Source organism: Aeromicrobium sp. Leaf272 (genome assembly GCF_001422865.1).
In the GTDB taxonomy this organism is placed as follows: Bacteria; Actinomycetota; Actinomycetes; order Propionibacteriales; family Nocardioidaceae; genus Aeromicrobium.
The window spans coordinates 331,055-388,354 of sequence record NZ_LMMY01000013.1; the positions used below are offsets into that span (position 1 = coordinate 331,055).

Consider the following 57,300-nt stretch of genomic DNA (forward strand, 5'->3'; position numbering starts at 1 on the left):
ATGACCGGGATCGTCGCGACCACGGCACCCGCGGCCAGCAGGGACGCCGGCCGGTTGAACGGGTCGGCACCGACGAAGAACGACAGTGCCGCGGGGATGGGTCGTGCGTTCTCGGTGGACGTCAGCGAGATGCCGAACACGAAGTCGTTCCACGCGAAGAAGAACGTCAGGATCGCGGCGGTGAACACACCGGGTGCCGCGAGCGGGACGATGACCTTGCGGAAGGCCTGCCACGAGGTCGCCCCGTCGACCTGCGCGGCCTGCTCCATCTCCCACGGGATCTCGCGGAAGAACGCTGAGAGCGTCCAGATCGCGAGGGGGAGGGTGAAGCTCATGTAGGGGATGATGAGGCCGGGCCACGTGTCGTAGATCCCGAGCGTGCGCCACATGTCGAACAGCGGCCCGACGAGCGAGACCACGGGGAACATGGCGATGACGAGGGCGGTGGTGAGCACGAACCGCTTGCCCTTGAACTCCAGCCGCGCGACCGCGTAGGCGGTGAGCGTGGCCAGGGCGACGGAGAGCAGGGTCGCGATGAGCGAGATGCCGATCGAGTTGAAGATCGCCCGACGGAACTGCTCGTCGGCGATGACGTCGGCGTAGTTCTGCCAGCCTGCGCCACCTCCGCTGGAGGGGAAGAAGCCGGGGCTGCCGTTGGTGACCGCCTCCTGGCTCTTGAAGGACAGCGAGATGATCCAGGCCACCGGGAGGAGGCACCAGATCATGATGGCGACGAAGCCGACGAGCGTGCCGATGCGGGTCGCAGCGTTCTTGTTCATGTCAGCCCTCCTGCCGTGCGTCCGCGAGGTTGACCCGGAACACCTTGACGATCACGAACGCCACCACGAGCACCGACAGGAACAGCAGCACCGAGAGGGCCGAGCCGATGCCGAGCTGGAACTGCTCGATCACCTGCCGGTAGGTGAGGAACGAGATCGACTCGGTGTTGTTGGCACCGGCGGTCATGACGAAGATGTTGTCGAAGATGCGGTAGGCGTCGAGCGCGCGGAACAGCACGGCCACCATGATCGCCGCCCGCATGTTCGGCAGGATCACCTTCCAGAGCCGCTGCCACCACGTGGCCCCGTCGACCTTGGCCGCCTCCAGCATGTCCTCGGGGACCTGCGCGAGGCCGGCGAGCAGGAGCAGCGCCATGAACGGCGTCGTCTTCCAGATCTCCGAGACCATGATCGCCACCATCGACGTCTGGTACTCCGCGAACCACGTGAAGTCGTCGCCGAGGAAGGGGATCCAGCCGTTCACGAAGCCGTTCGTGTTGGAGAACGCGAACTGCCACGCGAAGCCCGAGACGACGGTGATGATGCCGTAGGGGATGAGGATCGACGTGCGGACGAGGCCGCGGGCGAAGATCAGCCGGTGCATCACCATGGCGAAGACGAAGCCGATGACGAGCTCGAACGCCACGGTGATGATCATGATGCCGACCGTGTTGGCCGTGTCGATCCAGAACAGCCGGTCGGTCAGGGCGGTCCCGTAGTTGGCCAGGCCCACGAACTCACGGTCATCGGGAGCGGTGAGCGAGTAGCTGAACAGCGACAGGTAGAGCGCGCGCAGCATCGGGAACGCGGTGACCAGCAGCATCAGTGCGACGGCCGGGGCCACGAGGTACAACGCGAGGCGGCTCTCCGCCTTGGCGCGGTCCGACGCGACGGGCTTGCTCGCGGACTTCTTCGGGGCCTTCTTGGGGGCGGTGGCGGTGCTCACAGGAGTGCCTCCCCTCGGAGGATCGCGGTCAGGAAGTCGGCCGACTGCTTCGGCGTCGAGTCCGGGCTCACCGAGCGGGGCGAGTGCCAGCGGGACTGGATGGCGCTCGAGACCTGGCTGTAGAAGGCGCTCTTGGGGCGCGGGCCGCCGGTGTCGACGCTCTCGCTGTAGAGCTGCAGCAGGTCGGCCGGGTAGGCCTCCTTGAGCTCGGCGGAGTCGTAGACCGACTGGCGCGACGGCATGAGGCCCTCGTTGACGGCCAGGGCCGACTGCGCCTCGGCGTTCGTGACGCAGACGGCAGCCTCCTGCGCGAAGTCGGGGTGCTTGGAGAACGCGCCGACGCCGATGTCGATGCCGCCGATCGGGGGCCGGGACTCCTCGCCCTCGACGGTCTGCGGGTACCGGGCCCAGCCGAGGTCCTCGAACGCCTGCTCGTCCGCCGGGCCACCGGGCTTGCCGATGAGTCCCTCGTAGTTCTTGTAGACGAAGGTCCAGTTGGTCATGAACTCACCGGGACCGTTCTCGGGGAACATCTGGCCGAGGCTCGTGCCCTCGTTCGAGGTGGTGAGGTCGGGCTGGGCTGCGGGGGAGTCGGCGAGCTTCTCGATGACCGCAGCGGCGTCCTTGCCGGCCGCCGAGTCGATCGTGACCTTCGCGTCGCGGCCGTCCTCGACGGTGTCGGGGTCGAGGATGTTGCCTCCGGCGCCCTGGATGAGCGAGTTGATCCACACGACGTACGCCTCGTAGCGGTTGGCCTGCACGCCGACGGTGCCGCCCTCCTCGGAGGCCGCGTCGATGACCTGGTCCCAGGTGACGGGCTGGCTCATGTCGAGCCCGGCGGCCTCGGCGAGGGACTTGCGGAACCACACGACCTGCGTGTTGGCCCACTGCGGCGCGGCGACGACCTGGTCGTTCCAGGTGACGGTCTCGGCCGCGCCCTTGAGGACGTCGTCGTCGAGCACCTGGTCCGCGAGGTCGCCCTCGAACGGCTTCAGCCACTTGGCGTTGGCGAACTCGGGGACGAACACCGGGTCGAGACTCATGAGGTCGGTGGAGCTGTCACCCGCGGCGAGCCGGCGCGCGAGCTGGGTGCGCTGGTCGGTGGCGCTGGCCGGGAGCAGCTGGATGGCGATGTCGTACTCGTCGGTGCTGCAGTCCTCGGCCAGCTTGTTCAGGGTGTCCTGGCCGTCCGGGTTGATGTACCAGTTGAGCGTGGGCTTGCCCTCGGATCCGCCACAGGCGGCGAGGAGCGAGGAGCCGAGGGCGAGACTCGCGACCATCACCGCCGTCCGACGTCGCGTGGTCGCCATGGGTCGGGTCCCCTTTCCCTCCGTCCCCGACGTGACCGGTGCCACACGGGAGTCATCAACGTAGGACGGTGCCGTCGGGGGCGCAACCCCGGGGTCGCCCCGGTCGCGATCAGGCCGGGTGGGGGCGGAGCCAGACCGTGGTGTCGGCGGGCAGGTGGTCGTCGGCGACCTCGCCGCTGGAGACGAGCAGCTCACCCGGAGGCCGTGGGACCGGCACCGACGACACGTTGGTGTGGACGGTCGCCACCACGTCGCCGCCGCTGGCGACGAGCGCGAACGACAGCAGTCCGTCGACGTGCTCCACGCCGTGGACGTCACCGTCCTCGATCCACGCGAGCGACCGCGTGCCCAGCTCGAGCTCGCGTCGCAGTCGCAGCAGCGTGCGGTACAGCTCGAGCGTCGAGCCCTCGACGCCGCGCTGGCGGGCGGGCACCAGGTCCGCGTAGGCCGACGGCTGCGGCAGCCACGGCTCGCCCTCGGGGCCGAAGCCGAGCGACGTGCCGGTGGACTCCCACGGGACGGGCACGCGGCAGCCGTCGCGCCCGCGGCGCTCGTGGCCCGAGAGCTCCCAGGTGGGGTCCTGCAGCACGTCGGTGGGGAGCTCGGTGGCGTCGGGCAGGCCCAGCTCCTCGCCCTGGTACAGGTAGGCCGACCCCGGGAGGGCGAGCATGAGGGTGGTCGCCGCACGGGCCCGGCGCAGGCCCAGCTCCGCGTCGGGCTGCTCGTCGTCGGGGCCGATGCCCTCCGTGTCGACGACACGGGTGGCGTCGGAGCGACCCAGCCGCGTGGCGTGCCGCACGACGTCGTGGTTCGAGAGCACCCAGGTCTGCGGAGCGCCGACGTCGGCGGCGCTCTCGAGGGACCGGCCGATCGCGTCGCGCAGGGCGGGGGCGTCCCACGGCGTCAGCAGGAACGAGAAGTTGAACGTCTGGTGCAGCTCGTCGGGACGCACGTACTGCGCGAGCGCGTGCGCGGGTTCCACCCACGCCTCGCCGCAGAGCATCCGGTCGTCGTCCTGGCCCCACAGGTCGGCGAGCGACCCGGCGTAGCCCTCGACGAGGGTGCGCCAGCTGCGGTAGACGTCGTGCACTCCCGGCTGGTCCCACATCGGCAGCAGGCGCGTGTGGCTGCCGACCGTGTCGAGCAGGAGGTCGGCGTCGGGAAGGCCGTCGGCCTTGATCAGCCCGTGCGCGACGTCGATGCGGAAGCCGTCGACACCGCGGTCGAGCCAGAAGCGCAGCACCGAGAGCAGCTCCTCGCGGACCCCGGGGTTGGTCCAGTCGAAGTCGGGCTGCGTGACGTCGAACAGGTGCAGGTACCACTCGCCGGGGGTGCCGTCGGCCTCGGTGACGCGTGTCCAGGCCGGACCTCCGAAGTTCGAGGTCCAGTTGTTGGGCGGCTCGGCGCCGTCGGTGCCCTTCCCGGGCCGGAAGACGTACCGCGCCCGCTCGGGGCTGCCGGGACCGGCGGCGAGCGCCGCCTGGAACCAGGGGTGCTCGCTCGAGGAGTGGTTCGGCACGACGTCGACGATCACCCGAAGACCGAGTCCGTGGGCCCGCTCGACGAGGGCGTCGAAGTCGTCGAGGGTGCCGAACAGCGGGTCGACGTCGCGGAAGTCGGCGACGTCGTAGCCGGCGTCGTTCTGCGGGGACACGTAGAACGGCGACAGCCACAGGGCGTCGACGCCGAGGTCGGCGAGGTGCTCGAGCCGGGAGGTGATGCCGGGCAGGTCGCCGATGCCGTCGCCGTCGGCGTCGGCCCACGACCGGGGGTACACCTGGTAGATGACGGCGTGGCGCCACCAGGGCTGGTTGCTCATGGATTCCTCGGGGTCGGGCTCGCTGGGGGTCGGCACGGACCACGCTACCGACGGGCGCACCACCGGACGGACGAGCGGGGGCCTTCGCTAGGTTGAGGCCATGTCCCAGCGCACGCTCGTCCTGCTCAAGCCCGACGCCGTCCGTCGTGGTCTCGTCGGAGAGGTCCTCGGCCGCTACGAGGCGAAGGGCCTCACGATCGTGGCCATGGAGCACCGCGCCATCGACGCCGCCCAGGCCGACGCGCACTACGCCGAGCACGTCGAGCAGCCCTGGTACCCGCCGCTGCGCGACTTCGCGACGTCGGGCCCGCTCGTGGCACTCGTGCTCGAGGGCGACGAGGCGATCGCGGTCGTCCGCGCCCTGAACGGCGCCACCGACGGCCGGGCCGCCGCCCCCGGCACCGTCCGCGGTGACCTCTCCCTGTCCAACCGCGAGAACCTCGTCCACGCCTCCGACTCCGAGGAGTCCGCGGCCCGCGAGATCGCCCTCTGGTTCCCCTCCCTCGCCTGACGCCTCCGGCGGACGCAAGATTCTGCGTTCATGAGTGGAAGGCCGAAGGGTTCTGCCTTCGTGTCCGAATCCCGTCACGAACGCAGAACGCTTGAGCTCCTCGCACCCGAACGCAGAATCTTGCGCTGTTCTGGGTCCCAGGATGGTGACCGGGGAAGGAGCTCGGGGGCCAGGGCGCCTTCCCACCCGTGGGCCCGTGCCATCCGGTCGAGCTGGTCCATCACGGTGTGGGGGTGGTGGCGAACCGAGTACGACGAGAAGGTCAGCCCGTGTCGGCCGGTGATCACGATCTCGTTGGCTCGGACCAGGTCCTCGTCCCACTGCTCGATGGCGAGGTGCGGGATCCCGTGCACCTCGACGCCGAACCCGAGGCGCTCGCTCCATACGTCGAGGTAGAAGCGACCAGCCGGACCACGCACCGCCTCTTGCCGTGTGGCGACGGGGAGCCCGGTGGCTCGCCAGATGGCCGCGAAGTCTCGCTCGGGGACCGACTGGATCCCGCCGGCCGCGTCGAGGATCGACGAGACGATCACGCTGCGATGCCGACACCGACCGCGGCGGGTCAGGGCCTCACGCAGGTGCCGGGTGGTGACGAGACCGGCCTGCAGGGCGCTGATCACGATCCAGCGTGCGTAGCGTTCGTTGCTGCTCCACGAGGCGGTGTCGAGGATCGACCGCGCTGGCCTGGTCCGTCTCGGCCGGTGCGTGGGATGCACGTCGACATCGGTCAGCTCGTGCGACCAGTGCGCGGTGGCGCGGTCCCACGACGGCGCCCGTGCTCCCGCCGGCAGGACGACGAGATGGCGGGGGTCGCGCGTGTCGAAGCCGTCCTGTCGGAGCGCCGAGGAGCCGGCGAGGGCCGCACGCGGGGGAGAGGAGGCGAGCGCGACCAGGTCTCGTTCGTGCAGGGTCAGGACACCGTTGTGCGTGACGACGACACCTCGGCACGGGCGCTGCCAGACACCGGCGCGGAGGCGCTGACGCACAGGCCAGGCCCCGAACACCTCGACGGCCTGGCGGACGGACATGACGGTCTGCATGCCTCCACCGTGTCGGCCGTCCGGCCCCGGACGAAGGGCGCGGCCGAAGGCTGTGGACGGAGGCACGCGGGCGCGAGAGCCCTGTGGACGGGGCGACGCAAGATTCTGCGTTCAGTACCGGCGTCCCGATCGATGCTGCGTTCGCGTCCGGATCCCGTCGTCAACGCAGCATCGTTCGGACTCTCGCTCACGAAGGCAGAATCTTGCGTCCTCTAGAGGGGTCAGGCGGGGTCGAGGGGAGGGGGCTCGGTGGGGCCGGTCCAGGGGACGACGACGTGGGCGAGGACGCCGTGGAAGCGGCCGCGGACCTCCTCGGGGAGCCAGACGACCTCGTGGGACTGCGAGGCGAGGTCGACGGTGCCGTCGAGGGTCACGGCGTCGACGGCCTGGCGGGGGGCGTCGCCCACCCGATCCTCGTACTCCACGAGCGTCACGCCGACGCTGATCGGCACCTCGTTGCGATTGACCAGGCCGATGCCCCAGAAGTCCTGCGGGTCGAGGGTGGCGTGCTCCTCGAGGTCGACCATGAGCGCCTCGACCGGGGCCACGATGCCGTCGAGGTCCACCTGCTCCATGCCCTCGACGTGCACCTCGACGCCGCGCACGTTGCGAGCGCCCTGGCCGTGGAAGTGCAGCACGTCGGTGGCGGCGGAACCGGGGGGCGCCACCACGGCGCCACGGTCGATGCCCAGCACCGTGCCGACCTCGACGTTCGGCAGCTCGCGACCGTACTGGTCGCGGGGCACGAACCGCAGGATCGGGCGCAGGCCCACCTCGGAGCCGTTGCTCAGCGTGACCGTCTGGTCGGGCGCGTCCGGATCGGACGCCTTCGGCACGTAGGAGACCGAGATCGGCGGCTTGCGTCGATTGAACAGACCCATGGCAGGCAAGCGTACGGAGTCGCGCTCAGTACCAGCCGGCGCCCTTCTTGAAGTCCCACGCCGCGCACGGTGATCCGTAGCGACCCTCGATGTAGCCGAGGCCCCACTCGATCTGGGTCGCCGGGTTGGTGCGCCAGTCGCTGCCGGCGCTGGCCATCTTGGTGCCCGGCAGGGACTGCGGGATGCCGTAGGCGCCCGAGGACGGGTTCTCGGCGTCCACGCGCCAGCCGCTCTCCTGGCTCCAGATGTTGTCGAGGCAGGAGAACTGGCCCTCGTCCCAGCCGTAGTCGGCGAGCATGGCGCGTGCGACGACCTTGGGGTCGGCGGCCTCCAGCGCCGCCTGCCGCTCCTTCTCGCGCTTCGCCTTCGCGGCGGCCTCCTTGCGCTCGGCGGCCTCCTTCTTCGCCTGCGCGGTGGCACGCTGCTGTCCGTCGGCCTTGGCCTGGACCTCCTCGACCCGGCGCTGGGCGCCCTGGTCGACGATCACGGCGTCGGACACGCGCTGGGCCTGGACGAGCGGCGTCGCGATGGCCGACACGGGGCGCAGCCCGGTCGCGGCGGCGGCGCTGTCACCGGCTCCCACGGCCTGGGCGCCGGCGGTCAGACCGGCGGCCACGACGACCCCGCCGACGGCGAAGGTCGTGAGCGTGCGGCCGCTCGGCAGGGCGTCGGCGACGTCGGCCAGCAGGTCGAGGGTGCGGTCGCGCCGGCGTTCGAAGGCCGATGGTGCGCGGTGGCGTGCCATCCGGTGCCGACCGCCCGACCGGTCGACGAGGTCGTCGTGACGCACACGCACTCCTGTCCAGCTCGACGGAAAGAGGGCGGGGAAGGGCCCAGGACGAAGCCACCATCCTAGGCAACGTTGCTGAGACGGCGCAGGCGTTCTCTCAGGTCCCGGACGCCGCGTAGCCTGGGGCCATGTCCGTCGAGTCCGTCTTCCCCCGTCTCGAGCCGCTCCTGCCGACGGTGGGCAAGCCCATCCAGTACGTCGGCGGCGAGCTCAACGCCACCGTCAAGGAGTGGGACGACGTCAGCGTGCGCTGGGCGCTCATGTACCCCGACGCCTACGAGGTCGGGCTGCCGAACCAGGGCGTCCAGATCCTCTACGAGGTGCTGAACGATCGTGACTGGCTGCTGGCCGAGCGCACGTACGCGGTGCAGGCCGACATGGAGGCCGTCATGCGGGAGCACGGCATCCCGCAGTTCACGGTCGACGCGCACCGTCCCGTGCGCGCGTTCGACGTGTTGGGCATCTCCTTCGCCACCGAGCTCGGCTACACCAACATGCTCACGGCGCTCGACCTGGCCGGCATCCCGCTGCACGCCGTCGACCGCACCGACGACGACCCGATCGTGCTCGCGGGCGGCCACAGCGCCTTCAACCCCGAGCCGGTCGCCGACTTCCTCGACGCCGCCGTGCTCGGCGACGGCGAGGAGATCGCGCTCGCCATCAGCGAGGTCGTGCGCGAGTGGAAGGACGAGGGGCGTCCCGGCGGCCGCGACGAGCTGCTGCTGCGGCTCGCGGCCTCAGGGGGCGTGTACGTGCCGAAGTTCTACGACGTCGACTACCGCGACGACGGCCGCATCGCGTCGGTCCGGCCCAACCGCGACGGCGTGCCGTGGCGCGTGGCCAAGCACACCGTCATGGACCTCGACCAGTGGCCGTACCCGCGCAAGCCGCTGGTGCCGCTGGCCGAGACGGTGCACGAGCGGTACTCCGTCGAGATCTTCCGTGGCTGCACGCGTGGCTGCCGGTTCTGCCAGGCGGGCATGATCACGCGCCCCGTGCGCGAGCGCTCGCTGCAGACCATCGGCGACATGATCGACACCGGTCTGAAGGAGTCGGGCTACCAGGAGGTCGGCCTCCTCAGCCTCTCCAGCGCCGACCACACCGAGATCGGCGACCTCGCCAAGCAGCTCGGCGACCGCTACGAGGGCACCAACACGTCGTTGTCGCTGCCGTCGACCCGCGTCGACGCCTTCAACATCACGCTGGCCAACGAGTTCAGCCGCAACGGCCGACGCTCGGGGCTCACGTTCGCGCCCGAGGGCGGCAGCGAGCGTCTGCGCAAGGTCATCAACAAGGCGGTCACCGAGGACGACCTCATCCGCACCGTCACCGCCGCCTACTCGCACGGCTGGCGCCAGGTGAAGCTCTACTTCATGTGCGGCCTGCCGACCGAGACCGACGAGGACGTCCTGCAGATCGGAGAGCTCGCCAAGCGGGTCATCGAGGCCGGACGCGAGGCGTCGGGTCGTCGCGACATCCGCTGCACCGTGAGCATCGGCGGCTTCGTGCCCAAGCCGCAGACCCCGTTCCAGTGGGCCGCGCAGCTCGACCACGAGACCACCGACGAGCGCCTGCGCAAGCTGCGTGAGTCCGTGCAGTCGGACAAGCGCTTCGGTCGTGCCATCGGCTTCCGGTACCACGACGGACGGCCCGGGATCGTCGAGGGACTGCTGTCGCGCGGTGACCGACGGGTCGGGCGGATCGTCGAGGCGGTGTGGCGTGACGGCGGTCGGTTCGACGGCTGGAGCGAGCACTTCTCGTTCGAGCGCTGGGAGTCCGCGACCGCCGAGGTCCTGGCCGACGAGCCGGTCGACCTCGACTGGTACACGACCCGTGAGCGCGACCACGACGAGGTGCTCCCGTGGGACCACCTCGACGCCGGTCTCGACAAGGAGTGGCTCTGGGAGGACTGGCAGGACGCGCTCGACCCCGACGCCCTCGAGATCGAGGACTGCCGCTGGACGCCCTGCTACGACTGCGGCGTGTGCCCGCAGATGGGCACCGACATCCAGATCGGCCCGACGGGCCAGAAGCTGCTGCCGCTCTCGGTGGTCTGAGCGGACTCAGGCGGCGGGGCGCTCGAGCTCGTCCTCGATCGTCCCGCCGCGGTCCACGAGGGTGCCGAACACCCCGATGAGCACGGCGCCCAGCATGAGCACCGTGACCGGTGCGGTCCACGAGCCGGTCACGTCGTGCAGCAGGCCGGTGCCGAACGGGCCGAGCCCGGCCACGAGATAGCCGACGGACTGTGCGAACGCCGACAGCGAGGCCGTGCCCTCCGTCGTCGAGGCGCGACGGCCGAACATGATCAGCACCCAGGTGAACGCGCACCCCCCGAGCCCGAGCAGGATCGCCCAGAGCCACGGAGCCGCGGTCGGGGCCCACAGGACCCCGGCCCAGCCGCTCGCGGTGAGGGCGGCGAAGACCCACGGGAGGATGCCGCGGCCTCCGAGGCGTGCCACCAACGGCGGCAGGAGGAGGGTCATCGGGATGCCGACGGCCCCGAGGAGTCCCTGCATCGCACCCGCGGTGCCCTGCGCGAGCCCGGCGTCGGCCAGGATCGTCGGGAACCAGCCGAACTGGGCGTAGGCCTGGGCCGACTGCGCGCCGAAGCAGAGGGCGCAGGCCCAGGCGAGTCGGCTGCGGGCGAGCCGGGCCAGCGACGGTCCGACCGGTCGGACGTCGCGCCCCGCGCGCCCGGCACGGGCCGCGATCGGCAGCCACGGCAGCAGGGCGGCCACGCTCAGCACGGCCCACACCGCGATGCCGGGCCGCCAGCCACCGAGCGCGTCCGCGGCCGGCACCGTGACGACCGAGCTCACGGCGCCGCCGGCCATGAGCGCGGCGCCGTAGAGCGAGCCGACGAGGGGGAGCCGGTCGGGGAAGTGCTCCTTCGCGAGGGCGGGCAGCACCACGTTGCCCACCGCGCACGCGGCGAGCGCCACGACCGACAGCACGAGGAAGAGCGCGGTGGAGTCGACGACCGACCGGGCGAGGAGCCCGAGGGCCAGCACGGCCAGCAGTGCGGCGGCGGTGCGGTCGAGACCGAGCAGACGGACCACGCGCGCTGCCGTCGTCCCGAAGACGGCGAAGCACAGCACGGGCAGCGTGGTCAGGACGCCCGCGACCGTGGCGCTCATGCCGAGGTCGTCGCGCAGGGGGTCGATGACCACCCCGACGCTGCCGATCGCCACGCGCAGGTTGAGCGCGAGCAGCACGATCGCGGCTCCCACGAGCCAGGCGGGACCCCCGCGACGGACCGACGACGAGGAGCTCACCGAGACATCCAACGCCACCGTCGGGAGGCGTCCGCACGCGGCCCTCGGCGAGAGCCTGCGGACGCCGACCTCGGTAGGGTCGGACCCATGTCCGACGGCAGCACGACCCTGCGTGGCACCCCCAACCCGGAGGCGCCCAACCCGCAGCTGCCCATCGTCCAGCGGCTGCGCATCCGCTACGCCAAGCGTGGCCGGCTGCGGTTCACCAGCCACCGCGACTTCGGTCGTGCCTTCGAGCGCGCGGTCCGCCGCGCCCAGGTGCCGATCGCGTTCTCGTCGGGCTACACGCCCCACCCGAAGATCTCCTACGCCGGAGCAGCTCCCACCGGCGCGGCGAGCGAGGCCGAGTTCCTCGAGATCGGGCTCACGCAGCAGCGTGATCCCGAGTCCGTCCGCGTGGCGCTGGACGACGCCCTGCCGCCCGGCATCGACGTGCTGGAGGTGGTTCCTGCACGCGAGGGCGGGGGCTCGCTGGCGGACCGGCTCGAGGCGAGCGAGTGGGTGATCGAGCTGCGCGGAACCGCGCCGGAGCAGGTCCGGGAGGCGGCCGACGCGTTCCTCGCGGCCGAGCAGGTCGACGTCGAGCGGATGACCAAACGAGGTCTGCGGACGTTCGACGCCCGTGCCGCCGTCCAGTCACTCTCCGTTGGTTCGTCCGACACCTCGGGTGTGGCGTATGCGATACTGACGGTGGTCGTCCGACACCAGAACCCGTCGGTCCGACCGGACGACGTACTCACCGGACTCCGCAACCGCGGGGGCCTCGAGCTCGAGCAGACGCCCCTGGCGACACGCTCGGCCCAGGGTCCTCTGGACGTGGAGAACGGGACGGTCGGCGATCCACTCGCCCTCGACCGCGACGCATCCTGACAGGTGCTGACCGCGGCGGGACGGACGGGGAGCCGTGTGACAGGCCGGACGTCGACCACCCGGGACGCCCCAGCGCCCCGGCGCCGCCAGAAGACTTTCGGTGACCAAGCCCTCGGGCGAGGAGCCGCAGACGCAGAACCCCGGCCTCACGTAGGCGCTCACGGGGCCTGAGGAGAGCACATGCTCGACGACGACAAGAACACACCCACCACCGAGACCAGCACCACCTCGCGCACGAGACGACGGGCCGCCGCCCGACCGGCGGGACCCCCCGCGGCCGTGAGCACCGACATCTTCGCCCCGCCCGAGGCCCCGGCCAAGAAGGCTCCGGCGCGTGCCGCGTCCGGCAAGGACCCCGCCACGAAGGACTCCGACGCGTCCGACGCCGGCTCGACGCAGGAGGCCCCGGCCAGACGGACCGCCAAGAAGGCGGCCCCCTCGGGCGGGTCCGACGGCGACACCGGGTCCCCCGACGCCCCGGCGAAGAAGGCAGCGGCCAAGAAGTCGGCCAAGAAGAGCACCTCCGCGGGCTCGGCCACCAAGAAGACCGCGGCGAAGAAGACCGCGGTCAAGGACGACGCTGCTCCTGAGGAGGCCGACGCGACCGCGTCCGGCCAGGAGGCGTCGACGGCGAGCGACGACCGCGCGAGCAGCGGTGACCGGCCCGCCAGGAAGCGCAGCGGTCGCAAGCCCGCGGCATCCGGTGACGATGCCGGGACCGCAGCCGTGGCCTTCCAGGCTCCCGAGCCCGTGACGGCGCCCGCCCGCGACGACCGGTCCTCCGAGGGGCGTTCCTCCGACGGCACGGACTCCGACGAGCAGGGCGACGACTCCGGTGACGGATCCGGTGGCGGTCCCAAGCGTCGCCGCCGCAGCCGCGGCGGACGTCGCCGCAACAAGAGTGACGACACCCGCGACGGCTCGGACTCCTCCGACGGTGCCGAGTCCGGCGAGGCCAAGGGCCAGGACGACGGAGCCGGCGGCTCGTCGAACCAGGACGACTCCGGTGACGGGGGAGACGGCGAGGGCCAGAGCACCAACACCCGCCGCCGCCGGCGTCGCGCCCGCTCGGGCGAGCGTGCGTCCGCCTCGCCCGACGATCCGGAGAACACCGTCGTGCGGGTCCGCGAGGGTCGAAACCCCGAGGACGAGATCACCGGCGTGGCCGGCTCCACGCGCCTGGAGGCCAAGAAGCAGCGCCGCCGCGAGGGCCGTGAGGCCGGACGGCGCCGCGCGCCGATCGTGTCCGAGGCCGAGTTCCTGGCCCGGCGCGAGGCCGTCGACCGTCAGATGGTCGTCCGCCAGCACGTGTCGAAGGGCTCCGGCGCCGAGAGCGACGCCTACACCCAGATCGCCGTGCTCGAGGACTCCGTGCTCGTCGAGCACTACGTGGCCCGCGAGTCCCAGACGTCGCTCATCGGCAACGTCTACCTCGGCAAGGTCCAGAACGTCCTGCCCAGCATGGAGGCCGCCTTCGTCGACATCGGTGCCGGTCGCAACGCCGTCATCTACGCCGGCGAGGTCGACTGGAGCGGTGTGCAGAACGGCAAGGCCCGCAAGATCGAGGAGGCGTTGACCCCCGGCCAGCAGATCCTCGTGCAGGTCTCGAAGGACCCGATCGGCCAGAAGGGCGCGCGGCTCACGAGCCAGATCAGCCTGCCGGGCCGCTTCCTGGTCTACGTCCCGGGAGGCCAGTCCAACGGCATCTCCCGCAAGCTGCCCGACACCGAGCGCGCCCGGCTCAAGGCCCTCCTCAAGGAGGTGCTCCCCGAGGACGCCGGCGTCATCGTGCGCACGGCCGCCGAGGGCGCCAGCGAGGACCAGCTGACCCGCGACGTCACCGCGCTCACGGCGCGCTGGGACGACATCAAGGCCAAGGCCGGCATCGGCGAGGACGGGACGCCCTCCGCGAAGGGCCCCCAGCTCCTGTACGCCGAGCCCGACCTCGTGATCAAGGTCGTGCGCGACCTGTTCAACGAGGACTTCGCCTCGCTCGTCGTCGAGGGCTCCGACGCCTGGGACAACATCTCCGGCTACCTGCGTCACGTCGCACCCGACCTCGCCGAGCGACTGCAGGAGTGGTCGCCCGCCGAGCACGACGGCCGCGACTCCTTCGACGTGCTGCGCATCGACGAGCAGATCCACAAGGCGCTGGACCGCAAGGTCTGGCTGCCCTCGGGCGGCTCGCTCGTGATCGACCGGACCGAGGCCATGACCGTGGTCGACGTCAACACCGGCAAGTTCACCGGCTCCGGGGGCAACCTCGAGGAGACGGTCACCAAGAACAACCTCGAGGCCGCCGAGGAGATCGTCCGCCAGCTCCGGCTGCGCGACATCGGCGGCATCATCGTCATCGACTTCATCGACATGGTGCTCGAGAGCAACCGTGACCTGGTGCTGCGTCGCCTGGTCGAGTGCCTGGGCCGCGACCGCACCCGCCACCAGGTGGCCGAGGTGACGTCGCTCGGGCTCGTGCAGATGACCCGCAAGCGGATCGGCACCGGCCTGCTCGAGTCGTTCAGCACCGACTGCGACCACTGCAACGGGCGCGGTGTGGTCATCACGGCCGAGCCGGTCGAGCCGAAGAAGGACGAGCCGCGAGGCGGCGGACGCCAGCGTCGTGGTCGTGGCGGCAACGGTGGCAACGACAACGGTGGATCGAACGGCGGCGGCAACGGCGGCGGCGGCAACAACGGCGGCGGCGGCAACAACGGCGGCGGCGGCAACAACGGCGGCGGCAACGGGTCGAGCAACGGGTCGAGCAACGGCAACGGTGGCTCGCGTCGTGGGCAGCAGAAGCCGGCGACGGAGGAGGCCGACTCCTCGGAGTCGACGACGTCGAGGACGACCTCGTCGTCCTCGGGCCGGTCCTCCCGCCGTTCGGGGCCCCCGAAGGACGTGCCGACGCCCGAGGACGGCGCTTCGGCGCCTGCCGAGCAGCCTGCCGAGCCGGCGGAGCCGTCGGAGCAGGAGACTCCTGCACCCGCCGTCGACGCCGCGCTCGAGCCCGAGAGCTCGGCACCCGAGACGGGCGACCAGCCTGTCGAGGACGCCGTCGCGCCGGAGGCCGAGACCGCTGCCGAGCCCGTGCAGGACCCTCTGCCCGAGGCCGAGCAGGAGTCCGCTCCCGAGGTGTCGGAGACGGACGGCGACCGGGCCTCCACCAGCGAGGACGCCCCCGTTTTGACCGAGCCGGGTGACGGTCCGTAGAATGATGTGTCGGCGTGCCCTGCGCGCCGATCCGCATGCCCGGGCGAGAGCCCGGCACCGGTCGCCGAACCAGCCCGCTGCGTTCGCCCGGCCCCGCACAGCCCCAAGCCTTGGCAAGCACAGCTTCCAGCAAGAACCGAGTGAGGAATCCCGTGGTCTACGCAATCGTGCGCAGTGGCGGCACGCAGCAGAAGGTCGCCGTCGGCGACGTCATCGAGATCGACCAGCTCGGCCTGGCCCAGGGCGAGGCGGTCTCGCTGCCGGCCGTCCTGTACGTCGACGGTGACACCGTCACGGCCGACGCCGACTCGCTCTCCCAGGTCTCCGTGACCGCCGAGGCCATCGGTGGCACCAAGGGCCCCAAGATCACCATCCAGAAGTACAAGAACAAGACCGGCTACAAGAAGCGCCAGGGGCACCGTCAGAAGTACACCCAGGTCAAGATCACCGGCATCGCGAAGTAGAGGACTGAACTCATGGCACACAAGAAGGGCGCAGCCTCCACCAAGAACGGCCGCGACTCCAACAGCCAGCGCCTCGGCGTCAAGCGCTTCGGCGGCCAGCTGGTCAACGCGGGCGAGATCATCGTCCGCCAGCGCGGCACCCACTTCCACCCCGGCACCAACGTCGGCCGTGGCGGCGACGACACGCTCTTCGCGCTGTCGGCCGGCTCGGTCGAGTTCGGGACGCGTCGCGGCCGCAAGGTCGTGAACATCGTTCCGGGCGAGTAGCCGGCAGAACATCCGTCGAAGGGGTGGTCCGCGCATGCGGGCCACCCCTTCGACGTCCCTGCACCTTCCTCCCACCCCCGTTCCCAGGAGCACCCGATGGCCGTCCCCACCTTCGTCGACCGCGTGACGCTGCACGTCGTCGGCGGCAACGGCGGGCACGGCATCGCGTCGGTGCACCGCGAGAAGTTCAAGCCGCTCGGCGGGCCCGACGGCGGCAACGGCGGCCACGGTGGCGACGTCATCCTGCGGGTCTCGGCCGACGTGACCACGCTCGTGGACTACCACCACGAGCCGAAGCGCAAGGCCGGCAACGGTGCGCCGGGCGAGGGCGGCAACCGCAGTGGTGGTCATGGTGGCGACCTCGTGCTGAAGGTCCCCGACGGAACGGTGGTGCGCTCCGGCGGTGAGCACGGCACCGGCGAGGTGCTCGCCGACCTCGTGGGCCCCGGCACCGAGCTCGTCATCGCCGCGGGCGGCCGAGGTGGTCTGGGCAACGCGGCCCTGGCGTCGGCCAAGCGCAAGGCGCCCGGCTTCGCCCTCAAGGGAGAGCCGGGCCAGGAGCGCACGATCGTGCTGGAGCTCAAGGTCGTGGCCGACATCGGTCTCGTCGGGTTCCCCAGCGCCGGCAAGTCCAGCCTCATCGCCGCCCTGTCACGCGCCCGGCCCAAGATCGCCGACTACCCGTTCACCACCCTGGTCCCGAACCTGGGCGTCGTCACCGCGGGGTCGACCACGTTCACCGTGGCCGACGTGCCCGGCCTCATCGAGGGTGCCAGCGAGGGACGCGGCCTCGGTCACGACTTCCTGCGCCACGTCGAGCGGTGCGCGGCCCTCGTGCACGTCGTCGACTGCGCGACGGTGGAGCCCGGCCGCGACCCGTTGAGCGACCTCGACGTCATCGAGGCCGAGCTGCGTGCCTACGCCGACGGCCTGGCCGAGGGTGCCACCGGCAAGGACCTGCTCGAGCGCCCGCGGCTGGTGGCGCTCAACAAGACCGACGTCCCCGACGCCGCCCAGATCGCCGAGTTCGTGCGCGCCGACCTCGAGGAGCGCGGCTACGACGTGTTCGACGTCTCCGCCGCCAGCCACGCCGGGCTGCGCGAGCTGTCGTTCGCCATGGCCGAGATCGTCGCGCGCCGTCGCGCCGACGCGCCCTCGCAGGAGATCACCCGCATCGTCCTGCGCCCCCAGGCCGAGGCCGGCGTGGGCCAGGAGTTCACCGTCGACCAGCGCCGCGGCCCCGAGGGCCAGCAGCAGTGGATCGTGCGTGGCGCCAAGCTCACCCGCTGGGTGGGCCAGACCGACTTCAGCAACGACGAGGCGGTGGGCTACCTCGCCGACCGCCTCGCTCGCCTCGGAGTGGAGGCCAGCCTCGCGAAGCTCGGTGCCGAGCCCGGCGACGACGTCGTCATCGGCGGCACGGCCGACCTGGGCTGGGAGGACGCGGTCGTCTTCGACTTCGACCCCACGATCGAGGCCGGTGCCGAGATGCTGGGTCGTCGTGGTGAGGACCAGCGCCTGGACCGCGACGACCGGCGGACGAACGTCGAGCGTCGCGAGGCGCTGGCCGCCAAGCGGGCGCAGGAGGCCGAGTTCCGCGAGCTGCGCGAGCGCGGCGAGGAGCCCGACTGGACCTCCGAGGACGAGGACGCGGACACCGAGGGCACGGGGGCATGACCCGGAGGGTCGTCGTCAAGGTCGGCTCGTCGTCGCTGACGTCGTCGACCGGCCACCTCGACCCGGCCAAGATCGACGTCGTGGTGGAGGCCCTCGCCGCAGCCCGGCGAGCGGGCGACGAGGTGGTGCTGGTCAGCTCCGGTGCCATCGCGGCCGGCCTGGGGCCTCTGGGGCTCACGACCCGTCCCAGGGACCTGCCGACGCAGCAGGCCGCGGCCAGCGTCGGCCAGGGTGCCCTCGTGGCGCACTACTCCGAGCGGTTCGCCGCCCACGGCATCACGGTGGGCCAGGTCCTGCTGACCGTCGACGACGTGACCCGCCGCAGCCACTACCGAAACGCGCACCAGACGTTCGCCAAGCTGCACGAGCTGGGTGTGCTGCCGGTCGTCAACGAGAACGACACGGTGGCCACGAGCGAGATCCGCTTCGGTGACAACGACCGGCTGGCGGCCCTGGTGGCGCACCTCGTGCACGCCGACCTGCTGGTGCTGCTCTCCGACGTCGACGGTCTCTTCACCGGCCACCCGTCGCTGCCCACGTCACGGCCGATCCCCGACGTGCACGGACCCGAGGACCTCCTCGAGGTCGACGTCGCGCGCGTCGGGTCGAAGGTCGGTACCGGCGGCATGGTCACCAAGATCGAGGCCGCGCGGATCGCCACGGGTGCGGGCATCCCGGTGGTGCTGGCCCGGGCCGACCGGGCCGGTGCGGCCGTCGCGGGCGAGGCGGTGGGCACGCGCTTCCACCCCACGGGCCGACGTCGGCCCACTCGGCTGCTGTGGCTCGCGCACGCGAGCGAGACCAAGGGCCAGCTGCACGTCGACGCCGGAGCGGTCGCCGCCCTGACCTCGCGCAAGGCCTCCCTGCTGCCGGCCGGCATCGTCGGGGTCAGTGGCGAGTTCGGCGCCGGGGAGCCGGTCGACGTCGTGGGGCCCGACGGCCAGGCGGTGGCCCGCGGGCTCGTGAACTACGACAGCGGGGAGCTGCCCAGCCTCATCGGCCGGTCGACGCACGCGCTGGCCGCCGAGCTGGGCGCCGACTACGAGCGCGAGGTCGTGCACCGTGACGACCTCGTCGTCCTCTGACCCGACCTGCTGGGCACGCAGGATCCTGCGTCCCCGGGAGTCAGGGCCGGTCGACGTCGACCCAGACGAGCCGGTGGTCCGAGGCCGGGAACGGGAACGTGCCGGTGAGCCGTGACAGGGGGTCGGCCTGCGTGGGCCAGAAGACGCGGGCGTCGCGGATGCGCAGGTCCCGGCTCGGCAGCACGTAGTCGGCTCGGATGTTGCCCGGCGGCTCCGCGAAGTCGGCGGTGTCGAACCTCGGGTCGCCCCGGTGTGCGTCGTTCGCCCCGCCCTGCAGTCGGGCCGCCTCCACGGCACCCTCGCTGGACGGCGTCACCGACGTGTTCACGCGGGGCAGGTCGAGCAGCTGGTTCGCGGCACCGGGGAGGGAGTCGCCGTCGACGGGGTCGGAGTTCAGGTCGCCGGCGACGACGAACGGGGCGGCGGGGGAGAGGCCCCCGCGCCGGCCGCTGTCGTCCCTGATCCAGCGCGCCTGGCGAGGGGAGCCGACGTAGTCCGCCCAGAACCGGATCTCGTCGGCGTTGCGACGGCCGTTGCGGTCCTCGGGGCCGTCGAAGACCGGCGGCGTCGGGTGGCTGACGAGCAGGTGGACCGACCGACGGCCGACCTTCACGGGCACGTCCCAGTGGGACTTGCTCGACAGGCGCAGGACGTCGACGGCCTCGGGGGAGTAGTAGCCGGACGGCATGCGGTTGCCCGGCATGTCCTTCCACAGCTGCTTCTGGAACGTGCGGATCCGCTTCGCGTCGATCGGGTAGCGGCTCAGCACCGCCATGCCGTACTGGCCGGGGAACGCGCCGAAGCCGTACGCGTCGTCGGGACCGTCCGTGGTCCCGTCGCCGTTCAGGTCGAGACCGGTCGGGACGCCCGTGTTGACCGGCGCCGTGAACGTGTACCGGTAGCGGATCGGCTCCGCCCCGTTCCAGCCCCGCGCCAGGTAGTTCCGCGCGAGCAGACGCAGCGCCTCCGGGTCGTGGTCGACCTCCTGCAGCACGAGCACGTCGGGCCGGGCGCGCTGGATCGTCTCGGCGACCGCCCGCGCCTGGGCGTTCGCGTCGGTGGTCAGGTCGCGCCGCAGGTCGCCCTCGGCCGGCCGGTTGAGCGAGGCGTTGAACGTCGCGAACCGCACCGACGGCTCGTGGCCGGGACCGTGGTGGCCACCGCCGTGGGCCTCGGCGGGCGACGACGTGGAGGGCACGGCCAGGACGGTACCGCCCAGGACGAGGGCGAGTGCGAGGGCGAGGCGTCGTGCCGGTGCGCGCCCGCCGCGCGTGGTGAAGGGTCCCCGAGTCATGCGCGGCACTGTTCCAGGCGCGGGTGAACGACGGGTGACGTCCCCCGCCCTCGCTACGATCGGGGCGTGAAGGAACAGGTGCACGAGCTCGCCCGACGGTCGCGGACCGCCGCCCGGACCCTCGCTCTCGCGTCGCGGGCGCAGAAGGACGCTGCCCTGCTCGCGATGGCCGATGCGCTCGTCGCCGCCAACGAGCGGATCGTGGCCGAGAACGCGGCCGACGTCGAGACCGCCCGCGCCGACGGCACCCCCGAGAACGTGATCGACCGCCTGCTCCTGGACGCCGACCGGGTGGCGGCCTTCGCACAGGGCGTGCGCGACGTCGCCGCCCTTCCCGACCCCGTCGGCGAGGTCGTCCGCGGGTCCACGCTGCCCAACGGCCTGCGGCTCGAGCAGCTGCGTGTGCCCATGGGCGTCATCGCGATGATCTACGAGGGCCGACCCAACGTCACCGCCGACGCCGCTGCCATCTGTCTCAAGGCCGGCAGCGCGTCGTTGCTGCGGGGGTCCCGGTCCGCGGCCCGGTCCAACGCCGCGATCGTCGACGTCATGCGCGACGCGATCGCCGCCGCCGGTCTGCCCGCCGACGTGGTCCAGGCCGTTCCCGCCCACGACCGCTCCAGCGCCACGGAGCTGATGCAGGCACGTGGGCTCGTCGACCTGGTGATCCCGCGCGGGGGAGCCGGGCTGATCCGTACCGTCGTCGAGCAGTCGACCGTACCGGTCATCGAGACCGGGACCGGGAACGTGCACGTCTACGTGGACGCCGACGCCGACCTCGACATGGCGCTCGACATCGTGCTCAACGCCAAGACCCACCGCACCAGCGTGTGCAACGCCGCGGAGTCGCTGCTCGTGCACCGCGACGTGGCCGAGGAGTTCCTGCCGCGCGTCACCGAGGCGCTGCAGACCGCGGGCGTGACCGTCCACGGCGACGCAGCCTTCGCCGCCGTCCCGGGCGTGCTGGCGGCGTCCGACCACGACTGGGCCACCGAGTACCTGTCGCTCGACATCGCCGCCGCGGTGGTCGACTCGCTCGACGACGCGGTGGAGCACATCCGCACCTGGTCGTCGGGGCACACCGAGGCGATCGTCACGCGGTCGATCGACGCGGCGCGACGGTTCACCCTGGGGGTCGACTCGGCCGCCGTGATGGTCAACGCGTCGACCCGGTTCACCGACGGAGGCGAGTTCGGCTTCGGGGCCGAGATCGGGATCTCCACCCAGAAGCTGCACGCACGCGGTCCGATGGGCCTGCAGGAGATGACGACCACGACGTACGTGGTGACCGGCGACGGCCACGTGCGCTGAGCATCACGGGGTCGAGCACCACCACGTCGGCCCGCCCTGCCCGCGCTGGTAGATTGCGACCATGCTCGAGTTCCTGGTCGCAGCCGAAGAGTCCGCCGAGGGCGGCCACATCAACCCGTACATCATCGGCGGTGTCGCCCTCGCGATCCTGCTGATCCTGCTGTTCGCGCTGCTGGCCTTCGGCAAGGGTCGCGAGCACTCCTGAGCACGTCAGGGTCCGTGGTCGCCGAGCCCCTGCCCACGCGACGACGTCGCGTCGGCGTCATGGGTGGCACGTTCGACCCGATCCACCACGGCCACCTCGTGGCGGCGAGCGAGGTGCAGTCGTGGTTCGACCTCGACGAGGTCGTCTTCGTGCCGACCGGTCGCCCCTGGCAGAAGGCCGACCGGGAGGTCTCGACCGCCGAGCACCGCTACCTCATGACGGTGATCGCCACGGCGGCGAACCCCCGCTTCGAGGTCAGCCGGGTCGACATCGACCGCGACGGGCCCACCTACACCATCGACACCCTCCGCGACCTGGCCGCGGACATGCCCGACGCCGACCTGTACTTCATCACCGGCGCCGACGCGATGGCGGCGATCCTCACCTGGCGCGACCACGAGGAGCTCTTCGAGCTGGCCCACTTCGTCGGCTGCACGCGCCCCGGGCACGAGATGGACGAGCAGACGCTGGAGGGACTCCCCGTCGAGCGCATCACGCTCGTCGAGATCCCGGCCCTGGCCATCTCGTCGACCGACTGCCGTGTGCGCGTCACGTCGGGCGAGCCGGTCTGGTACCTCGTCCCCGACGGCGTGGTCCAGTACATCGGCAAGCACCGTCTCTACTCCCCGCCCCCCGAGGCGCCCCCAGGGGCCGTCCCGGGAACCGACCCCGACTCCGAGGACTCCCCATGACCGCGTCCGACCGGGCGATCGAGCTCGCCCGCGCCGCCGCCGCCGCCGCCGACGAGAAGCTCGCCACCGAGATCCTCGCCTTCGACGTCTCCGAGCAGCTCTACATCACCGACGTCTTCCTGCTGTGCAGCGCGAGCAACCAGCCGCAGGTGCGAGCCGTGAAGGACGCCATCGAGGAGAAGCTGCTGGAGCTCGGCGCCAAGCCCGTGCGGCGCGAGGGCGAGCGCGACGGCCGGTGGGTGCTCATCGACTTCGCCGAGCTCGTGGTGCACGTGCAGCACAGCGAGGAGCGGGCCTTCTACGCCCTCGAGCGTCTGTGGAGCGACTGCCCGACCATCAGCCTCACGTCGGCATGACGCGTCGGGTCGTGCTCTGGCGCCACGGGCGCACGGAGTGGAACGTCGCGGGCCGGGTGCAGGGACAGACCGACACGTCGCTCGACGACGTCGGACGCGAGCAGGCGCGCGCGGCCGCCGCACGCCTCGCGTCGCTCCGGCCGGTGCGGATCCTCAGCTCCGACCTCGAACGGGCGCGCGACACCGCCGAGGAGCTGTCGCGGGTGACCGGCGTGCCCGTCGAGCTCGACGAGCGCCTGCGCGAGATGAACTTCGGTGAGCGCGAGGGCCTCACGTGGCGCGAGTCGTGGGACCGCTTCCCCGAGCTCATGAAGGCGATGCTGGAGGACCGCGAGGAGCGGTTCCCGCAGGCGGAGCTGCACGCCGAGGCCGGCGCGCGCCTGTCGGAGGCGCTCACCGAGGCGCTCGAGTCGCTGAAGGACGAGCAGACGCTCGTGGTCGTGGCGCACGGCGCGGTGCTGCGGGTCGGGGCCTGCACGTTCCTGGGCTTCCCTGAGGCCACGTGGCGGACGTTCGCCGGGCTCTCGAACTGCTCCTGGATCGCGCTCGAGCAGATCTCGCCGGCGCACGGGACGCGCTGGCGGCTCACGGAGTGGAACGCCGGCACGCTGCCCGAGCCGGTCATGTCCGACGACGAGTGACCCCGGTTTGAGTCGCTCCGCGGCAGGGTCTAGAGTGTTCACTCGGTGCTCGACCCGGTCGGGTACCACCCGCGAGGGGCATTGGCGCAGTTGGTAGCGCGCTTCCATGGCATGGAAGAGGTCAGGAGTTCGAATCTCCTATGCTCCACTCGAACGAGCGAAGGCCCCCAGTCCTCGAGACTGGGGGTCTTCTTCGTTCCGGCAGGGGCCTTCTCTCGTTCGAATCGGAACCGGTGATTCGGGGAGGAGCGAGCTCTGCGAGCGACGGAGTCTCCTATGCTCCACTCGAACGAGCGAAGGCCCCCAGTCCTCGAGACTGGGGGTCTCCTTCGTTGCCGCGGCGGCTGACTCGGACATGACCTGCGGCTGCGCTTCCTCGGCTCCTCGTGGACCTGCTCCCCGAGAGGGCCTCGACCGGGCAGCCGGTAGGGGGACCGGTCGGGCTCTCGGGTCGCGGCTTGGGCGGTCAGAGGTAGGTGTCGCACGTTTCGTGGGTGTCGGAGGTAGGTGTCGCACCTTTCGACGGTCGCGACAGGTGCGTCACCTACCTCTGACTGCGTCGTTCGGTGCGCCACCTACCGCTGGCGGCCCGGGATCAGGATCGAGCCGAGGACGCACCTGTGTCCCCGGTCGGGGCCGTGGGGGGGGTAGGTAGGCCGCGCTACCCGCGGGGGCGGCGGTAGATGTGCCGCGGATACGCACGGTGTATCCGCGGCGGGCCTACCTGGACGGGCCGGGATACGCGGGCCACCTACCTCTGACGGCCCATCGCCGCGCCGGGCAGGCGGGACGGGCGGGGGCCGGACCGGTCCTGTGGCGCGGGACGCGTGCCCTGGCCGATGATGGCCCCATGACGCTGACCGACACGGACCTCATCCACCTGCGCCGCTGCGTCGTGCTCGCCCGCGAGGCGCTCGAGCGCGGCGACATGCCCTTCGGATCGTTGCTGGTCGGCGCCGATGGCACCGTGCTGCTGGAGGAGCGCAACCAGGAGGGTGGCGGGGACGCGACACGCCATCCGGAGCTCGCGCTCGCCACATGGGCCGGGGCGCACCTGGCGCCGGCTGAGCGAGCCGGCGCGACCGCGTACACGACGGGGGAGCACTGTGCCATGTGCTCCGCGGCTCACGGCTGGGTCGGGCTGGGACGCATCGTCGTCGCGGTGCGAGCCACGCAGCTCACCGAGTGGCTCGACGGATGGGGGGAGCCCGCCCCGCCTGTGGCCACCTTGCCCATCGAGCAGGTGGTGCCGGGAGTCGTGGTCGACGGTCCCGCCCCCGAGCTCGCCGACGAGATGCAGGCGCTGCACCGGGCCCGCGTCGAACGTGACCGCGCGCGGCGGTGAGCACCGCACCGCGCACCTGATGTTCGCGTGTCGTTTCTTGACTCGTTCAAGAAAGTGGCTACAGTCGGGGGCATGACGTCGATCGAGGCACCCGAGCTCCTGAGGGAGGCGGGACTGCGCGTCACGCGCCCCCGGGTGGCCGTCCTCGACGCGCTCGAACGGACGCCGCACGCCGACACCGCCACCGTCATCGACGCCGCCCGGACCCTCGTCCCCGACGTCTCGCACCAGGCGGTCTACGACACGCTGGCCGCCCTCACCCAGGTGGGGATCGTCCGGCGCATCCAGCCGCACGGCCACACCGCACGCTACGAGCGACGCGTGGGGGACAACCACCACCACGTGGTGTGCCGCGGCTGCGGCGACATCGCCGACGTCGACTGCGCCACGGGCGAGGCCCCCTGCCTCGTCCCCTCGTCCGACCACGGCTTCGTCATCGACGAGGCCGAGGTCATCTTCTGGGGCACCTGCCCCTCCTGCGCCGCCTGACTCCCGCGTCATCGACGCGGACCGCCCGACCTGTCCAACCCCGTGAGAGGAACCCACGTGAGCGAGCACGACAAGCCCGACGCCGAAGTCGGCGAGATGAACGAGCCGGACCACGCCAAGGGCGCTGCCGGAGGCGGCTGCCCCGTCGCGCACGAGTCACTGCCCCACCCCACCCGCCAGGACGCGAACAAGGTCTGGTGGCCCGAGGGCGTCAACCTCAAGGTCCTGGCGAAGAACCCCGCCGTCGCGAACCCGCACGGCGAGGACTTCGACTACGCCGCCGCCTTCGAGTCCCTCGACCTCGCCGAGGTCAAGCGCGACATCGAGCAGGTGCTCACCACCTCGCAGGACTGGTGGCCGGCCGACTTCGGCCACTACGGCGGCCTCATGATCCGCATGGCCTGGCACAGTGCCGGCACGTACCGCGTGCACGACGGCCGCGGCGGCGCCGGTGCCGGTCAGCAGCGCTTCGCCCCGCTCAACAGCTGGCCCGACAACGGCAACCTCGACAAGGCCCGCCGCCTGCTCTGGCCGGTCAAGAAGAAGTACGGCAAGAACCTCTCCTGGGCGGACCTCATGGTCCTCACCGGCAACGTGGCGCTGGAGTCCATGGGCTTCGAGACCTTCGGCTTCGCCGGTGGTCGCGAGGACGTGTGGGAGCCCGACGCCGACGTGTACTGGGGCCCGGAGACCACGTGGCTCGGTGACGAGCGCTACTCCGGCGACCGCGACCTCGAGAAGCCGCTGGCCGCCGTCCAGATGGGCCTCATCTACGTCAACCCCGAGGGCCCCAACGGCAACCCCGACCCGATGGCGTCGGCCCGCGACATCCGCGAGACGTTCGGTCGCATGGCGATGAACGACGAGGAGACCGTCGCCCTGATCGCGGGAGGTCACACCTTCGGCAAGACCCACGGTGCTGCCGACCCCGACGCCCACGTCGGTGCGGAGCCCGAGGGCGCTCCCATCGAGCAGCAGGGCCTGGGCTGGAAGAACTCCTTCGGCACCGGCCACGGCAACGACACCATCACGTCGGGCCTGGAGGTCACCTGGACCACCAAGCCGACGCAGTGGACGAACGACTACCTGGAGATCCTGTTCGGCTACGAGTGGGAGCTCTCCGAGAGCCCGGCCGGCGCGGCGCAGTGGGTCGCCAAGGACGCCGAGGCGATCATCCCCGACGCCCACGGTGGTCCGAACCGCAAGCCCACGATGCTGACCACCGACCTGGCGCTGCGTGTCGACCCGGCGTACGAGAAGATCTCGCGCCGCTTCAAGGACGACCCGGCCGCGTTCGCCGACGCCTTCGCGCGGGCCTGGTTCAAGCTGACGCACCGTGACATGGGTCCGATCCAGCGCTACCTCGGCCCGGAGGTCCCCTCCGAGACGCTCATCTGGCAGGACCCGCTGCCCGAGGCCACCGGTGCGCCGCTCGACGAGGCCGCGGTCGCGGACCTCAAGCAGCGCATCGCCGACTCCGGCCTGAGCGTGACCGACCTCGTGAGCACGGCGTGGGCCTCGGCCTCGACGTTCCGCAGCAGCGACAAGCGCGGCGGCGCCAACGGCGCTCGCGTGCGCCTCGAGCCGCAGATCGGCTGGGAGGTCAACAACCCCGGCGAGCTGCGTCGGGTGCTCGGCGTCCTCGAGGGCATCCAGGCGGACTCCGGCACCTCGGTGTCGCTGGCCGACCTGATCGTCCTCGCCGGTGGCGTCGGCATCGAGCAGGCCGCCAAGGCGGCCGGCCGTGAGATCGCGGTCCCGTTCACCCCGGGCCGCGTCGACGCCACGCTCGAGCACACCGACGTCGAGTCCTTCGAGTGGCTGGAGCCGCGTGCCGACGGGTTCCGCAACTACCTCGGCAAGGGCAACCGGCTGCCGGCGGAGCACCTGCTCGTCGACCGCGCGAACCTGCTCGGCGTCAGCGCCCCGCAGATGACGGCCCTCGTCGGCGGTCTGCGCGCCCTCGGCGCCACCTACGACCGGTCCACGCTGGGCGTCCTGACGGACCGCCCGGGCACGCTCACGAACGACTTCTTCGTGAACCTGCTCGACATGGACGTCACCTGGACGTCGGTCGATCCCGAGGCCGGCATCTACGAGGGTCGCGACGCCTCCGGCGAGGTGCGCTGGACCGGGAGCCGCGCCGACCTCGTGTTCGGCTCGAACTCCGAGCTGCGCGCCGTGGCCGAGGTCTACGCGAGCGACGACGGTGCCGACGCGTTCGTCGACGAGTTCGTCGGGGCCTGGGTCAAGGTCATGGAGGCCGACCGCTTCGACGTGCAGCGCTGAGCGAGGAGCACGACCCGCGAGGGGCTCGGACCACCACGGTCCGGGCCCCTCGTCGTGTCGATCCGGCCTGTCGGAGCTCGCGCCTACGCTCACCGCATGGGACGCATCGTCTACGACACGGCCACGAGCCTCGACGGCTGGATCGCCGACGAGCAGCACTCCCTCGACTGGCTGTTCGCCGTCGACGGCGGCGAGCAGCCCGAGGAGGGGCTCCTGCCGGCCGACGCGGCGGTGCTGGTGGAGGGGTCCAGCACCTACGAGTGGCTCCTGCGCACCGAGGACGTGCTGGAGCACCCGGAGAAGTGGCAGGGCTTCCACGGCGACCGCCCCACCTTCGTGTTCACCACCCGCGACCTCCCCGTGCCCGCCGGCGCCGACGTGCGTCTGGTGCGTGGTCCCGTCGCCGACGTGCTGCCGCGGATCCGCGAGGCCGCGGCTGGCCGCGACGTGTGGGTCGTCGGGGGAGGGGACCTCGCCGCCCAGTTCCTCGAGGCCGACGCGCTCGACGAGATCGCGGTCTCCGTCGCCCCGGTCACGCTCGGCAGCGGCGCCCCGCTGCTCCCGCGCCGTGTGGAGTCGTCCCGCCTGCGGCTGCGCAGCGCCACGGCCGTGGGGCAGTTCGCGCGGCTGGTGTACTCCGTCGAGGCGTCAGGCCAGGCCCACGGCCAGGGCGACGACGCCGAGCAGAGGTAGCGCTCCCTGGGTGACCGCGGCGCGGGCCTTGTCCGGGCTCGAGAGCAGCAGCACCGCAGCGGCGGCCAGCATCGAGCCCGCGCCGACGAACGCCATCGTGGCCCCGACGACGGTCTCGTCGACGGCCACGAGGATCACGCCTGCGCCCGCCACGAGAGCCAGGAACAGGTTGTAGAAGCCCTGGTTGTAGGCCAGCTCCCGCGTCGCCTGAGCCTCCTCGACGGTCGTGCCGAAGGTCGCCCGCCCGCGGGCCGAGGTCCACGCGAACGACTCGAGCCAGAAGATGTAGACGTGCAGCAGGGCGGCGAGCCCCACGAGGACCAGACCGACGATGAGCATGGCGACATCATCGCCGATCGAGGTGTCGGTCGGGGGTCTGGCACCGCGCACCCCTGCGGGCGTACGGTCCACCGAGAGCAGGAGGTGCCGTGAAGGTCGTCGTCGCAGGCGGTACGGGGGTCATCGGACGGGTGGTCGTCGAGCGTGCTCGCCGGCGGGGCCACGACGTGACGGTGCTGTCCCGAGGCAGCGGTCACGACCTCCGGCGGAGCAGGGCCGGTCTCGACGACGCCCTCGCAGGAGCCCACGCCGTGCTGGACCTCACCAACGTCGTCACCCTCTCGGCGGGTGCGGCGGTGCGCTTCACGACCACCGTGACGCGCCGGCTGCTCACCGCGGGGGCCCGGGCCGGCGTGGGGCACCACGTGGCGCTCTCGGTGGTCGGCATCGACGACATCGACGCGGGTTACTACGCAGGCAAGCTCGCGCAGGAGCGGATGGTGGCCACCGGCCCTGTTCCGTGGACGATCCAGAGGGCGACGCAGGTGCACGAGTTCGCCGAGCAGGCCCTGGGCTTCGCCTCCGTCGGCAGCGTCTCCCTCGTGCCGCGGATCCTCGCCCGGCCCGTGGCGGGGGACACCGTGGCCGAGCGCCTGGTCGACCTCGTAGAAGCCGGGCCGCAGGGTCGGGTGCCGGACCTGGTCGGACCGCGCGACGAGGTGGTCGCCGATCTCGCCCGGCAGTGGTTGGCGGCGACCGGGCGCCGCGGCCGGGTCGTGCAGGTCTCGCTGCCCGGCGCCTACGGCACGGGGATCGCCTCCGGTGCGCTGCGCGGCCGCCCGGGCGCGACGGGGGAGGGGCCGGAGTTCGGGGAGCGGCTGGCCCGGCGGTGAGCCACCTCACGTCGACCATTGGTTGCGCTGATCAACCATCTCGCTATAGTTGACGGAGTCAACCAATCCGTCCTCCCGTGAAGCGAGCCCCCGTGTCCGAACCCAGTGCCACCACCCAGGCGCCCGCAGCCGAGGCCGCGGGCCAGATGACCCACCGCCAGGTGCTCGAGGCCCTCAGTGGCCTGCTGCTCGCGATGTTCGTCGCGATGCTGTCGAGCACCGTGGTCACCAACGCGCTGCCGCGCATCGTCACCGACCTCGAGGGCAGCCAGACCGGCTACACGTGGGTCGTCGTCGCCACGTTGCTGGCCATGACCGCCACCACCCCGATCTGGGGCAAGCTGGCCGACCTGTTCAGCAAGAAGATGCTCGTGCAGATCGCCCTGGTGATCTTCTCGGCCGGCTCGCTCGTGGCGGCGTTCGCGCCCAGCATGGGCGTCCTCATCGGTGCGCGCGCCCTGCAGGGGCTCGGCGTCGGCGGCCTGACCGCACTCGTGCAGGTCGTCATCGCCTCGATGGTCACCCCGCGTGAGCGGGGCCGCTACTCCGGCTACATCGGCGCCGTCTTCGCGCTGGCCACGGTCAGTGGCCCGCTCATCGGCGGACTGATCGTCGACAGCCCGCTCGGCTGGCGCGGCTGCTTCTTCGTCGGCCTGCCCTTCGCCCTCGCCGCCTTCGTGCTGCTGCAGCGCACCCTGCACCTGCCCGTGGTCCGCCGCGAGGTCTCGATCGACTACGCGGGAGCGACCCTCATCATGGGCGGCGTGAGCCTGCTGCTGGTGTGGGTCTCGCTCGCCGGCTCCAGCTTCGCGTGGGCGTCGGCCACGTCGGCCGGTCTGGTGGTCGGTGGCGCGGTGCTCATCGCCGCCGCGCTCGTCGTCGAGGCGCGGTTCGCCACCGAGCCGATCATCCCACTGCGTCTCTTCCGCGACCGGACCACGTCGTTGGCCACCCTCGCCTCCGTGATGATCGGCATCGCGATGTTCGGCGCCACCGTGTACCTGAGCCAGTACTTCCAGTTCTCGCGCGGCATGTCGCCGACCGAGGCCGGGCTGATGTCGATCGCCATGGTCGGCGGCCTGCTCGTCTCGAGCATCACCTCCGGGCGCATCATCAGCCGCACCGGTGTGTGGAAGCGCTGGCTCGTCGGCGGCATGGTCCTCGTGACGGCCGGCTTCGCCCTGCTCGGCACGATCGACGGCTCGACGCCGTTGTGGACCGTCGGCCTGTACATGGCCCTCGTGGGCCTCGGCCTCGGCGCCACCATGCAGAACCTGGTCCTGGCCGTGCAGAACAACACGCGTCTCGAGGACATGGGGGCCGCCAGCTCGGTCGTCGCCTTCTTCCGCTCGATGGGCGGATCGGTGGGCGTCGCGGTGCTCGGGACGATCCTCAGCCACGACGTCAAGCGCAACGTCAGCGACGGTGTCCAGCAGCTGACGGCATCCGGTCAGCTCGACCGTGCAGATCTCGAGGCCGCTCAGCAGTCGACCGGCCACATCCCGGACATCTCGGCGCTGCCGGGCCCGTTCCGCACCCTCTACGAAGCCTCGTTCGGGGAAGCCTTCGGCCACATCTTCATGGTGGCGACGCCCTTCGCGGTCGCGGCCCTGGTCTGCATCCTGTTCATCAAGGAGGTGCCGCTGCGCACCACCATCGAGAAGGACGTGGACGAGCTCGAGTCCGAGGGGCAGCCCGCCGACACCGTGGCGAGCCTCTGATGACCGCCGCGCCCACCTCGACGCACGACGACAGCGGCACCCAGCCGGGCGCGCTGGGCGCGCTGCGGCTGGTCGAGCTCGAGGTGGGTGTGCTGCTGAGGCGGGCGCGCCGTGCGGTCGTGGAGCGGGCCCACTCGGTGCACCCGGACCTGCAGCCCGTCGGCTACCTGGTCCTGGCGCAGGTCGAGGCGGACGGACCGGTGCGGGGGAGCTCGCTCTGCGGGGTCCTGGAGCTCGACAAGGCCGCCGTCAGTCGGTCCGTCCAGCACCTGCTGGAGCTCGGTCTGGTCGATCGCACCCCCGACCCGGAGGACGGGCGGGCCACGCTGCTGTCGGCCAGCGACGAGGGTCGACGGCGGATCCGTGACGTCGACGTCGACCGGCGGACGGCGCTCGGTGAGCGCTTCGCGGGGTGGCAGGAGGGCGACCTGCTGGCCGTGGCGGACTCGCTGCACCGCTACAACGCGACGTTCGACGTGGAGCCCGACGCGTCCTGACTCAGTCGAGCGAGAGCGTCATGAAGACGCTGTGCGGGTCGAGGACGTACGACGCGAAGGGACCGCACTCGACGAACCCGCGCCGGGCGTAGAGCCGGCGGGCCGGCTCGAACGCGGGCTGGGTCCCGGTCTCGAGACTCACGCGGGTCAACCCCCGTGCACGCGCGACCCGGACCAGATGGTCCAGGACGGCGGCGCCCACACCGGCGCCGCGTGCATCCTCGGTGGTGCGCATGGCCTTCAGCTCCCCGAGGCCGCCAGCGTGCCGCTTGAGGGCCCCGATGCCCAGCAACCGGTCCCCGTCGTGCCCCGGCCCGGCACGCCTGGCCGCGACGAGCACGACGTCGTCCCTCGCCAGAGCGTCGTGCGGAAGCGCGTGGACGCTGCCGGGAGGCGAGGTGGCGCGCATCTGCGCGAGGTGCTCGTCGAGGAGGACGGCGACGTCGGGGTCGTGGGGCGAGGCCGTCTCGATGCGCACGAGTCCATCATCCACACCGGGGTCCGAGTACCGTGTGCAGGTGCAGCGAGAGGAGCCGACCGCGCGACCGCGCCCGCCGTGGTGGCGTCTGGTGGTCGTCGGCCTGGTCGCCGTCGCAGCAGCCGGCCACCTCGTCGTGGTGACGCTCGCCGCGCTGCCGCCCAACACGTACTCCGAGGCCGCGCGTCCGGCCACCTCCTACCTGGGCGCCTACTTCGCCCAGAACTGGCGGCTCTTCGCGCCCAACCCGGTCTCGGCCGACCGCACCGTCCGGTTCCAGGGCGCCTACGAGCAGGACGGCGAGCTCGTGGTCACCGACTGGCTCGACTGGACCGACGTCGAGCTCGACCTGGTGCGCCACCGGCTCGTCGGCGGGCGGGCGGGCTACGTCACGAACAAGCTCTACGGTCCGCTCGGCTCGAGGTACGGCACCCTCGACACCGACCAGCGCGAGGTCGCGGACGTGGCGGACCCGGAGGACGTCGTGTCCTGGCAGCGCCTCGCCCAGGACCTGCGTGCCGGCTCCGACGACGCGCTCGACGACAGCCAGGTGGATCTCTACCTCGTGTACGACCGTGCTACCACCCGGCTCGCCACCGAGGCACTCGAGGCACAGCGACCGGACAGCCGGCTGGTCGCCGTCCGCTACGCGACGCGCAGCCAGGGGGTCACGCCCTGGGAGGCTCGCGGCGAGGATGCGGACGGCCGCGAGCGGGCGCGGCCCGCCGTGCGTCAGCGGATCAACGGGTGGCGCGAGCCCCTCCGTGGCGACGAGGCCGAGCGGGCCTCGATCCGCGACTTCTGGGCGTCGCACCGATGAGGGCGGCCGGGGTGGGGGGCGGGCTCGACCGGGCCTGGGACTGGCTCACGGCCCGTCCGCACGCGACTCGGGGACTCGCGGTGACGCGCATCGTGCTGGGCCTCATCGTCTGGACGCAGATGCTCGTCAACTGGCCCGATCGGCACTACACGTGGGGCGACGGCGCGGCGTGGACGTCGTCGGTGCGCGACGCGAAGCCGTGGCCGGGAGTCCTCGGCATCTTCCAGCAGGCCGACGGACTGACGTTCGACCTCCTCTACCTGCTCACCGTGGTGGCAGGCCTCCTCCTCATGGTCGGTCTGTGGACCCGCGGTGCGGCCGTCCTCACCCTGTTCCTGTGGATGTCGCTGTACGTGAGCAACCCCTTCGTCGGCTCCGGGGGTGACGCCATCCTGCGCATGGTCCTCCTGTACGCGTGCTTCACCGACTCGGGCCGGCACTTCTCCGTCGACGCCTGGCTGCGTGGGCGCAGGGGGGCGGTCCGACCGATCGTGCCGCCGTGGCTCTCGACGACGCTGCACAACCTGGCGGTCGTCCTGATCATCCACCAGGTGGTGATGGTCTACGTCGGCTCGGCGCTGTGGAAGGTGCAGAGCGACGTGTGGATGAGCGGGCGAGCGGTCTACTTCCCGTTGCAGACCGAGGCCTACTCGCCGTGGCGCGACCTCATCCATCCGTTCTCCAGCGCGGAGCCGATCGTCCTGCTGGCCACCTGGACCGCGATCGTCGTGCAGCTGCTCTTCCCGGTGCTGCTGCTCTACCGCAGCACGCGAGCCCTGGCCCTCGTGGTGGTCACCGGCATGCACCTCGGGATCGGGGTGTTCATGGGGATCATGTACTTCTCGCTCGTCATGATCGCGGTCGACATGATGCTCGTGAGCGACGCTTCCTGGCGGCGTGCTGGACGCTGGTGGCGAGCCCGAACGGCCCGGAACCGCAGGGGCCGAGAGGTTCGCGGGCAGGACGAGTCCATCGGTGTGTGATGCGTCTCAGCGTCCGCCCGATGGGACCGAAGACCCACGATTGCCTGAGATCTGCGTAAGATGTTGCCCGCGGCCGCCTGTGGTGGTCGTCACTGGCACGCGGCACACGTCGAGGGAATAATCTTCTCGCGCCGCAACAACAGCGACACGGGAGTCTTTCCACATGAACAAGCTCGGCAGAAACACCCTCGCGCTCGGGTTGGGCACCCTGCTCATCACGACCGCGGTCTCTTTCTCCGCCAGCGGCGCCGACGAGACCGTGGCGCAGTCCAACGCCAGCGCCGTCACCGCCTCCGGCATCACCGGCATCGTCGACTCGCAGGAGTGCGCTGCGGTCTCGACCGGTGAGGGTGCTCCCAGCAACGGCACGGGCCTGTGCGGCACCGGCCTCTCGACGCAGGGCGTCAGCGCCTTCGACCAGACGGCTTCCACCGGTCTGGACGGCGACCGGGGCACCTCCGAGGCTGCGGCCGCCGTCGCGCCCATCGCCATCCCGACGCTCGCGTCGATCGACCTCTCGACCATCGGCGCCGACATCGCGCCCGGTGCCGTGAACACCGGCACGATCCTCGACGGGATCCTCGACGGGCTCGACCCGGTCACCGGCCCGCTCTTCGAGGCCGCCCTGACGCCGCTGCTGACCGCGATCCAGGAGGCCGCGCTCGACCCCGTCCTCGACGCCGTCACCGGCGTCATCGACGTCCGCGCCGAGATCGGTGCCGTCACCAGCCAGTGCACCGCCGAGGCCGGCGCCGACGCCACCGGCACCTCGCAGGTCGCCAGCATCAACCTGATCGTCGACCTGCCCGAGGGCAACGACGTGATCATCCCGGTCGAGCTCGGCGCGGGCGAGCCCAACACCGCGCTCGTCGGTCCCGGTGTCCAGGACCTGGTCAACGGTGTGGTCGACGGCATCATCGCCACGCTCGAGCAGTCGCTCAACGACAGCCTCGGCGCCGTTCTCGGCCCGCTGGCCGCTCTCGTCGCCACGGTCCAGCAGCAGCTGGTCACGCCGATCCTCGACGCCGTCGAGACCAGCCTGCTGAACCAGCTGGGCGAGGCCCTGAAGCCCGTCGTGAACGGCACGATCAACAAGCAGGTCGTCGACGCCGACGGCGAGGCGATCGAGGTCACCGCGCTGAGCCTGACCGCGCTCGGCATCGGCGACAACCCGGCCGTGGCCCTGGACCTGGCTCGCACGAGCTGTGGCCCGAACGCCCTGGCCACGCAGGCCGACGACGCCGACACGCAGGCCGACGTCGACGCCGACGCCGATGCCGACGCTGACGCCGACGCCGACGCTGACGCTGACGCCGACGCGGTGGCCGACGCCGACTCCGACGCCCAGGCCGACGCTGCTGCGGACGCTGACGCGCAGGCCGACGCCGACGTCACGACCACGCTGCCGGCCACCGGTGCCCCGAACCTGCTGCCGTTCTGGCTGCTGGGTCTCGGCCTGGTGCTCTTCGGAGCCGCGGTGCTCATCAACGAGCGTCGTCGTCTGAAGATCTGACGACGTAGCACGACGCCTGCCCGGTGACCGGTCTCGGTCACCGGGCAGGCGTCTGTCACGACCTACGATGGAAGGCATGTCGGTGGAGGGAGGTGGCAGTGGCGGATCGCGGCGGGCCGACGTCCCTCGGCACGACTGGCGCACGACCCTCGTCCTGGTGCTCGCCTCGCTCGCTCTCGTCCACTCGGTGCTGCTCGCCCTGTGGCTCGCCCCGTCGGGCCCGGTCCGCGAGGTGGCTGGAGGATCCTTGCTCGCCAGGTACGTCGACCCGTACTTCCGGCAGTCGTGGGACCTGCTCGAGCCCAGCTCCCAGCGGGTCGACGAGTCGCTCTGGGTCCGGGCCCGTGTGCGTGTGGGGAAGGACGAGGTGAGACAGACCCCCTGGCTCGACGTCACCCGTGCCGACCTGACCCGGACGCGCAACGACGTCGCCCCCGCGCGCGTGCACCTCGCCGGCCGCCGGCTCGCCACCAACCTGAACAACGCGATGTTCGGTCTGGGATCGTCCGGTCGTCGCGTCGTCCTCGGTTCCTACGCCGGCCGCCCCGTCGCGGAGCTGCGCGGGGCCCTGCAGGGTGCGGGAGTGCCGGCCGACGCCGTGCGCGGCTACCTGGACCTCGACACGATGGTGACCCGCTTCGCCTCGCTCTACACCCAGGCCTACTCCGACCAGAGGGTCGTCCAGGTCCAGTACCGGGTGGGCCGCCGGATCGTGCCGCCGCACGAGCAGCGCGACGCCGAACGGATCACCGCCGTGGACTTCGAGTGGTTCGACGCCGGGTGGCGACGTGCGGTGCGCGGTTCCGCCGAGGCACAGTCCGCCTTCGACTCCTACCTGGCGGACGCATGAGCACGATCTGGCGCGTCAGGGACGCGATCGGCAGCACGCGCAGGTCGGCGGAGCGGTGGCTCACGTCGGAACGCCACGCCCTGCACGCCGTGGCGGCAGCACGGATCCTCATCGGCCTGTGCGTGCTGGGGCTGCTGCTGACGAACTTCTCCACCCGACAGGTGTGGGTCGGCGACGCCTCCGCGTGGGCCGAGCCCGCCCGCGCCGTGAGTCGGTTCCCCGAGATCGCGCTGCTCGACGGGGTGAGCGGTGACCTGCTCACCGCCATCTACGTGGCGGTGATCCTGGGGGCCGTGGGACTCGTGCTGGGATGGCACGCCAAGGCGATGACCATCGTGGTGCTCGTCGGGTTCATCGCCGTCACCGCGCAGAACCCGGTGCTGGGGTCGATCGGCGACAACCTCGTCCGGCTCGCGCTGCTGTGGATGCTGCTCATGCGAACCTCCGAGGTCTGGTCGCTCGACGCGAACCGGGTCGAGCCGCGCGACAGCGACGACGTCGCGCCTGAGTGGCTGCGCACCGGGATGCACAACGTCGGCCTGGTGGGCCTGGGCACCCAGACGATCCTCGCGTACTTCGCCGGCGGCCTCGACAAGGTCTCCCAGCCCGCCTGGCAGGACGGCACCGCCCTCTACACGACGCTGCAGCTGCCGGAGTTCCGACCGTTCCCGTGGCTCTCGGACCTCATCTCCAACGGTGACGTCCTCCTGGCGGTCCTCACGTGGACCGTGCTCGGCGTGCAGCTGTTCTTCGCACCGATGCTGCTGCGGCGGGGGAGCCGCGACCTGGTGGCGATTGTCGCGATCGTCGTCAACCTGCTCTTCGCCGTGGTGCTCGGCACGCCGTGGTCGTCGCTGGCGGTCATCGCGGTGACGGGGCTGTTCGTGAGCGACGACCGGTGGGCCGAGCTGGGGGAGCGCGTGGCGGACCTGTTCTGGCCCGTCCTGGACCGGACGGCGGACGCCCGCTACGCGGTGGCCGACCGCGTGGCCGACTGGTGGTACGACCGCGTCCTGAGCGTCGTCGACCGGATCCGCTTCAGCGTGTTCCGACGCTGACCTGCTGGGCGGCCCGCCGTCCGGCGACCACCAGCAGCACGACGGGCACCACGAGCGTGCCGGCGACCGCGTTGAGCGTGCCGAAGCCCTGCCACGCCACGAGCACGCCCGCCAGGAGGCCTCCCGCGGCCCCGGCCAAGTTCATCGTCAGGTCGCCGAGCCCCTGCACCAGCGGGCGCACCGCGGGATCGGTGGACCGGGTGAGCAGCGCCGCCCCGGCGATGGTGGCGGCCGACCAGCCCAGGCCCAGGAGCACCAGGCCGACCGTGATCCGCACCTCCGAGGTACCGGACGTCCCGGCGACCACGACGGCGGCGACCAGCACGAGCTGACCGGCGAGGATGGTGCGAGCCGGACCCCAGCGGTCCGCCAGCCACCCCATGACCGGTGACAGTGCGTACATGCCGGCGATGTGCAGGCTGATGGTCAATCCGATCACCTCCACCCCGGCACCGTGGTCCTGCATGTGGACCGGGGTGAGGGCCATGACGGACACCATCACGGCGTGGGCGAGCGCGATGGTGACCACGGCCGTGCGCGTCTCGCCCCGCACGTGCGGCAGGGCGGCGCGGACCCGGGGCACCGGGACGTCGATCCCGTCGCGCCGGGCCGGCGGCAGCGGGTCGGGCCGCAGGAGCACGAGGACCACGGTGCCGGCCACCGCGAAGGCCACGCACGAGAAGACGAGGGGACCGGCGAGGTCGGGCACGCCGAGGGCCCGAGCCGTGGTGGTGCCCGGCCCGATCAGGTTGGGCCCGAGCACGGCGCCGACGGTCGTGGCCCACGTGACGAGCGCGAGGGACCGTCCGACGTGCCGCGGCTCGGCGCGGTCGACCGCCGCGAAGCGCGACTGCAGGTTGGAGGCCGTGCTGACACCGCAGAGGAACAGTCCGACCAGGACGAGCGGCAGGCTGTCGGCGTCGGCACCGAGCACCACCACGGCGGCCCCGACCGCGCCGAGGAACCAGCCGGTGGCCAGGGCCGGCCTGCGCCCGGCACGGACCGCCAGCGTCGCGAGCGGGACGGTCGCGAGCGCCGCACCCAGGGTGAGCATGACCGTCGACATCCCGGCCCAGCCCGACGAGCCCGAGACCTCCCGCAGGAGCAGCACGCCCACGGCCAGACCGGCTCCGTTGCCGACGCCGCCGACCACCTGCACGGCCACGAGGGTCCGCAGGATCCGGCGCTGCAGGCGCGCCTGCTCGGTCACGACGCCCAGATGGTCACACGGTCCTCGGGCGCGAGCCACAGCTCGTCGTCGGGCGTGACGCCGAACGCCTCGTGGAAGGCGTCGATGTTGCGCACGACCTGGTTGCAGCGGAACTCCGGCGGCGAGTGCGGGTCGACGGTGAGGCGGCGGACCGTCTCGGCCGGTCGCACCTTGGCCTGCCAGGCCTGGGCCCACGAGATGAAGAACCGCTGGTCACCTGTCAGCCCGTCGATCGTGGGTGCCTCACCGCCGGTGGCGATCCGGTACGCCTGGTAGGCGATGCCGAGCCCACCCAGGTCGCCGATGTTCTCGCCGATCGTGAGCTCGCCGTTGACGGTGTGCCCGTCGGCACCCTCGGGCGACAGCGCCGCGTACTGCTCGACGAGGGCGGCCGTGAGCTTCTCGAAGGCCACCCGGTCGTCGTCGGTCCACCAGTTGCGCAGGGCCCCCGTGCCGTCGAAGTGGCTGCCCTGGTCGTCGAACCCGTGCCCGATCTCGTGCCCGATCACCGCGCCGATGGCGCCGTAGTTGACGGCGTCGTCGGCGTCGGCGTGGAAGAACGGCGGCTGCAGGATGGCCGCAGGGAAGACGATCTCGTTCATGGTGGGGTTGTAGTACGCGTTCACGGTCTGCGGCGTCATGTACCACTCGTCGCGGTCGATCGGTCGCCCGATCTTGGCCAGCTCGCGGTCCATCGCCACCGACAGCCCACGTCGGGCGTTGCCCAGCAGGTCGGTCGGGTCGGTCTCGAGCGCCGAGTAGTCCTTGAAGGCGTCGGGGTGGCCGACCTTCGGGGTGAAGGCCGCGAGCTTCTCGAGAGCCTCGGCCTTCGTGGTGTCACTCATCCAGGGCAGGGCGGTGATGCTGCGCCGGTACGCCTCGACGAGGTGCTCGATGAGGTCGTCCATGCGGTCCTTGGACGTCGGCGGGTACTCGGTGCGGACGTAGATCTTGCCGATCGCCTCACCCATGGCCGACTCGACGAAGCCGACGCCACGCTTCCAGCGCGGGCGCAGCTCGTCGGTCCCGCTCAGCGTGCGTCCGTAGAAGGAGAAGTTCTCCTCGACGAAGGCCGCGGGCAGGTACGGCGCGGCGGCGTGCAGGACCTGCCAGCGCAGCCAGTCGCGCCAGGCGGGCAGCCGGTCGGCCGTGACGAGCCCGGCGACGCCCTCGAGGAACGACGGCTGCGACACGACGACCTCCGCGAGCACGTCGCGTCCGATGCCGGCGGCCTGGGACCACGTGGCGAGGTCCAGGGGACCGACCAGCGTCTGCAGCGCGTCGAGGTCCATGAGGTTGTAGGTCTTCTGCGCGTCGCGGCAGGCCACCCGGTCCCAGTGGTGGGACGCGATGGCGGTCTCGAGGTCGAGCACCCGCGCCGCGCGCTCCGCCGGCGACTCGAACCCGCCGAGCGTGAACATCGTCTCGAGGTGGGAGAGGTAGGCCTCGCGCACCCCGGCGAAGTCGTCGTCGGAGTAGTAGGACTCGTCGGGCAGGCCGATGCCGCTCTGCACCAGGTGCGTGACGTAGCGGTCGGGGTTGCCGCGGTCGGGAGCGATGTACATGCCCAGCACGCTCCCGACGCCGGACCGTTCGAGCCGCCCGAGCACGTGGACGAAGGTCGGGACGTCGGCGATCCCGTCGACCAGGGCGAAGTCCTCCTGCAGCGGCTCGGTGCCGAGGGCGTCGATCCGGTCGGTGTCCATGAAGCTGGCGTAGAGCTCGCCGATCTTGCGGGAGTCCCCATCGTGGTCGACGCCGTCCTGGCCGGCGCCGTCGAGAGCGTCGCGACAGCCCTCGACGATGCCCCGGACGGTCTTCTCGGCCTCGTCGACGAGGGTCACGAACGCTCCGGCGGTGGCGCGGTCCGGCTCGATCGCCGCGTCCCGGAGCCACGGACCGTTCACGTGCCGGAAGAGGTCGTCCTGAGGGCGGACGCCTGGGTCGAAGGCGGCGGTGTCGATGGCAGGCCCTGTGCCATGGGGAGTGGGGCCATCGGAGGAGGGGGTGGCTGCGGTCGTCGGGGTCTCGTGGCTCACCTGGTTAGGCTACCCATCGTGTCGACGTCGCGCCCCGCTCACCTGACCGTGCTCGACGTCCGGGAGGTCACGCCCCACCTGAAGCGGCTGGTGCTCGGTGACGGTGAGGTCGCCCGGGGCTTCGACGAGCTCGCCGGACGCTGGTCCGGCTGGGCCGACTCCTACGTCAAGCTGGTGTTCCTGGCCGACGGCGTCGACTATCCCGATCCGCTCGACCTCGACGACGTCAGGGCGACGTTGCCGAACGAGGTGTGGCCGGTGCTGCGCACCTACACGGTGCGACGCCTGGACCTCGAGGCCCGCGAGCTCTGGATCGACGTCGTCGTGCACGGCGACGAGGGCGTGGCCGGGCCGTGGGCGGCGCAGGTGCGACCGGGGGCCACGATCCACGTGCGCGGACCCGGCGGTGCCTACTCGCCGCGCGAGGAGGTCGACCACCACCTGCTCGTGGGTGACGAGTCGGCCCTGCCTGCCCTGGCCGTGACGCTGGAGCACCTGCCCGAGGGTGCGCGGGCCACGCTGTTCTGCGAGGTCGACGACGCCCGCGACGAGATCGACCTGCCCACGGCGGGGGAGGTCACGGTGCACTGGCTGCACCGCGGCGATGCCCCGGCCGGCAGCACCTCGCTCCTCGACGACGCGGTCCGCGCGTGGGACTGGCCCGAGGGCCGTGTCCAGGCCTTCGTCCACGGCGAGTCAGGTCTGCTCAAGACCGTGCGCCCCTACGTGCGCGAGCGGGTGGAGCGGGCCGACCTCTCGGTCTCCGCGTACTGGCGTCGGGGCGAGACCGAGGAGGGCTTCCGGCGCTGGAAGAGCAGCCAGAACGAGGCGATCATCCGGCCCGGCGGCTGAGGGGGCCGTCGCGGCCTGCTGGTGCGCTGCAGCTGGGGGCGCGCGACCTTGCCGGTGCGATGCTGCGGCTCGCGCTGGGTGTGGCCTCCGAAAGGGCCTTCGACCGAGCGGCGGCGACGTCGCTGGCTCGGCTCTCGGGCTGCGGCCTGGGTGGGCGGTAGGTGGCGCGCGTATCCCGGAACTCGGAGGTAGGCGGCGCGCGGAAAGCGGGCTCGTATCCGCGTGCCACCTACCGCTCCTCCGCGGGAAGCGCGCGCCACCTACCTCCCGCCACCCTCGCGGCCCCCCAAAGCCACTCAGCGCAGGTGCAGCACGGCGCGGTTGAGCCGGCGGGCCGCGGCCAGGAGCAGGCGCTCGAGCGGCTCGAGCGCCGTGCCGCGCCACGGCGCGAGGGCGTCCAGCCGGTAGTAGACGCCCCGCACCCGGTTGCCGAGCGTGGTGGGCACGCGGGCGGGCGCAGGGAGCCCGTGCCGGGCCCGCTCGGCCAGGAGGTGCTCGACCTGGGTCTGCCAGTCGTCGGCAGCGGGGTCGTGGAAGTAGTTGTCGTGCGCCCAGCCGCGGTCCACGCTCCGGAAGCGACCGTGCGCGACGTCGGCGAGCGTGCCCAGCAGCCCGCTCCCCACGAACACGCTGTTGAGGTGAGCGTCGTCCACGCCCAGGTCGGTGAGCACGACGGCGGGGACGCCTGCGGCCACGGCCTCGAGCGCCGCCGAGGAGCCGACCGTGACGAAGCCCGAGGCGCCGCGCAGGTGCTGGCTCATGGGGCCGTCGACCACGCGCAGTCCCTCAGGCGTGGCGCCGTCGGCGTGCAGGCGTGCGAGCAGTGCGGCGTAGTCGCCGGCTCCGCGGTGCGCCTCGACCTCGCCGGCCCGCGAGCGCACCTTCACGTGCACCTCGCGCCCCGGCCTCACGGCGGTGGCGAGCCCGCGCAGGACCCTCTCGCGCCCGGCGTCGTCGTGCGGCACGAGCGACTGAGGTGCGAAGACCACCGGCCCGTCGGGTGCGGGCGGCGCGGCCACGGCGCCACGACCGGCCCCGACCTCGACCGGACGGCGCGCGGCCACGCGCAGGAACGGCAGCGTCGCCAGCGCCACCCGGTGCGGCACGTCGTGCCGGGCGGCGACCGCCACCAGGTCGCGTCGTTCGCGGCGCGAGTGCACGACGAAGACGTCGGCGCCGCGGCGCAGGTTCACGTCGTACCACTGCACCGGGACGCAGACGCCGGCCACGCCCGTGAGCACGACGGGCCGGCCGGGGGCGTCGTCGAGCAGACGGAGCACCGGTGGCACGGCATGGGCTCGGACGGCGAGGACCAGCACGTCCGGGCGCCACGCCGTGAGCAGCTCGCGCAGGGCGTCGGCATCGGTCCAGGTGACCTGCTCGACGTCGAACCCCGAGCCGTCGACGGCGTCAGCGACCTGGCGTCGGCTCGGTGCGGCGTGGCCGTCGAGCACGGCGAGGCGCGACGTCCACGGCGCGGTCGCGGCGAGCGTCGCACCCCACTTCACGTAGGAGTCGGTGTCCGCCAGGACGAGGGCACGCACGCTCATGGCGGCCAGCCTGGCGCAGCGGAGCGAGCGGCAGGAGGACGGTGGGCGACGCCGACATGAACGCAGGTACCCTTCCTCGGGTGACCGAACTGCGCAACGTGGCCGTGATCCTCGCCGGTGGAACCGGGACCCGGGTGGGGCTCTCCATCCCCAAGCAGCTCATCAAGATCGCCGGGAAGACGATCCTCGAGCACACCGTCGCCGCCTTCCAGGCGTCGAGGAACATCGACGAGATCGTCATCCTCATGACGCCCGGCCACCTCGACCCGGTGCGCGCCATCGTCGACGCGGGCGGCTACGACAAGGTGACCCAGATCCTCGAGGGCGGCGAGACCCGCAACGAGACCACCAGCCGCGCGCTGGCCGCGCTGGGCGACGACGAGTGCAACGTGCTGTTCCACGACGCGGTCCGCCCGCTCGTCTCCCAGACGATCATCGACGACTGCGTGGCAGCCCTGCAGGAGTACGAGGCGGTCGACACCGCCATCCCGTCGGCCGACACCGTGGTGCAGGTCGACGCGACCTCGGGCTGCATCGAGGACGTCCTCCCGCGCCACCTGCTGCGCCGCGGCCAGACGCCCCAGGCCTTCCGGTCCTCCGTCATCCGCCGCGCCTACGACCGTGCCTGGCAGGACCCCGACTTCACGGCCACCGACGACTGCACCGTGGTGCTGCGCTACCTGCCGGAGGTGCCGATCACCGTCGTCGCCGGGCACGAGCGCAACATGAAGGTCACCGAGCCGATCGACGTCTACATCGCCGACAAGCTGTTCCAGCTGGCCTCGGCCGACGCGCCCGACGAGCTCGACGAGAACCAGTACCGCGAGGCGCTGGCGGGGAAGGTCATGGTCGTCTTCGGCGGCTCCTACGGCATCGGTGGCGACATCGCCGCGCTGGCGCGTGCGCACGGCGCCACGGTGCACACGTTCTCCCGGTCCTCGACGAACACCCACGTCGACCGTCGTGAGGACGTCGCCGCGGCCGCGAAGAAGGTGCTGGCCGAGTCGGGCCGGATCGACCTCGTGGTCAACACCGCCGGCGTCCTGCCGATCGGCGACCTCGCCGAGACGTCGGAGGAGACCATCTGGGCCGCCACCGAGATCAACTACCTCGCCCCGATCTTCATCGCCCAGGAGTTCTACCCGCACCTGGCCAAGCACCACGGCTCGCTGCTGCTGTTCACGTCGTCGTCGTACACGCGCGGCCGCAAGGGCTACTCCCTGTACTCCTCGGCCAAGGCCGCCACGGTGAACCTCACCCAGGCCCTCGCGGACGAGTGGGCCGGTGAGGTGCGGGTGAACTGCGTGAACCCCGAGCGCACCGGCACGCCCATGCGCACCAAGGCCTTCGGGGCCGAGCCCGAGGGCACCCTGCTGGAGTCCGAGGTCGTCGCCCTGCGGTCGCTCGACGTGCTCCTGTCGCCGCAGACCGGGCACATCATCGACATCCGTCGCGAGGACGGTCCGGCCGCCATCGGCGGCGGCAGCTGAGGCTCAGACCCGACCCAGGGCGCGCCGGTAGAGGTGCCGCACGGGCCGCATGAGGGCCGGCGGGAGCAGCTGGGTGCCGGCGTGCACCACGGTGCCTCGGACGACGCCGTACCGGTGGCGACGCCGTGCCCACGGGCCCGGTGCCCGGGTGAGCGACCCGGCGGCACGTGCCGTCTCGAGCTCGACGGCCGCGCGGAAGTACGGTGACGAGCGGACCAGGCGCGAGGGCCGCTCGCCACTGGCCAGCAGCTTCTCGACCCGGTCCACGATCGTGCCGGCCGAGGACGAGGTGCGGCCACCGAAGTAGCTGTCGACCCAGGCCGCGGCGGGCGTGCCGAGGTCGTCGTCGTCAATCTGGTCGAACGTGCGCAGCAGGTCGCTGTCGAGGAAGACGTGGTTGCCCAGCCGCTCGTGCACGCCCAGGTCCAGCACCAGGGCGACGCGACACCCCGCGTCGACCGCCTCGAGGCACGCGGTCGAGGAGACCGTGAGCAGCAGGTCGGTGCGGGGGAGCAGCTCGGGGATGGAGGTGTAGACGATCCGGAAGTTCGGCGGCAGGTCGACGCCGGCCAGCAGCTGCTCCGGGTGGTGGTGCATCCGGTGGAAGGTGTCCTCGCCGAGGCGGTGTCGCGGCTTGAGCAGGACCTCGCGGTCCGGGTGTCGACGGGCGTGCTCGACGAGCCGGCGGTACAGGTAGCTGCGGTCCCCGGCGCCGGACGGCACCGTGGGCTGGTCGGCGAACAGCACCGTCCGCACCGGCGTGTCCCGCTGGGGCCGAGGCCGCGACGAGAGGAAGGGCAGGCCGCTCAGCACGAGGTTCTCGTCCGGGACGGCGAGCCGCTGGGCGGTGAAGCGGAACTGGTCGAGCTCGTGCCGAGCGTTCACCGCCACGACGTCCGCGCCGCAGCGGTCGAGGTAGCCGGCCGTGATCTTCTCGATGATGATCCCGACCCAGCCGGCGACGACGACCGGACCGGGCTGCAGGGGGCGCTCGGCCAACGCGATGGTGAGCCGCCGGACCAGCGGTCCCGCCAGCGCACAGACCACCACGTCCGCGGCGGCGGCCGCCTCGACGACGTCGTCCCAGTCGACCGTGCGCACCGCGCTGAAGCCGACGTCGCGGACCTGCTGGTCCGAGAGCGCGCTGCGACCTCGCGGCGCCAGCACCTCGACCTGCGCGCCGCGGCTCTCCAGCTCGCGGCAGATGCCCACGGACCACTTGAGCTGCGAGTCGAACCCGGCGATCGCCACCACGCGCACCGGCGCCTCCGCACGGGCGGTCGTGGCGGCGGCCGGGCTCGTCCGGCGGGTCTGCTCCATGGCGTTCACGGCGCCACGGTAGCCACGATCCTCGCGCGATCCAGCCGTGGCGCGGGGTGGTTCACCCACTGTTGGTCCACGGTTCGACTCGTGGCCCACGGACCCCTCGAGGTGGTCGATCGACGTTCGTCGGCGGGTGCCGTGGCGTTCACCTGACGGACGGACGGCCTCCCTAGCGTCACCGACATGACCGAGCTCCTCGAGCGCAACCTCGACCCGACGTCCGTCGGCGTCGGGACGCTCCCCACCCCGTCCTCGTCGCGTCCCGCCGTGCGCCGCGGCGGCGTGGTGGCCGTGATCCCCGCACGCGGTGGCTCCAAGGGCGTGCCGCGCAAGAACCTGCGGCCCCTCGGTGGCGAGCCGCTGGTCGTGCGTGCCGTCCGGTCGCTGCGTGCCGTGTCGTCGGTCGACCAGGTGGTCGTCTCCACCGACGACCACGAGATCGCCTACGCCGCCCGCGCGGCCGGCGCGCTCGTGATCGACCGTCCGGCGCGGCTGGCCGGCGACGAGGCGTCCTCGGAGTCGGCCCTGCGCCACGCCCTCGCTGCTCTCGGCACCCGTGGCGCCGTCCCCGAGGTCACGGTCTTCGTCCAGGCGACCAGCCCCTTCATCGACCCCGACGACGTCGACCGCGCCGTGGCCTGCGTGACGACCGGTGGCTCGGACGTGGCCTTCAGCGTGGTCCGCACCGAGCAGCACGTGTGGCGGCTCGGGCCCGACGGCCCCGAGGGCGTGAACCACGACAAGCGTCGCCGCCAGCGTCGCCAGGACCGGGCCCCGGAGTTCACCGAGACGGGTGCCTTCTACGCCATGCGGACCCACGGGTTCCTCGAGCACGGGCACCGGTTCTTCGGCCGCCTCGAGATGGTGGAGGTCTCCCCGCGCGACGCGCTCGAGATCGACACCGAGCACGACCTGCGACTGGCCGAGGAGCTGTTCACGAGGCGCGAGGCCGAGAACAGCGACCCGGCGTCGTGCCCGCTGCGTGCGCGCGCCGTCGTGACGGACTTCGACGGCGTGCACACCGACGACAGCCTCCGTCTGGACTCCCACGGCGTCGAGTCCGTGGTGGTCAGCCGTTCGGACGGCCTGGGCATCGGACGCCTGCGCGAGGCCGGGATCCCGGTGCTGGTGCTGTCCACCGAGACCAACCCGGTCGTCCGCGCCCGGGCCGAGAAGCTCGGTGTCGACGCGGTGACCGGGTGCACCGACAAGATCGCCGCCCTCACCGCCTGGGCGCGCGACCTGGACATCCCGCTCGCCGACGTCGCCTACCTCGGCAACGACGTCAACGACGTCGAGTGCCTGCGCGCCGTCGGCTGGCCGGTCGTGCCCGCCGGCGCCCACTCCGCCGCCCGCGTGGCGGCCCCCTACGTGCTCCGCCGCCGAGGTGGCGACGGAGCCGTCCGCGAGCTCGCCGACCGCGTGCTCGCCGACCCGCACGATCGCATCACGCAGGACCATCCGAACATCCACGGAGAAGAAGGGCCCGACCATGAGTGAATGGGTACAGATCGGTGAGGAGATCGTGGGGCGTCACCGCCCGACGTACGTCATCGGAGAGATCGGCATCAACCACAACGGCGACGTCGCCGTCGCCAAGAAGCTCATCGACGTGGCTGCCCTCGCGGGTGCGCAGGCGGTCAAGTTCCAGAAGCGCACCCCCGACATCGCGACGCCCGAGGACATGAAGCACACGCGTCGCGAGACGCCGTGGGGCGAGATGAGCTACCTCGAGTACCGCTACAAGGTCGAGTTCGAGACCGAGCAGTACACCGAGATCGCGGCCCACGCCGCGGCGCAGGGCGTCGACTGGTTCGCCTCGCCGTGGGACGTCCCCTCGGTGCAGTTCCTCGAGGACATGGGCGTCTCGACGCACAAGGTCGCCTCGGCCTCGGTGACCGACCACGAGCTGCTGCGCGAGCTGGCCTCGACCGGCAAGCCGATCATCCTGTCGACCGGCATGAGCACGCTGGAGCAGATCGACGCGGCCGTGGAGATCCTCGGCACGGAGAAGCTGATCGTCCTGCACGCCACGTCGACCTACCCCCTCCCCCCGGAGGAGGCCAACCTGCGCACCATCCCGGTGCTCGCGGAGCGCTACGGCGTCCCGGTCGGCTACTCGGGCCACGAGCGCGGCCTGCAGATCTCGCTCGCCGCGGTGGCGCTCGGTGCCGTGGCGGTCGAGCGGCACATCACGCTCGACCGCACGATGTGGGGCTCGGACCAGGCCGCCAGCCTGGAGCCGCACGGCTTCATGAGCCTGACGCGCGACATCCGCGTGCTCGAGAAGGCCATGGGCGACGGCGTGAAGCGGGTCATGCCCGGCGAGCACAAGCCGATGCAGCGACTGCGTCGGGACACGTCGACGGTGGGTGCGTGACGGGGTCCCGCCCCCACACCGACGGCAGGGCCGCGGACGTCGATGACCGTCCGCGGCCCAGGGTCCTGGTCGTCACCGACTCGGACTCCTACGTCAAGTACGGCGCCGCCCTCGCAGGACGGCTGCCGAAGGACTGGGGGGCGCTGCTCGTCGTCGCGCGCAGCAGCGCCCTGCCCAGCCCGCGTCAGCTGACGGACGCGCTGGAGGGCACCCGGTTCGAGGACGACACCGTCGAGGTGGTCGGGCTGGGGGACCTGAAGCGGCTGCTCGAGCGGTGGCGCCCCGACGTGCTGCTGCTCGCCGCCCGCGGCTACACGGTGCAGGCCACCGTCTCCCTGGTCGCGAACACGCCCGATCGACCGGTGCTGGTGAGCGGGCTCGCCGGCATCGCCGTGCCCGTGCTGCCCTACGGGCTGGGGTTCCGGCGCTCGGTCGACGTGTTCGTCGTGCACAGCAGACGCGAGCTGCGCGAGTTCGCCATCGCGAGCCGACGTCTGGCCGTGCCGCTGGGCTTCGAGCTGGCGACCATGCCCTTCATCGACCGTGTCCCGGTCGTCGCGGGCGCGGACGCCATGCGCGCGGACCCGTCGGAGGTGCCGCGGGACCGCATCGTCTTCGCCGCCCAGGCCCAGGTCCCGTCGGGCCGCCGTGACCGTGCGCACCTGCTGGACCGGCTCGTGGAGACCGCTCGTGCCCATCCGCACCTCGAGGTGGTGGTGAAGGTCCGGGCGCAGGAGGGCGAGTCCCAGACCCACCACGAGCAGGACTCCTACCCCGACCTGATGGCCGAGCGGGTGGCCGCAGGTGACGACCTCCCGGGCAACCTGGTGGTGGAGAGCGGCTCCATGCGCGCCCAGCTCCGCCGGGCCGTAGGTCTGGTGACCGTGAGCTCCACCGCGGTGCTCGAGGCCGTCGCCGCGGACGTCCCGGTCATCGCCCTCGACGACTACGGGGTGGGCGCCGCGCAGATCAACGTCGTGCTGAAGGGCAGCGGCCTGCTGGTCGGCTCGGACGAGCTGGTGGCCGGACGCTTCCGCCACCCCGACCCGGCGTGGCTCGCGGACAACTACTTCCACGACCCCGACGACGACACGTGGGTCGCGCGGGTGGAGGAGCTGCTCGACCAGCGGTCGACGCTCGGCCTGCTGCCGTACCGGGAGGTCCCGGCCGGCTGGATGAACCGGCTGCGGCGGCTCATGTACCGCCACTTCGCGTTCAGCCCCGAGAACCCGGGGCGGCTGCGCGAGCTGGAGCGTCGCTTCCTCGTGGCCGCGCAGTGGGTGAACCGTCGCCGGTGGCACCTGACCCGCCTGCTGCGTCGCGTCGGCCTCGCCCGCTGAGCGCGCCCGCGCTACGGGCCGGTGGCGCCCAGGGCCTGCTTCTCTGCCCAGAGCCGGTCGCGTCGGGCCATGACCTGCTCGCACGCGTCGACGAACCTCTGCGTGGCAGCGCCCGGGGTGACGTCGGTCAGGTAGTGGGACACGAGGGCCGTCCGCGCCTGGCGGGTGGGGTCGTCCGCGAGGTGGTGCGCCACGAGGGCGGCGTGGTCGTCGCCGCGGCGGACGCGGGGTAGCAGCTCCAGCATGCGGCTCGCCGGCGTCGGCACCCCCGGCACGGTCACGAGCATCGGCTTGCCGGTGGGGAGCCAGTTGAGGGGCACCGCCGACACGTCGGTGACGAGCAGGTCGGCGTCGGCGAAGGACTGCTCGAGCGGGACGCGCAGGTCGACCCGGTCGGCCGCCTCGCGGACCGCCGCGTCGGCCGCGCCGTACTCGGCCCGCACCACGCCGTTGAGCGGGTGCGGACGGTAGACGACGCGGTAGGTCGGCTGCAGGGCCCGGACGAGCTCGAGGCCCAGGGCGTCGACCGATCCGTACGACACCGACGGCTGCGAGGCCTCCCACGTGGGGGCGTACAGCACCGTGGGTCGCCCGGCCGGGTCCGGCGCCGGCACCACGTCGGGGGAGCCGTCGAGCTGTGGCTGGCCGATGAGGATGCTGCGCTCCTCGGCGTCGTAGTCCATCACGTGCGTGGCCGTGCGCTCCAGCGCGGCTCGGCCGGCGAGGAAGCAGTGGTCGTAGGCCTTGACCTGGTTCGAGACCGACACGCCCTTGTCGCTGTCGCCGTGGCCGAGGTAGACGTGGGCGAGCGAGGTGAAGCGCAGGCACTCGAAGTTGATCGGGTCGTGGTTCACGTAGAGCGCGAGCCGCACCCGGCTGCGGCTCAGGATGGCGTCCAGCTGCCCGTAGGTGGCGAGCGTCAGGCACGTCACGCCGGCGTCGTCGCCGCTCTCGGCCAGCGCGGTGCGCACGGCTGCGGCCGTGCGGGAGTCGCGGAACACGATGGTGACCGGGTGCGTGGTGCCGAGGGCACGGAACGCCGGGAGCCACGGCAGCAGCTGGTACAGCGTGTCCTGGCCCGTGGGGTGGAAGACGATCACGTCTGCGGCGAGCGGCTGCTCGAGCGCGGCGACGTCGACCCGCTTGTCGGGCATGCCGGTGGGCAGGAACCGGGAGCGTCGGATCCGGCCGATCAGCCAGAGCCGCACGCGGACCGCGAGACCCGCCCGTGCGCCGCTCACCTGGGCCCCGGCGTTCGTGCGGGGGTCATCGGGTCAGCGCGTTGTCGACCATCGACAGCGCCGAGCCGATGGCCATGTGCATGTCGAGGTACTGGTAGGTGCCCAGGCGGCCACCGAAGTGCACGTCGGGCTCGTCGGCCATGAGGGCGCGGTAGGCGAGGAGACGTTCGCGGTCGGCCGGCGTGTTGACCGGGTAGTACGGCTCGTCGGTGGCGCCGTCGGCGAACCGCGAGAACTCCCGGACGATCACCGTGGCGTCGTCGGGGTAGTGCGTGCGCTCGGGGTGGAAGTGCCGGAACTCCAGGATGCGCGTGTACGGGACGTCGTCGTCGGCGTAGTTCATCACCGACGTGCCCTGGAAGTCCCCGACGCCGAGCACCTCGGTCTCGAAGTCGAGGGTGCGCCACGACAGCGGACCGTGCGCGTCGTCGAAGTAGCGGTCGACGGGGCCGGTGTAGACGACCGGCACCTGGCCGACCGTGGCGTCCTTGGAGACGACCGACGCGGGATCGAGGAAGTCGACGTCGAGGGTGACCGTGATGTTCGGGTGGTCGGCCATCCGCTCCAGCCAGGCCGTGTACCCGTCGACCGGCAGACCCTCGTGGGTGTCGTTGAAGTACCGGTTGTCGTAGGTGTACCGGACCGGCAGCCGGCTGATGATGTCGGCGCCCAGCTCGGTGGGGTCGGTCTGCCACTGCTTGGCCGTGTAGCCCTTGATGAACGCCTCGTACAGCGGCTCGCCGATCAGGCTGATCGCCTTCTCCTCGAGGTTCGCCGGGGTCCCGGTCTGCCGGGCGGCGTGCTCGACCACCCAGGCGCGCGCCTCGGAGGGGGTCATCGACGAGCGGGTGAACTGGTTGATGGTGCCCAGGTTGATGGGCAGCGGGAACACCTCGTCGCGGTACGTGGAGTACACGCGGTGCTGGTAGGGCGTGAACGCGGTGAACCGGTTGACGTACTCCCACACCCGCTCGTTGGAGGTGTGGAACAGGTGCGCCCCGTACCGGTGGACCTCGATGCCGGTCCGCGGCTCGGCCTCGGAGTACGCGTTGCCGCCGATGTGGTCGCGGCGGTCGATGACGTGCACCTGGCGACCCTGCTCGGCCATGCGCTCGGCGACCGTCAGTCCGAAGAAGCCCGCACCCACCACCACGAGGTCGGTCATCGTCGCACCTCCGGCTCGGTGGCCGGGGGGAGCGCCGGCGGGACGTCGGACGGGTCCATCGGCCGCCACGTGTCGTCGCGCCAGATCGCCCGGTTGGCGCGGAATCCCCGCACGAGATCGCCGACACCCTTGAGGGTGTGCTGCACGACGACGAGCCGGAACACCTCCTTGGCGAGGGTCAGCGCGGTGCCGAGGCCGAAGCCGAGGCGGTTGAGCTTGCCGTACTCGCGGAAGTACTTGCCGACGTAGGCGCGGTTGCGGATCACGTGGAAGCGGAACAGGGGCGAGCCGTCGTTGAGGTGCCGGATGCCCAGGTTGACCTGCTGCTGCTCCCGCTTGCGCTTGAGCACGAACTCGTCGACGTACACGACCGTGGTGTGCTGGGCGGCCAGCCAGGCGTAGGCGGCGTCGTCCCAGGAGATGAAGAAGCGCGGGTCGGGCAGGCCGATGAGGCGCACGACGTCGGCGCTGACCAGCATCCCCTCGAAGGTGCCCGAGTTCGTGACGGCGTAGCCGCCGCGGTCGAAGTCCTTGACGCTGTAGGGGAGCGGGACGCCGAGGAACTGGTTGAACTTGGCCTGCCAGTAGAAGGGCGAGCCGTCGAAGTCGTAGCGCCGGCCGTGGATGCAGCCGAACCGCTCCATCCAGGGGGCGAAGCGCTCGAGCGCGTCGGGCAGGATCTCGACGTCGTCGTCCATGAGCCACACCCAGTCGGCCCCCAGCTCGAGCGCCACGCGGGTGCCTTCGCTGAACCCGCCCGAGCCGCCCGTGTTCGTGTCGAGCAGTCGGTTCACGAGCACGCCGTCGGGGAACCAGGCCTGGGCGTCGGCGAGCACCTGCTGGGTGTCGTCGGTGCTGGCGTTGTCGACGACGACGATGCGCCACGCCGGCGTCGTCATCGCCGCGGCGCTCTGCAGGAGCTCGGCGAGGAACGCGGACCGGTTGAACGTGACGATCGCGATCGCGATCTTGTCGGGTGCCTCGGTCACCGGGCCACCCTACCGTCCGGGACGCCCGCCACCGGGAGGCCCTGACGCTGCCTACTCGACGTCGCCGAGGCTGTCGTCGGAGTCGATCGGGTCATGTGACTGGGTCTGGCCGAAGTACTGCTCGCGCTCGCCCTCCGCGCGGGCGATGAACGCCTCGACGCTGGCGCGGAAGGACTCGAGGGTGCGCTTCTCCGGTGCCCCCAGGAGGTAGGTGGCGAGGCGGGTCCGCTCGGCCGCGCGCTCGTCGGGGACCTGGCCGGTGGCGACCTGCACGAGCTCCTCGATGCCCGAGCCGTCGGGGCCCACGATGGTGGCGGCCGACGCGGAGGGGTACTCGGCGCGGAACGTCGTCTCGTCGAGCGGGGTGCCGCCGTGCCCGGTGTGGTTGAACACGGCGATCGGCTTCTCGCTGGCCAGGAAGTCCGAGACCACGCTCGAGACGTCGGTGAACAGTGCCGTGGCGCGGTTGAACCAGGGCTCGATGGGACCGCTGCGCACCACCTTGTGGTCGATGCCGGAGGAGGCGGCGGCCTCGCGGACGCGTGCCGCGATCGCGGCGTTGACGGCGCGGTACTTGGCGTCGCGCTGGCCGGTGAAGGGGTGCGGCTTGTAGACGAGGCGTGCCGGGGTGGGGGAGCCGAGCACGGCCTCGACGATCCTCGCGCCGACGGCGGAGATCGACGAGTACTCCTGCAGGGTGTTCACGCCCTCCCAGGTGGGGGCGTACAGGATCGTCGGCACGTCCTCCTCGCCCACCCGCGGGCTCGAGGAGATGGAGTGCACCTGGGGGCGGCCGACGAACCGGAACTGGCTCTCGTGGATGCCGAGCCCGGACTTGCGGTAGCGGTCGGCACCGGCCTCCCCGGCCACCCACAGCTCGTCGTAGACCCGCGAGAACGGGTTGGCCGAGGCCGACTTGTCGCTGTCGCCGTGGCCCACGAAAGCACTCATGATGTGCGGCAGGCGCAGCAGGTGGATGTTGTTGCCCGTGTTCGACGGGTACAGGGCGACCTTGACGCTGGCGAAGTCGAGCATGAGCAGCTCGCCGGCGTTGGCCAGCTGCAGGGTCGGCAGGTCGGTGTGGCGGATGGTGTCGAAGAGCGGCGCGTCGCGCAGCACCACGAGCACCCGGCGGTCGAGGGCCTCGAGCGACTCGAGCCAGGTGTTGACCTGGTAGGCCGAGCCGAGCGGACCGCTGAGGTGCAGCACCACCTCGGGCTGGTACTCGTCGAGGAAGTCCTGCACCTGGCGCAGGGCAGGGGTGAACCCCGTCGCGCGCTTGGCCTGGCGCATCCGCCACGAGGTCCGGGCGTCGGGAACGGTGACGTAGGCCAGGGCGGCGACGGCGAGCACGCCGACGAGCAGGACCAGCCAGAAGGGCGCGCCGAGGGGTCCGACGACGAGCACCGCCGCCTGGGCGAGGCACACCTCGAGCACGCGTGCCGGGGGCTCGACCGCGATGGACGGGTCACCCGGGATGTTGCGGGTGCGCAGGGGGCGCAGCGAGCCGACCCGGCGGTACTCGTGGTGCAGGGCGCGTCCGCACAGGGCCACCAGCATCGCGAGACCGACGAAGGCCGTCGACGTGTGGGCCGTGCGGTCGTCGGGCAGGTTCAGGAGCGTGAGCACGGCGAGGAGCCGCACCACGAAGCGGACCGGGATGCCGAGCGACGCCTGGTGCAGGCCCGTCCGCACCGCCGGCGGGCCGGAGAGCAGCAGGTACTCGCCGACGAGCGAGACCGCCACGAGGGCGAGCGCGACCCGCTCGGTGCCCACGGAGTCGGCGACCAGCACGAGCAGGAGGGCGACGGCGGGGAGGGCGAGGCTCAGCAGGAGCGCCACGCCGGAGCGCGAGACGGCCACTCGGGCCAACCGGCCGACGACGGCAGAGGGGCTGGAAGGCATCAGGAGACCGTAGCAGCCACGTACGGCCCCCCGAAGCCTCCGGTAGGGGTACGGTCGTGGCGTGCCACGTCCGAGGATCCCGGCTGCCATCGCGCACCCAGTGCGGCTGCTGCCACTCACGTTCTTCGCCCTGATCCTCCTCGGCACCGCGCTCCTGCTGATGCCGGTCGCCCGCAGTGCACAGGGGCGTGCCGACGTCGTCGACGCCTTCTTCACGTCCGCGTCGGCCGTCACCGTCACGGGTCTGGCGAGCGTCGACACGTCGACCTACTGGAGCCCTGCCGGCCAGGCGATCATCCTCGTCCTCGTCGAGATCGGCGGCCTCGGCATCGTCGCCCTGGCCACGGTGCTCGGCCTGTTCATCGGCGGACGTCTGGGGCTGCGCACCCGTCTGGTCGCGCAGGCCGACATGCACGTCGTCAACATCGGCGAGGTCCGGCCCCTGTTCCGCCGCGTCGCGGTGATGATGCTCGGCTTCCAGGGTGCGATCGCGGCGTTCCTGACCGTTCGGTACCGCCTGACCTACTTCGACGACCTGCCGACGGCGCTGTGGCACGGCGTCTTCGACTCGGTCATGGCGTTCAACAACGCCGGCTTCTCCCTCAACAGCGACAGCCTGATCGGCTACGCGGGCGACGGCCTCGTCATCATCCCGATCTGCGTAGGCGTGTTCGTGGGGGCCATGGGGTTCCCGGTGCTCGCCGAGCTCTTCAAGGAGTGGCGGACGCCCGCCCGCTGGACCATCCACACGCGACTCACGGTCTGGGGGTCGATCGGTCTGCTGGCCTTCGGCGCCGCGGCCTTCCTGGCCCTCGAGTGGGCCAATCCGGACACCCTCGCTCCGATGTCGCTGCACGACAAGCTCGTGACGGGCATCGAGGGCGGCATCATGCCGAGGTCGGGTGGGCTCAACAGCTTCGACTGGGGTGCGGTGTCGGGGGAGACCCTGTCCATCGGCACCATCCTCATGTTCATCGGTGGCGGCAGTGCCAGCACCGCCGGCGGCATCAAGGTGACCACCTTCCTGCTGCTGGCCTTCGTGATCCTCGCCGAGCTGCGCGGCGACCCGGAGGTGACGGTCGGCAACCGCTCGGTGGGGCCCGCGGTCGTGCGCACCGCGCTGAGCATCGCGCTCATCTCGGTGATGCTCGTGATGTCGACGACCCTGCTCGTCATGATCCTCACGGACTTCTCGTTCGAGCAGGTCCTGTTCGAGTGCACGTCGGCGTTCGCCACGGTCGGACTCAGCACCGGACTCACTCCACAGCTGCCCGACAGTGCCAAGCTGGTACTCGCGGTCTTGATGTTCGTGGGCCGAGTGGGCACCATTGCGGCTGCGTCCGCCTTCATCCTGAGGCGGCGAGCGCCGCGCTACCACCTTCCCGAGGAGCAACCGATCATTGGCTAAGGCAAAGGACACCCCCGCCAACGCGCCCGTCATCGTCCTCGGGCTCGGTCGCTTCGGCTCCGCCGTGGCGCGATCGTTGGTGCAGCTCGGACACGACGTGCTGGCCGTCGACGAGCGTCCCGAGATCGTCCAGAGGTACGCGAGCGACTTCACCCACGTCGTGGCGGCCGACACCACCGACACCGAGGCGTTGCGCCAGATCGGCGCCGAGCAGTTCGGCGTCGCCGTCGTGGGCATCGGCACCGACATCGAGGCGAGCGTGCTCACGGTGCTCGGCCTGCTGGACCTCGGGGTCAAGGAGGTGTGGGCCAAGGCGATCAGCGGCAAGCACGCGGCGATCCTCGAGCGGGTCGGAGCCACGCACGTGATCCGTCCGGAGTCGCAGATGGGCAAGCGGGTGGCGCACCTGGTCACCGGCACCATGACCGACTTCATCGAGTTCGACGACGGCTTCGCGATCGCGCGCACGCGGGCCCCCGAGTGCACCGTCGACCGGACGCTCACGGACTCCAACGTCCGGCAGAAGTACGGCGTGACGGTCGTCGGACTCAAGACTCGTGGCGAGGACTTCACCTACGCCAAGGCCGACACCTTCGTCACCACCGGCGACGAGCTCATCGTCTCGGGCCCGACCCCCAAGGTCGAGGCCTACTGCGCCCTCAGCTAGCCCCCCGAGCGCTGACTTCTCCACCGAGCGACGACGTCCGGTGAGTTCTCCACCGTCTCGGCGCTGGGACGGTGGAACGTGCACCGCGCCACCCCAGGGGAGCGGTTCACGGTCGAGAGTCGTCGCCCGAGGTGGCTGGCCCCGACGCGCGCGCAAGCCCGGGCGGGCGTACGGTGCTGCTGGTCCATCTCGTTGCAGGGATGAACCATGAAAGGGGGAGTGGTGCACGCACTCGCAGGACCATCCTTGGCGGCCGCGGACGGTTCGTTCCGGCTCGACGCGGACTTCTTCGACTACACGATCGTGGCGATCTACTTCGCCGTCGTGCTCGGCATCGGGGTGCTGGCGCGGCGCCAGGTCTCGACGAGCATCGACTTCTTCCTCTCCGGCAGGTCGCTTCCCGCCTG

At 71.7% G+C, this 57,300-nt stretch carries 52 protein-coding genes and 1 tRNA gene (1 of these 53 running past the window's edge); 34 read left to right on the plus strand and 19 right to left on the minus strand.

The features are described from left to right. From ASF38_RS18100 to ASF38_RS10825, 4 genes are all read right to left on the minus strand, one after another. On the minus strand, positions 1-779 hold a 779-nt coding region (locus ASF38_RS18100), incomplete at its 3' end, for a carbohydrate ABC transporter permease (protein ID WP_162237347.1). 1 nt (position 780) lies between these two features. After that, positions 781-1,725 (minus strand): carbohydrate ABC transporter permease, encoded by a 945-nt coding sequence (locus ASF38_RS10815; RefSeq protein ID WP_055965104.1) that lies wholly within the window; start codon positions 1,723-1,725, stop codon positions 781-783. After that, the gene (locus ASF38_RS10820; protein WP_056575844.1) at positions 1,722-3,035 is read right to left on the minus strand and encodes an extracellular solute-binding protein; all 1,314 of its coding nucleotides are present in this window, start codon (positions 3,033-3,035) and stop codon (positions 1,722-1,724) included. The genes ASF38_RS10815 and ASF38_RS10820 overlap by 4 nt, the downstream gene beginning before the upstream one ends. Before the next feature lie 109 nt (positions 3,036-3,144). Continuing rightward, a complete protein-coding gene (locus ASF38_RS10825) occupies positions 3,145-4,890 on the minus strand; it encodes a glycoside hydrolase family 13 protein (RefSeq protein ID WP_369815196.1) in 1,746 nt (581 codons plus the stop codon). 64 nt (positions 4,891-4,954) lie between these two features. Between ASF38_RS10825 and ndk the strand changes: the two genes are divergently transcribed. Beyond that, the gene (ndk, locus tag ASF38_RS10830) at positions 4,955-5,365 is read left to right on the plus strand and encodes a nucleoside-diphosphate kinase (protein ID WP_055965112.1); all 411 of its coding nucleotides are present in this window, start codon (positions 4,955-4,957) and stop codon (positions 5,363-5,365) included. Positions 5,366-5,439: 74 nt separating this feature from the next. Here the strand turns inward: ndk and ASF38_RS10835 are convergent, their stop codons facing one another. The 3 genes from ASF38_RS10835 to ASF38_RS18485 form a co-directional block, all read right to left on the minus strand. Next, positions 5,440-6,405, minus strand: a complete 966-nt coding sequence (locus tag ASF38_RS10835; protein WP_056575851.1) for a hypothetical protein — start codon at positions 6,403-6,405, stop codon at positions 5,440-5,442. A gap of 221 nt (positions 6,406-6,626) precedes the next feature. Then, the gene (locus ASF38_RS10840) at positions 6,627-7,286 is read right to left on the minus strand and encodes a hypothetical protein (protein ID WP_056555244.1); all 660 of its coding nucleotides are present in this window, start codon (positions 7,284-7,286) and stop codon (positions 6,627-6,629) included. Positions 7,287-7,311: 25 nt separating this feature from the next. Further along, positions 7,312-8,076: a lytic transglycosylase domain-containing protein gene (locus ASF38_RS18485; RefSeq protein WP_055965124.1), complete on the minus strand. Its 765-nt coding sequence runs from the start codon at positions 8,074-8,076 to the stop codon at positions 7,312-7,314. 128 nt (positions 8,077-8,204) lie between these two features. On the opposite strand from ASF38_RS18485, the gene ASF38_RS10850 reads away from it, so the two are divergent. Further along, on the plus strand, positions 8,205-10,133 hold the full coding sequence (locus ASF38_RS10850) for a TIGR03960 family B12-binding radical SAM protein (protein WP_056576013.1): 1,929 nt from the start codon (positions 8,205-8,207) through the stop codon (positions 10,131-10,133). A 6-nt stretch (positions 10,134-10,139) separates the two neighbouring features. Here the strand turns inward: ASF38_RS10850 and ASF38_RS10855 are convergent, their stop codons facing one another. Beyond that, on the minus strand, positions 10,140-11,354 hold the full coding sequence (locus ASF38_RS10855) for an MFS transporter (protein ID WP_056576015.1): 1,215 nt from the start codon (positions 11,352-11,354) through the stop codon (positions 10,140-10,142). Between the two features lie 87 nt (positions 11,355-11,441). Here ASF38_RS10855 and ASF38_RS10860 point away from each other — a divergent pair, with 87 nt between their 5' ends. From ASF38_RS10860 to proB, 6 genes are all read left to right on the plus strand, one after another. Further along, on the plus strand, positions 11,442-12,224 hold the full coding sequence (locus ASF38_RS10860; protein WP_156364821.1) for a TIGR03936 family radical SAM-associated protein: 783 nt from the start codon (positions 11,442-11,444) through the stop codon (positions 12,222-12,224). A gap of 180 nt (positions 12,225-12,404) precedes the next feature. Then, complete coding sequence (locus ASF38_RS10865) at positions 12,405-15,434, plus strand: Rne/Rng family ribonuclease (RefSeq protein WP_082480691.1); 3,030 nt, start codon at positions 12,405-12,407, stop codon at positions 15,432-15,434. 152 nt (positions 15,435-15,586) lie between these two features. After that, complete coding sequence (rplU, locus tag ASF38_RS10870; protein ID WP_055965138.1) at positions 15,587-15,898, plus strand: 50S ribosomal protein L21; 312 nt, start codon at positions 15,587-15,589, stop codon at positions 15,896-15,898. Positions 15,899-15,910: 12 nt separating this feature from the next. After that, complete coding sequence (gene rpmA, locus ASF38_RS10875; RefSeq protein ID WP_055965140.1) at positions 15,911-16,165, plus strand: 50S ribosomal protein L27; 255 nt, start codon at positions 15,911-15,913, stop codon at positions 16,163-16,165. Positions 16,166-16,261: 96 nt separating this feature from the next. Then, complete coding sequence (gene obgE, locus ASF38_RS10880; RefSeq protein ID WP_055965143.1) at positions 16,262-17,842, plus strand: GTPase ObgE; 1,581 nt, start codon at positions 16,262-16,264, stop codon at positions 17,840-17,842. Continuing rightward, positions 17,839-18,927, plus strand: coding sequence for a glutamate 5-kinase (gene proB, locus ASF38_RS10885; protein ID WP_056576017.1), 1,089 nt, complete (start codon positions 17,839-17,841; stop codon positions 18,925-18,927). The genes obgE and proB overlap by 4 nt, the downstream gene beginning before the upstream one ends. Positions 18,928-18,967: 40 nt before the next feature. On the opposite strand, the gene ASF38_RS10890 is transcribed toward proB, so the two are convergent. Next, positions 18,968-20,221, minus strand: a complete 1,254-nt coding sequence (locus ASF38_RS10890; protein ID WP_055965151.1) for an endonuclease/exonuclease/phosphatase family protein — start codon at positions 20,219-20,221, stop codon at positions 18,968-18,970. A gap of 66 nt (positions 20,222-20,287) precedes the next feature. Between ASF38_RS10890 and ASF38_RS10895 the strand changes: the two genes are divergently transcribed. The 10 genes from ASF38_RS10895 to ASF38_RS10935 all read left to right on the plus strand — a co-directional run bounded on the left by ASF38_RS10895 (position 20,288) and on the right by ASF38_RS10935 (position 28,242). Next, the gene (locus tag ASF38_RS10895) at positions 20,288-21,532 is read left to right on the plus strand and encodes a glutamate-5-semialdehyde dehydrogenase (RefSeq protein ID WP_056576020.1); all 1,245 of its coding nucleotides are present in this window, start codon (positions 20,288-20,290) and stop codon (positions 21,530-21,532) included. A gap of 61 nt (positions 21,533-21,593) precedes the next feature. Next, the gene (locus ASF38_RS18195; protein WP_164468780.1) at positions 21,594-21,737 is read left to right on the plus strand and encodes a hypothetical protein; all 144 of its coding nucleotides are present in this window, start codon (positions 21,594-21,596) and stop codon (positions 21,735-21,737) included. A gap of 14 nt (positions 21,738-21,751) precedes the next feature. Further along, the gene (gene nadD / locus ASF38_RS10900) at positions 21,752-22,429 is read left to right on the plus strand and encodes a nicotinate-nucleotide adenylyltransferase (protein WP_200914502.1); all 678 of its coding nucleotides are present in this window, start codon (positions 21,752-21,754) and stop codon (positions 22,427-22,429) included. Further along, a complete protein-coding gene (gene rsfS, locus ASF38_RS10905) occupies positions 22,426-22,785 on the plus strand; it encodes a ribosome silencing factor (protein ID WP_056576023.1) in 360 nt (119 codons plus the stop codon). The genes nadD and rsfS overlap by 4 nt, the downstream gene beginning before the upstream one ends. After that, positions 22,782-23,426: a histidine phosphatase family protein gene (locus ASF38_RS10910; RefSeq protein WP_056576025.1), complete on the plus strand. Its 645-nt coding sequence runs from the start codon at positions 22,782-22,784 to the stop codon at positions 23,424-23,426. The genes rsfS and ASF38_RS10910 overlap by 4 nt, the downstream gene beginning before the upstream one ends. A gap of 75 nt (positions 23,427-23,501) precedes the next feature. Next, positions 23,502-23,574: transfer RNA gene (locus ASF38_RS10915), tRNA-Ala, on the plus strand. Positions 23,575-24,276: 702 nt separating this feature from the next. Continuing rightward, entirely contained in the window at positions 24,277-24,771 is a 495-nt protein-coding gene (locus ASF38_RS10920; protein WP_056576029.1) for a nucleoside deaminase, read from the plus strand. Positions 24,772-24,843: 72 nt separating this feature from the next. Then, on the plus strand, positions 24,844-25,260 hold the full coding sequence (locus ASF38_RS10925) for a Fur family transcriptional regulator (protein WP_056576032.1): 417 nt from the start codon (positions 24,844-24,846) through the stop codon (positions 25,258-25,260). A gap of 96 nt (positions 25,261-25,356) precedes the next feature. Beyond that, positions 25,357-27,549, plus strand: a complete 2,193-nt coding sequence (gene katG, locus ASF38_RS10930; RefSeq protein ID WP_156364845.1) for a catalase/peroxidase HPI — start codon at positions 25,357-25,359, stop codon at positions 27,547-27,549. Positions 27,550-27,645: 96 nt separating this feature from the next. After that, positions 27,646-28,242 carry a dihydrofolate reductase family protein gene (locus tag ASF38_RS10935; protein WP_056555262.1) on the plus strand — a complete coding sequence of 199 codons (597 nt, stop codon included), beginning with the start codon at positions 27,646-27,648 and terminating at the stop codon, positions 28,240-28,242. Here ASF38_RS10935 and ASF38_RS10940 read toward each other — a convergent pair. After that, on the minus strand, positions 28,198-28,581 hold the full coding sequence (locus tag ASF38_RS10940) for a DUF1304 domain-containing protein (protein WP_056555265.1): 384 nt from the start codon (positions 28,579-28,581) through the stop codon (positions 28,198-28,200). The two genes, ASF38_RS10935 and ASF38_RS10940, sit on opposite strands and share 45 nt — an antisense overlap. An 89-nt stretch (positions 28,582-28,670) precedes the next feature. On the opposite strand from ASF38_RS10940, the gene ASF38_RS10945 reads away from it, so the two are divergent. From ASF38_RS10945 to ASF38_RS10955, 3 genes are all read left to right on the plus strand, one after another. After that, positions 28,671-29,414, plus strand: a complete 744-nt coding sequence (locus tag ASF38_RS10945) for an SDR family oxidoreductase (protein ID WP_056576035.1) — start codon at positions 28,671-28,673, stop codon at positions 29,412-29,414. A 92-nt stretch (positions 29,415-29,506) separates the two neighbouring features. After that, entirely contained in the window at positions 29,507-31,135 is a 1,629-nt protein-coding gene (locus ASF38_RS10950) for an MDR family MFS transporter (RefSeq protein WP_369796993.1), read from the plus strand. Continuing rightward, on the plus strand, positions 31,135-31,632 hold the full coding sequence (locus ASF38_RS10955) for a MarR family winged helix-turn-helix transcriptional regulator (RefSeq protein WP_082480694.1): 498 nt from the start codon (positions 31,135-31,137) through the stop codon (positions 31,630-31,632). Before ASF38_RS10950 ends, ASF38_RS10955 begins: the two co-directional genes overlap by 1 nt. Before the next feature lies 1 nt (position 31,633). On the opposite strand, the gene ASF38_RS10960 is transcribed toward ASF38_RS10955, so the two are convergent. After that, complete coding sequence (locus ASF38_RS10960; protein WP_235497655.1) at positions 31,634-32,110, minus strand: GNAT family N-acetyltransferase; 477 nt, start codon at positions 32,108-32,110, stop codon at positions 31,634-31,636. A gap of 40 nt (positions 32,111-32,150) precedes the next feature. Here ASF38_RS10960 and ASF38_RS10965 point away from each other — a divergent pair, with 40 nt between their 5' ends. The 5 genes from ASF38_RS10965 to ASF38_RS10985 all read left to right on the plus strand — a co-directional run bounded on the left by ASF38_RS10965 (position 32,151) and on the right by ASF38_RS10985 (position 37,334). Continuing rightward, positions 32,151-32,930: a DUF5819 family protein gene (locus tag ASF38_RS10965; protein WP_156366899.1), complete on the plus strand. Its 780-nt coding sequence runs from the start codon at positions 32,151-32,153 to the stop codon at positions 32,928-32,930. 80 nt (positions 32,931-33,010) lie between these two features. Then, positions 33,011-33,913 (plus strand): HTTM domain-containing protein, encoded by a 903-nt coding sequence (locus tag ASF38_RS10970; RefSeq protein WP_162237348.1) that lies wholly within the window; start codon positions 33,011-33,013, stop codon positions 33,911-33,913. 163 nt (positions 33,914-34,076) lie between these two features. Then, positions 34,077-35,426 (plus strand): hypothetical protein, encoded by a 1,350-nt coding sequence (locus tag ASF38_RS10975; protein WP_056555273.1) that lies wholly within the window; start codon positions 34,077-34,079, stop codon positions 35,424-35,426. 76 nt (positions 35,427-35,502) lie between these two features. Next, the gene (locus tag ASF38_RS10980; protein ID WP_056555277.1) at positions 35,503-36,276 is read left to right on the plus strand and encodes a DUF5819 family protein; all 774 of its coding nucleotides are present in this window, start codon (positions 35,503-35,505) and stop codon (positions 36,274-36,276) included. Then, entirely contained in the window at positions 36,273-37,334 is a 1,062-nt protein-coding gene (locus ASF38_RS10985; protein ID WP_056576044.1) for an HTTM domain-containing protein, read from the plus strand. Before ASF38_RS10980 ends, ASF38_RS10985 begins: the two co-directional genes overlap by 4 nt. Here the strand turns inward: ASF38_RS10985 and ASF38_RS10990 are convergent. Both ASF38_RS10990 and ASF38_RS10995 read right to left on the minus strand, forming a co-directional pair. Further along, positions 37,315-38,544: an MFS transporter gene (locus ASF38_RS10990; protein WP_200914503.1), complete on the minus strand. Its 1,230-nt coding sequence runs from the start codon at positions 38,542-38,544 to the stop codon at positions 37,315-37,317. The genes ASF38_RS10985 and ASF38_RS10990 overlap by 20 nt on opposite strands. Next, positions 38,541-40,508: a M13 family metallopeptidase gene (locus ASF38_RS10995; protein WP_056576521.1), complete on the minus strand. Its 1,968-nt coding sequence runs from the start codon at positions 40,506-40,508 to the stop codon at positions 38,541-38,543. Before ASF38_RS10995 ends, ASF38_RS10990 begins: the two co-directional genes overlap by 4 nt. A gap of 93 nt (positions 40,509-40,601) precedes the next feature. Here ASF38_RS10995 and ASF38_RS11000 point away from each other — a divergent pair, with 93 nt between their 5' ends. Continuing rightward, positions 40,602-41,435, plus strand: a complete 834-nt coding sequence (locus ASF38_RS11000) for a siderophore-interacting protein (protein WP_200914504.1) — start codon at positions 40,602-40,604, stop codon at positions 41,433-41,435. 296 nt (positions 41,436-41,731) lie between these two features. Here ASF38_RS11000 and ASF38_RS11005 read toward each other — a convergent pair whose 3' ends face one another. Continuing rightward, on the minus strand, positions 41,732-42,985 hold the full coding sequence (locus tag ASF38_RS11005) for a DUF6716 putative glycosyltransferase (protein ID WP_156366900.1): 1,254 nt from the start codon (positions 42,983-42,985) through the stop codon (positions 41,732-41,734). An 80-nt stretch (positions 42,986-43,065) separates the two neighbouring features. Here ASF38_RS11005 and ASF38_RS11010 point away from each other — a divergent pair, with 80 nt between their 5' ends. Continuing rightward, entirely contained in the window at positions 43,066-44,475 is a 1,410-nt protein-coding gene (locus ASF38_RS11010) for a bifunctional cytidylyltransferase/SDR family oxidoreductase (protein ID WP_200914505.1), read from the plus strand. Between the two features lie 3 nt (positions 44,476-44,478). On the opposite strand, the gene ASF38_RS11015 is transcribed toward ASF38_RS11010, so the two are convergent. Further along, positions 44,479-45,795: a DUF6716 putative glycosyltransferase gene (locus tag ASF38_RS11015; RefSeq protein ID WP_235497696.1), complete on the minus strand. Its 1,317-nt coding sequence runs from the start codon at positions 45,793-45,795 to the stop codon at positions 44,479-44,481. A 186-nt stretch (positions 45,796-45,981) separates the two neighbouring features. On the opposite strand from ASF38_RS11015, the gene ASF38_RS11020 reads away from it, so the two are divergent. The 3 genes from ASF38_RS11020 to ASF38_RS11030 are packed head-to-tail and all read left to right on the plus strand — an operon-like array spanning position 45,982 to position 49,518. Continuing rightward, entirely contained in the window at positions 45,982-47,298 is a 1,317-nt protein-coding gene (locus tag ASF38_RS11020) for an acylneuraminate cytidylyltransferase (protein ID WP_082480696.1), read from the plus strand. Then, on the plus strand, positions 47,291-48,178 hold the full coding sequence (locus ASF38_RS11025) for an N-acetylneuraminate synthase family protein (RefSeq protein ID WP_055965209.1): 888 nt from the start codon (positions 47,291-47,293) through the stop codon (positions 48,176-48,178). The genes ASF38_RS11020 and ASF38_RS11025 overlap by 8 nt, the downstream gene beginning before the upstream one ends. Beyond that, positions 48,175-49,518 carry a DUF6716 putative glycosyltransferase gene (locus tag ASF38_RS11030; RefSeq protein ID WP_056576054.1) on the plus strand — a complete coding sequence of 448 codons (1,344 nt, stop codon included), beginning with the start codon at positions 48,175-48,177 and terminating at the stop codon, positions 49,516-49,518. Before ASF38_RS11025 ends, ASF38_RS11030 begins: the two co-directional genes overlap by 4 nt. Positions 49,519-49,529: 11 nt before the next feature. Here ASF38_RS11030 and ASF38_RS11035 read toward each other — a convergent pair whose 3' ends face one another. Genes ASF38_RS11035 through ASF38_RS11050 form a run of 4 tightly spaced genes read right to left on the minus strand, consistent with a single transcriptional unit; the run spans position 49,530 to position 54,818 of the window. Continuing rightward, a complete protein-coding gene (locus ASF38_RS11035; RefSeq protein WP_056576056.1) occupies positions 49,530-50,759 on the minus strand; it encodes a CDP-glycerol glycerophosphotransferase family protein in 1,230 nt (409 codons plus the stop codon). A gap of 25 nt (positions 50,760-50,784) precedes the next feature. Further along, positions 50,785-51,924, minus strand: a complete 1,140-nt coding sequence (gene glf, locus ASF38_RS11040) for a UDP-galactopyranose mutase (RefSeq protein WP_055966391.1) — start codon at positions 51,922-51,924, stop codon at positions 50,785-50,787. Then, entirely contained in the window at positions 51,921-52,913 is a 993-nt protein-coding gene (locus ASF38_RS11045; RefSeq protein WP_055965218.1) for a glycosyltransferase, read from the minus strand. Before ASF38_RS11045 ends, glf begins: the two co-directional genes overlap by 4 nt. Positions 52,914-52,964: 51 nt before the next feature. Then, positions 52,965-54,818 carry a CDP-glycerol glycerophosphotransferase family protein gene (locus ASF38_RS11050; protein ID WP_162237349.1) on the minus strand — a complete coding sequence of 618 codons (1,854 nt, stop codon included), beginning with the start codon at positions 54,816-54,818 and terminating at the stop codon, positions 52,965-52,967. A 61-nt stretch (positions 54,819-54,879) separates the two neighbouring features. Between ASF38_RS11050 and ASF38_RS11055 the strand changes: the two genes are divergently transcribed. The 3 genes from ASF38_RS11055 to ASF38_RS11065 form a co-directional block, all read left to right on the plus strand. Continuing rightward, positions 54,880-56,226, plus strand: coding sequence for a TrkH family potassium uptake protein (locus ASF38_RS11055; RefSeq protein ID WP_055965224.1), 1,347 nt, complete (start codon positions 54,880-54,882; stop codon positions 56,224-56,226). Continuing rightward, the gene (locus ASF38_RS11060; RefSeq protein WP_055965227.1) at positions 56,219-56,893 is read left to right on the plus strand and encodes a TrkA family potassium uptake protein; all 675 of its coding nucleotides are present in this window, start codon (positions 56,219-56,221) and stop codon (positions 56,891-56,893) included. The genes ASF38_RS11055 and ASF38_RS11060 overlap by 8 nt, the downstream gene beginning before the upstream one ends. A gap of 246 nt (positions 56,894-57,139) precedes the next feature. Further along, positions 57,140-57,300 carry the start of a sodium:solute symporter family protein gene (locus ASF38_RS11065; RefSeq protein WP_369815197.1) on the plus strand. The gene runs 1,531 nt beyond the window's last position, so only the first 161 of its 1,692 coding nucleotides appear in the window; it begins with the start codon at positions 57,140-57,142; the stop codon falls past the right edge of the window.

Coding starts and splice junctions, on each gene's coding strand:
- ASF38_RS11005 (WP_156366900.1), bottom strand. CDS start 42,985: ATGAGCGTGCGTGCCCTCGTCCTGGCGGACACCGACTCCTACGTGAAG.
- ASF38_RS10890 (WP_055965151.1), bottom strand. CDS start 20,221: ATGACTCGGGGACCCTTCACCACGCGCGGCGGGCGCGCACCGGCACGA.
- ASF38_RS10980 (WP_056555277.1), top strand. CDS start 35,503: ATGTCGGTGGAGGGAGGTGGCAGTGGCGGATCGCGGCGGGCCGACGTC.
- ASF38_RS10985 (WP_056576044.1), top strand. CDS start 36,273: ATGAGCACGATCTGGCGCGTCAGGGACGCGATCGGCAGCACGCGCAGG.
- ASF38_RS10940 (WP_056555265.1), bottom strand. CDS start 28,581: ATGCTCATCGTCGGTCTGGTCCTCGTGGGGCTCGCCGCCCTGCTGCAC.
- ndk (WP_055965112.1), top strand. CDS start 4,955: ATGTCCCAGCGCACGCTCGTCCTGCTCAAGCCCGACGCCGTCCGTCGT.
- ASF38_RS10910 (WP_056576025.1), top strand. CDS start 22,782: ATGACGCGTCGGGTCGTGCTCTGGCGCCACGGGCGCACGGAGTGGAAC.
- ASF38_RS11020 (WP_082480696.1), top strand. CDS start 45,982: ATGACCGAGCTCCTCGAGCGCAACCTCGACCCGACGTCCGTCGGCGTC.
- ASF38_RS11015 (WP_235497696.1), bottom strand. CDS start 45,795: ATGGAGCAGACCCGCCGGACGAGCCCGGCCGCCGCCACGACCGCCCGT.
- ASF38_RS10920 (WP_056576029.1), top strand. CDS start 24,277: ATGACGCTGACCGACACGGACCTCATCCACCTGCGCCGCTGCGTCGTG.
- ASF38_RS10955 (WP_082480694.1), top strand. CDS start 31,135: ATGACCGCCGCGCCCACCTCGACGCACGACGACAGCGGCACCCAGCCG.
- rpmA (WP_055965140.1), top strand. CDS start 15,911: ATGGCACACAAGAAGGGCGCAGCCTCCACCAAGAACGGCCGCGACTCC.
- ASF38_RS10850 (WP_056576013.1), top strand. CDS start 8,205: ATGTCCGTCGAGTCCGTCTTCCCCCGTCTCGAGCCGCTCCTGCCGACG.
- ASF38_RS11025 (WP_055965209.1), top strand. CDS start 47,291: ATGAGTGAATGGGTACAGATCGGTGAGGAGATCGTGGGGCGTCACCGC.
- ASF38_RS10820 (WP_056575844.1), bottom strand. CDS start 3,035: ATGGCGACCACGCGACGTCGGACGGCGGTGATGGTCGCGAGTCTCGCC.
- glf (WP_055966391.1), bottom strand. CDS start 51,924: ATGACCGACCTCGTGGTGGTGGGTGCGGGCTTCTTCGGACTGACGGTC.
- ASF38_RS18195 (WP_164468780.1), top strand. CDS start 21,594: ATGCTCGAGTTCCTGGTCGCAGCCGAAGAGTCCGCCGAGGGCGGCCAC.
- katG (WP_156364845.1), top strand. CDS start 25,357: ATGAACGAGCCGGACCACGCCAAGGGCGCTGCCGGAGGCGGCTGCCCC.
- ASF38_RS11050 (WP_162237349.1), bottom strand. CDS start 54,818: ATGCCTTCCAGCCCCTCTGCCGTCGTCGGCCGGTTGGCCCGAGTGGCC.
- ASF38_RS10935 (WP_056555262.1), top strand. CDS start 27,646: ATGGGACGCATCGTCTACGACACGGCCACGAGCCTCGACGGCTGGATC.
- ASF38_RS10860 (WP_156364821.1), top strand. CDS start 11,442: ATGTCCGACGGCAGCACGACCCTGCGTGGCACCCCCAACCCGGAGGCG.
- ASF38_RS10865 (WP_082480691.1), top strand. CDS start 12,405: ATGCTCGACGACGACAAGAACACACCCACCACCGAGACCAGCACCACC.
- rsfS (WP_056576023.1), top strand. CDS start 22,426: ATGACCGCGTCCGACCGGGCGATCGAGCTCGCCCGCGCCGCCGCCGCC.
- proB (WP_056576017.1), top strand. CDS start 17,839: ATGACCCGGAGGGTCGTCGTCAAGGTCGGCTCGTCGTCGCTGACGTCG.
- ASF38_RS10925 (WP_056576032.1), top strand. CDS start 24,844: ATGACGTCGATCGAGGCACCCGAGCTCCTGAGGGAGGCGGGACTGCGC.
- obgE (WP_055965143.1), top strand. CDS start 16,262: ATGGCCGTCCCCACCTTCGTCGACCGCGTGACGCTGCACGTCGTCGGC.
- ASF38_RS10840 (WP_056555244.1), bottom strand. CDS start 7,286: ATGGGTCTGTTCAATCGACGCAAGCCGCCGATCTCGGTCTCCTACGTG.
- ASF38_RS10975 (WP_056555273.1), top strand. CDS start 34,077: ATGAACAAGCTCGGCAGAAACACCCTCGCGCTCGGGTTGGGCACCCTG.
- ASF38_RS10835 (WP_056575851.1), bottom strand. CDS start 6,405: ATGCAGACCGTCATGTCCGTCCGCCAGGCCGTCGAGGTGTTCGGGGCC.